Source organism: Shewanella sp. 10N.7 (assembly GCF_020806285.1).
In the GTDB taxonomy this organism is placed as follows: Bacteria; Pseudomonadota; Gammaproteobacteria; order Enterobacterales; family Shewanellaceae; genus Shewanella; species Shewanella electrodiphila.
In genome coordinates this window covers 115,343-173,013 of record NZ_JAJGZS010000004.1, presented here as the reverse complement: position 1 = coordinate 173,013, position 57,671 = coordinate 115,343, and the positions used below count along the sequence as shown (strand labels likewise).

Here is a 57,671-nt window from a genome sequence, read left to right as displayed (position 1 = left end):
GCAGTAAACATGTCACTGAAATAGCCCGTCAATTAAATATTCAACAAGCTTATGCAGGCTTAAGCCCACAAGACAAACTTGAATTGATAAATAATTTACAACAAAAACAGCAGGTTGCTATGTTCGGTGATGGTATCAATGATGCCCCAGTACTCGCTGGTGCCAACTTGTCTGTGGCAATGGGAAGTGGCAGCGCAATAGCTAAAAATAGCGCTGATTTAATTTTACTTGGCGATCATCTTTCTAAATTCATTCAAGCAATAAAACTTGCTAAACTAACCAATAGAATAATAAAACAAAATCTAATTTGGGCGTTTGCTTACAACATCATTATATTGCCGTTAGCCGTAACTGGTCATGTCGTACCGTATATAGCGGCGATTGGTATGTCGATAAGCTCAATCATTGTTGTTTCTAACAGTCTTCGCCTGCTAAGGGTAAAACTATGAGTATCATCTACGTATTAATTCCCATTGCCATGCTTTTCGTCGTGGTCGCTGTAGCCGTATTTTTTTGGGCGGTAAAATCAGAACAATTCGATGATCTTGATAGGCAAAGTGTGTCGATATTATTTGATGAAGATAAGCCTACTGTGACTACAGATAATACTAAGACGCTCAATGATGACGTGGTAACTGCTAACTCTTTTGATGATGAGCTAATTGATTCGGATAAATCTGCAACCCAAAAGACTCCGCAAATTGATTGAATATAATGTATGGGGAGCATTCCTGGTCGGATTAATGGGCGCTGCACATTGTTTTGGAATGTGTGGTGGTTTAATTGGCGCTTTTGCTACTAATTTACCAGCAACATCTTCAAATCGTTTGGCAAACCAATTAAGTTTTTTACTCAGTTATAATTTTGGCCGTATTGCGAGTTACACGATTGCAGGTGCGTTGGCTGGAGCAAGTAGTGCCGCATTAGGCTACATGTTCGATGTTGACAGTTATCTCATTGGTTTAAGAATACTTGCCGGCATTATGATGATAATAACTGGACTTTATATTGCCCAAATATGGTTCGGAGTCGTCCATATTGAAAAACTTGGTAAAGGTTTATGGTCGTTACTCAAACCTATTGCTAATAAATTGTTGCCGATTAAAACCCAGTTTCAAGCAACGATTGCAGGGATGATTTGGGGATGGTTACCCTGTGGTTTAGTTTACAGTACTTTAACCTGGTCAGTTGCATCAGGTGATGCATTGAACGGAGCTTTGGTAATGTTTGCTTTTGGCCTTGGAACACTGCCTGCATTGTTAAGTGCTGGATTAACTGCTAAAAAATTAGCTGGATGGGTTCAAAAAAAGCAAGTACGACTTTTAAGTGGGATCTTGATTGTAGTATTTGGCTTACAAACTATTTATATCGCCATCATGCAGCTAAACTAGCTCAAGCTTTGTTATTAGTTTAACATGGTATTGTAGTAATTAATTGAGAGTATATATGCCTACAGATCAAACTAAACAGCTTCGTGCATCTACTGGTGGTTGTGCAATTCATTGTCATGATTGCAGCATGGAGTCACTTTGCATTCCTTTCACGTTAGATAATAACGAACTAGATAAACTAGACGAAATTATTGAACGTAAAAAACCAGTACAAAAAGGCGACCAGATATTCAAGTCAGGTGATCCTCTCAAATCCTTATTTGCTATTCGCTCTGGTACAATCAAAAGCTTTACTATCACTGAGCAAGGTGATGAACAAATTACCGGATTCCATTTAGCTGGTGACGTTATAGGCTTTGATGGCATTCATTCTCAAATTCACCAAAGTTTTGCGCAAGCTTTAGAAACTGCAATGGTGTGTGAAATCCCATATGACACATTAGATACTCTCTCTGGCACAATGCCAAAGCTTAGACAGCAAATAATGCGTTTAATGAGTAATGAGATCATGGGCGATCAAGAAATGATTTTGTTATTGTCGAAGAAAAATGCAGAAGAACGTCTTGCTGCATTCATCAATAATCTTGCAAACCGTTTTGGCAGTCGAGGCTTCTCACCTCATGAATTCAGGTTAACGATGACCCGTGGTGATATTGGTAACTATCTTGGTTTGACGGTTGAAACAATTAGTCGATTACTGGGCAGGTTTCAAAAAGCAGGTTTGATTGAAGTCAAAGGCAAATACATCACTATTATTGATCATGTTGCACTCAGCCAATTAGCTGGAAACTCAAGAATTGCCACTTAATTGAGTTAGTTTTCATTTTATGATCTAACGCAACGACATCACCGCAGTTAAGAGTGATAGTAATATAAAAACAGCTTGGAGGTTTTATGAAGGATTATAATAAGATTTTGGTAGTCATTAACCCAATGACTGACCATCAACCTGCTCTGGCTAGAGCCGTTGAACTTGCTTCCAAGTCCAATGCATCTATCACTGCATTTCTCACCATTTTTGATTTTTCTTATGAAATGACTTCAATTCTTTCAAGCCACGAAAGAGAAGCTATGCGTCAGGGTGTTATTGACCAACGCGAAAGCTGGTTAGCTGAAGCTATTTTTCCTTACGCTAAATCAGGCTTAACAATTGATACTAAAGTGGTTTGGCATAACAGACCTTTCGAAAGCGTTATAAAATATGCCATCGAACAAGATGTCGATTTATTAGTAAAAAGTACCCATGAACACGACAAATTAAAGTCTATTATTTTTACTCCAACTGATTGGCATTTGTTACGTAAAGCCCCTATTCCAGTATTAATGGTAAAAGAACATGATTGGCCAGTGGCTGGTAAAATCTTATGTGCAGTAAATGTGGCTTCAGAAGATGATGAGCATTCAACACTCAATACCAAAATAATTGAAAATGCGTTGAATCTTGCAGCTAAATTCTCAGCCCAAATCCATTTAGTGAATGGTTACCCTGGTACGCCGGTTAATTTAGCCATTGAGTTACCTGAATTCGATGCAGCAAGTTATAACGATACCGTCAGAATGCAGCATGAACAGCGAATTCAATATTTGGCCAACAGTTTTAATATCCCTTTAGAAAACTGCCATGTAGAAGAAGGTTTACCTGAAGATGTTATTCCTGAGCTTGCCTTAAAACTCGATGCAGAGTTAGTCATCTTGGGGACTGTGGGTAGAACTGGTTTTTCAGCAGCTTTAATTGGTAATACCGCTGAACATGTCATCGATAGTATCAATTGTGACTTACTTGCAGTAAAGCCTGAGGGTTATAAATCACCTCTTGAAGACTAAAGTCTTTACCATCGGCTTGAATGCTGGAATAATACGCGCCCTGAAACGATAGTTACTGGGCGCTTTTTAATGTCTGAAATGCAACAACAAGAAAAACACTTGGCAGATCGCCAAGCTAAATTAGAAAAGAAATTACGTCATGATGTTGGTCGTGCGATAGGAGACTATCAAATGATTGAAGAAGGTGACGTTATCATGTGTTGCCTTTCTGGCGGTAAGGACAGCTATGTAATGCTCGACATCTTGTTGAACTTGCAAAAGCGTGCACCAATTAAATTTGAAATTGTTGCAGTTAACTTAGATCAAAAGCAGCCTGGATTTCCTGAAGATATTTTGCCTGCGTACCTAGATACGTTAGCAGTGCCATATCATATTCTTGAAAAAGACACTTACTCAATCGTTAAAGATAAAATCCCTGAAGGCAAGACAACATGCTCTTTATGTTCTCGTCTGCGTCGCGGAACTTTATATGGATTTGCACAACGTATTGGTGCGACAAAAATTGCTCTAGGTCATCATAGAGACGACATCATTGAAACATTATTTTTAAATATGTTCTTCGGTGGAAAAATGAAAGCAATGCCACCTAAATTGTTATCAGATGACGGTGCTAACATGGTCATTAGACCTTTAGCCTACAGCAAAGAGAAAGACATTGCAGAGTATGCAGAGCTGAAAAAATTCCCTATCATCCCTTGCAATCTGTGTGGTTCACAAGAGAACTTAAAACGTGGCGCTGTAAAGGATATGTTGAATCAATGGGATCGTGACTTTCCAGGTCGTATTGAAACAATTTATACTGCGATGCAGAACACGTCACCGTCTCAAGGTGTTGATAGAAACGCTTTTGATTTTATCAGTTTGCAGCGCGATGCAGATGCTCCTTTATCTGGCGATGTAGCCGAATCTGATTTACCAGCTTTTGATTTTCTAGATACCACGAATAATGGTCATATCAATTTAGATGAAGCAGCTAAAATTAATATAGTGACAACTTACATACCGTAAATGGTTGGTCTGTTCTTGCAAAAAAGAAGCCCTCAACTGAGGGCTTTGTTTTTTCTATGCTTTGCTATTTCAACGGTTCAAATGACATAAGGACTGACAACAAAGGGCATGGCATTAAAACTTAAGGCTTTTAGGTTTGCTAATTGTTCAGAAGTGAGTTGTAACTGGTTTGAAATTGATTGTGCTTTACCATCAATTGTTGCGATAACAGGTAAGTCGGAATCCGAAAAGCTAAATGTAAGTCCAGTAATTGGTTTACGGAAATACTTCATTGGGAAACCTTGCTGACCATCTAACAATGCATCCATATCATCCTTAACTGCCATGAGTTCCGCTTGAACATACTCTTGTTGAGTTGACTTAGCACGTACTTGCATTGCAACACCACAAAGTGAAGAGTCCCCTTCTACTTCAATATTTAACAAACCTCGGTCTGACTTTAATTGTGCATCAAATGGCAAATATAAACGCTGGTGTTTATCGTAAGTCAGTGGGAATTCATCTTTTTCAGTGGTGATGTTACCTGAAAGCATTTTACAGTTATCATTTTTAGGTACGCTAAAAGCAATTTCAACCAACTGATAATTATGTTTATTAACTTGTTTTAGTCTTTCATAAAAACCTGCATATGGAATAGAAACAGAATCAGCGATCGATGTTGGACTTAACAACACGAAAGCGACTAACATTGGTATCTTTACTAACTTCATTTTCTATAATCCTGCTAAATACGCTTTGTTTTGGCGTAACATCTCTAGTAGTTCATCAATATAAGCATCTTTACGTTCTGAGTAATGAATGAGTCCGAAAACTAATTTCTCAGCTGAAGGTTCGATATTTTGTGAACGTAAGTCAGCTCTCATTGATCTTAATAAACGGTATGCTGAATTGGTGTTTAAATTTAGCATGTAAGCTGCTATTGAATCTTCAGGTGTATCAAACGACGCTACTTCATGGTTCATTCCTGCTTTCCTGGATAAAGGTACTAAACCGCAACCTTTAGAAAAACACCATTGTCCGAAGTAATTGTTGCCTTCTTTAGCAAACCTAGAGCTGCCCCAGCCTGTTTCGTTTGCTGCTTGTATTAATACCATTCTTGCTGGCACGGTATCGACTCTAATTAACAAGGGCGTTAAGGTCGTTTCGTCAAACTTTTTTACAGAGTAATTATATTTCTGTGTTAATTGTTTTAGCTTAAAGATTTCGGCATCGGTTAATGCTTTTTCATTGGCTAGGTTTGCCAGGATGACTTTTAAAAAATTTCGTTCTTTTAAAATAAGCGCATTTTGATGATTTACAGCTGGCGCCATATAATCAAAAAACACTTGTTTTTTAGTTGGAATATCACTGATCTCAGTAAAATTAGGAATTGTTTCTTGTTCTTTCTCATTTTGCTGAATTTCTGGTGTTGATACTAAAATTTTCTCCAGTGTAGGAACAAGCCAAACACGGATCAAAATAATGCTAATTATAACAACCCCTAATCCAAGGGTGAACTTACCCACTCTACCTGTTCTCAAAAACAATCCTTCCTAAATAATTTTCATTGATTATACCGAGAATCATAACTAAAAGTAGTCTTGTGTTTGTGCTATTATTTTAAGTATGCATTTTTAGCATCAGACGATAGCTAGAAATGACATTATCCATGGTCGCATTAAAAGTCATCAAGAGTATGAAAGGAATCAAAAAATGATGAACCAACCATTACAGCAATATGATCACGTCGTCGCATTGGGCGGAGGTCACGGTTTAGGCAGAGTCCTTGCTGCATTATCCTTTTTAGGACCCAAGTTAACTGGAATTGTAACAACAACTGACAATGGCGGTTCTACTGGTCGTATCCGCCAAGATCAAACAACTATTGCATGGGGGGATTTGCGCAACTGTTTATCACAGCTCGCCAATCGTCCTTCTATCGGCACAATGTTATTTGATCATCGATTTAATGGCGAAAATGAGCTAAATGGCCATAATCTTGGCAATATTATTTTGTATGCCCTAGAACAACTCTGCGTCAGACCACTTGAAGCGATTAAATTAATCAGAACCATTCTGAAAATTGATACTCGTATTATTCCCATGTCTGAAGAACCCACACATTTAACTGCACTAAATGTCGAAGGTCAGATGATATTTGGTGAAACGAACGTTGATGAAATGAGTGAGGTGCCTAGTTCACTAAATCTAGAACCTCAGGTAACAGCAACTTGTGAAGCCATTCAAGCGATTAATAAAGCAGAGCTGATAATCATTGGCCCAGGAAGCTTTCTCACTAGTGTATTACCTCCTCTTTTACTTCCAGCAATTGCTACTGCCATTTCCAATTCAAATGCTCAAATTATTTTCATCGATAATTTAACAAACGAAGTTTGTGCAGCAAATAAACTGTTGTTAGAAGATAAATTAAACTGGATAAACCAATTGTTGGGAAGAAATGCTGTCAATAATGTCATCAGTCACGCAGAACATATTGATGTTGGTGAATTTGTAAGTTTTTTTCCGCTTGTAAGTGATCATCATGCGGGTTTACATAACAAAGAAGCTTTAGCTACAGCATTATCAACAGTCATGAACAAATCAACTTAAATTCAGCTTATAAAAAAGCCTATAAGTATTTGCTTATAGGCTTAGACAGTAATCACAATGTGTTTGTTATCTGTCGGATTTAAATAACCTGCGCAATCGCTTTACAGATAACCGGAATATTTTGTTTTGTCATGCCCGCAACGCTGATACGTCCTGAACCCACAATATAGACAGCAAACTCATCTTTAAGTCGATTGACTTGATCTTTATTCAGTCCAGAAAAACTAAACATACCATTTTGACGAGAGATGAAACTGAAATCTTGGTCAACGCCTTCTGATTTTAATGTCTCAACAAACAAAGTACGCATTTCGGCGATGCGTTGACGCATTTCGGTCAGTTCAGATTCCCATTCTTGACGAAGAGCATTATCTGATAGGATAGTACTCACAATCAAACCGCCATGTGCTGGTGGATTTGAATATGTTGCTCGAATAGTTTTCTTGATCTGGCTAAAGCTTTTTTGGGCTGCGTCTTCATCAGCAGCAACGATAGTAACTGCGCCAATACGTTCATTGTATAAGCCAAAGTTTTTAGAAAATGAATTGGCAATTAAAAGCTCTGGTACTTTTGCAGCAACAATGCGTAAACCTTGAGCATCTTCTTCAATTCCTGCGCCGAAACCTTGATAGGCAAAATCAAATAAAGGTACAAGTTCTTTATCTACACAAAGTTGACCAACAATTTCCCATTGTGCAGCATCTAAGTCGATACCAGTCGGGTTGTGGCAGCAACCGTGTAATAAAATAAGATCACCAGCTTGAGCACTTTGTAAATCAGTAATCATCGCATCAAAATCCATATCATGGGTTTCTGCTTTGTAATAGCCATACTCTTTTATTGATAAGCCAGCAGTTTGAAATATGTTTTGATGATTAGCCCATGTTGGATTACTTACCCATAAGGTCTTAGATTCAGTATTCCTAACAAGAAATTCAGCGGCAACTCTTAATGAGCCTGTTCCGCCTGGTGCTTGGGCAGTGAAGGCTCGCTTGTCATTAATGATGTCGCTGCCTTGTCCAAATAGTAAGGTTTGAACAACTGCATTGTATTGTTCTACACCTTCGATCCCTAAGTAATTTTTCGTTTTCTCAGCTTCTAATAAAATTGCTTCAGCTTTTTTAACAGATTTAAGTACAGGGGTTTGCCCTGCTTCATCTTTATAAATTCCAACACCTAAATTGACCTTTTCACTGCGTGTGTCTTTTTTAAATGCATCTGTTAAACCTAAGATAGGATCGGCTGGAGCTTGAGGGACCTGAGAAAATATCATTACTTCTTTCCTTCGTATGAAGTGAACCACTATTTTTAGTATTTATACCATTGAATAGGTTTTTGAAATAGTGACTTTTGGTCATGAACAAAGAATTAGTTCACAGTTTGAACATTTGACATTTTAATTAGGTTTTAAATGGATATTTAATAACGTATTGATGATTTTCCATATTCATAAATGACTATTCATAGATATGGCTAACAATTCGACTAAGCGTCTTAGTTTAAAAATCCTATGGAATTTGATGTAAAACATCTCACTTTAACGACATAAGAAGCCATCGTTAGCGTAAAGCATGTTGAAGCCTTCGTATCTTGCTTATGTATCATATTCTTGTATTAAGAATATGGTACCCGAGGCCTTACTTGCACTGGCACGCCCGATTTTAAAACGACGAGGGATTTTACCTTTCTTCAATTACTCAAATTTCATATACAAAAAAGCCCTGTTAACATCAAGAGTCTTGAGGCTTTTTTGCACCATACTTACGTATGCAAGCTCTTTAAAAGAGAATATGGTACTCGAGGCCTGAGATGAACTGGCACGCCCGATTTTAAAACGACGTGGGATTTTATCTTGCTTCAATTACTCAAATGTCAGACATAAAAAAGCCCTGTTAACATCAAGAGTGTTGAGGCTTTTTGCACCGTACTTACGTATGTAAGCTCTTTAAAAGAGAATATGGTACCGGAGGCCTGAGATGAACTGGCACGCCTGTTTTTAAAACGACGAGGGATTTTATCTTGCTTCAATTACTCAAATGTCAGACATAAAAAAGCCCCGACTAATGTCGAGGCTTATTTATAATGGTACCCGAGGCCAGACTTGAACTGGCACGCCTATTAAGCGAGGGATTTTAAATCCCTTGTGTCTACCGATTCCACCACTCGGGCATAAGTGTTGTTTTAACCGTCTAGTTTAAAGCACTAAACAATTAAACAAAATTGTGGAGGCGCGACCCGGAGTCGAACCGAGGTCGACGGATTTGCAATCCGCAGCATAGCCATTCTGCCATCGCGCCGTTGTTTGATTGGAGCGACATATCGGGTTCGAACCGATGACCTATACCTTGGCAAGGTATCGCTCTACCAACTGAGCTAATGTCGCATATCAAACAAAACACTTAGTTAAAACGATAAATCAATTTGTCCCTGAGTGCGGAATGGAATTCTACCGTTTTACGCAAATGTGTCAATGCAGAATTACTATATTTTAGAGCTTTTATAACCGTTTGATGTATAAATCAACGTATTGAACAATTATTGTCTATTAAACCATGACAGCCAACAAAAAAGGCACTTCTACTAAGAAGTGCCTTTGAAATGATGGTTCTTAACTGAGTAAGTTTACGCTTCTGGTAAAGAAAGCGTTGTAAGTCCAAGCATCTTTTGCATGACGCCGACTACTTGACAGCTATAACCGAACTCATTGTCATACCACACGTATAAAATAGCACGCTTGCCATCAGCAATAGTTGCTTGAGAGTCAACAACACCAGCATAGCGAGAACCCACTAAGTCACTTGATACAATTTCAGTAGAATCAGTGTAATCAACTTGGTTTTTCAACTCAGAAGTCAATGCGATATCTTTTAGGTATTCATTTAACTCATCGCGATTTGTTTCGCCGTTTAAGTTAACACTGATAATGGCCATTGAAACATTTGGTGTCGGTACACGGATAGCGTTACCAGTTAACTTACCTTCCATTACAGGTAATGCTTTTGCAACCGCTTTCGCTGCACCTGTTTCAGTAATAACCATGTTTAATGGCGCACTTCGACCACGACGGTCAGCACTATGATAGTTATCAATTAAGTTTTGGTCATTAGTATACGAATGGATTGTTTCAACATGTCCGTTTTCAATACCATACTTATCATTCACTGCTTTTAATACAGGTGTAATAGCATTGGTTGTACAACTTGCTGCCGAAACAATCATATCCTCAGGAAGGATATCATTTTCATTCACACCGTAAACGACGTTCTTAATTGCACCCTTAGCAGGAGCGGTTAACAGTACTTTACTTGCACCTTTACTCTTAAGGTGAAGACCAAGACCATCTTCATCTTTCCAAATACCGGTATTATCCACAACAAGCGCATTATTGATGCCGTATTGTGTGTAATCTACTTGATCAGGTGAATTAGCGTAAATGATTTGAATATATGTACCATTAGCAATAATGGCGTTATTTTCTTCGTCTACTTCAACAGAGCCATTGAATGGCCCATGAACTGAGTCACGACGTAATAAACTAGCACGCTTTTCTAAATCACCTTTTTTACCGCCACGTAAGACGATTGCGCGTAAACAAAGTTTATTACTCTTACCCGTTTTTTCAATCATTAAGCGGGCTAATAGACGGCCGATACGTCCAAAACCGTATAATACAACATCTTTAGATTCTACATCGTCACCAAAGTTTAAGCCTTGCTCTAACTCTTTAGTCATGTAGGCTTGAATTTGAGAAGCATCAGCATTATCACGCCAGTAATTAATAGCTAACTTGCCAATATCCACTTTACAGTGCTTTACTGATAACTTGCTTAATGCTTCAACGAATGGAAAGCTTTCACGAAGGCGTAATTTTTCGCCAATATGACGACGAACTAGGCGATGCGCTTTAATAATTTCAATTGTAGATGCGTTTAAAAGTGGTTTACCATAAACTAAGACTTCAACGCCTTGATTACGATATAGTTTACCAAGTAAAGGCTGCATAGCCTCTGCCATTTCGAAACGTTCTTGCCAACTTTGTAGGTGTTTATCAGCGCTCATTAAAAAGATCCTTTATCTCACATTTCAGCGTAGGGTGCAGAAAGCATTGAGTAACAAAAAGAAAAGACCAATAGTCATTATTTTATAGGGTTATCCCCGTTTGGTCGGCGACATTGTAATGAAATTTACGCTTTTTCGCCAGTAAGAAATTTTTAGTAAACGTGTAATTTTATTAGAGAAAATCCACTTTTGGAGTCTGTTTTGAGTAAAAGTTTAGTAATAATTACATCATTTTCAATATTTGCTGCTTTATTAGGCTTATTTGGTTGTGATGTTGGCCGAAATAGTGGCAGCATTTGTAAAAATAATCCTGAACTTTGTGCTGATTTACACCGAGATAGTTGGTGTTTAGTAGAAAAAGGCGACTTAATTCGTAGTAGATACCAATTAAAGATAACCACTGAGCCTACTGGAAAACAACTATACGACCAATTAATAAAGCTTGAGTCTTATAGCAAGTGCATAGAATTAGCTGCTGGTGTTATCCATATACAAAACACCGACCGGACTTTAGATAGAGAAAGAGCATATGCTGTTAGCACACAAAATTTAATCCAGTTAAGAGAATATACCAAGGACAACCCAGACAATTACCTTGTGTATTATCGTTGGACAACGTTTAACGATATACCTTCACGTGATACGTTAATTAAAGCTGAGAAAAATGGTGAAATAACAGAACCATTTATACTTGCTCAGCTTGCGTCACATTATATTAAAACGGATATGAATAGAGCAAAGATGCTTTATTTACACCTATTGTCCCACGTTAAGCCTAAAACAATTGACCCTGATTGGTTACTCGCTCTCGCTACAATTTATCGTTGGGAGCAAAATGTTGATAATGAATACTTATTGACTAAGGCGAATACATTAATGAGTGACAACATTGCCTCACAAGAAAAATTATTAGCGCTTATAGCTAATGACAGTAACCGAGCGCAGCAATTAGATTTAGAAGCGATTGAGCTCGTTAGACTATTAAAAACAGCTCAGTTCGATACAAGTGAAATTAAATCAAAATTTGAATAAACAAAGACCACCTTGTTAGCTACACTGAGTACAATTAATTAACAGTTAACGCTGTATTACACTTTCAAAAAAATCGCCAACAGCAGCTTATTTCTGTAATTTGTAAATTAAATACAGATATTTTGCACTTTATTAGCGTTTTGAGGCTTTTTTACTTGACGAAAATCGTTAATTTGGTAATTTTACTACCATATGATTTACGTAACAGATTTATAATCACTTGAGGGATATGCAATGACTATCCGTGTAGCAATTAACGGCTATGGCCGTATCGGTAGAAATGTTTTACGTGCGCTTTATGAAAGCGAAAAGGATTACCCAATTGAAATCGTAGCTTTAAACGATTTGGGTGATGCTTCAATCAATGCTCACCTTACCAAATATGATTCAGTTCATGGTCGTTTCAACGCTAAAGTTGATCATGATGATGAAGCCATCTACGTTAATGGCGATAAAATCCTGACTTTTCAAGAACGAGACCCTTCTAAATTACCTTGGGCAGAATTAAACGTTGATGTTGTTTATGAATGTACTGGTATTTTCACATCTAAAGAAGCAGTACAACCGCATTTAACAGCTGGCGCTAAGAAAGTTATTATTTCTGCTCCAGGCAAGAATGTTGATGCAACTGTTGTTTACGGCGTAAACAATGAAGTGTTAACCAGTGATATGACTGTGATTTCAAATGCTTCATGTACAACCAACTGTTTAGCTCCTTTTGCGAAACCGTTGAATGACTCTGTTGGTATTGAATCTGGTTTAATGACTACTATTCATGCTTACACCAATGATCAACGCTTGTCAGATGTTTACCACACTGATTTACGTCGTGCTCGTGCAGCAGCAATGTCTATGATCCCAACGCAAACTGGGGCAGCAGCAGCTGTAGGTCTAGTGGTTCCTGAGCTTCAAGGTAAGTTTGACGGTTTAGCTGTACGTGTACCGACAGTTAACGTATCTCTTGTAGATCTAACTTTCCAAGCGTCTCGTGACACCACAGTTGAAGAAATTAACCAGATAGTGGCAGATGCAGCAAAAACTTCACCATTGAATGAAGCGCTTGCTATTAATGTTGAACCTTTAGTCTCTATCGATTTCAACCATAATGCATTTTCTTCTAACTTTGACGCGACTCAAACACGTGTTAATGGTCGACTTGTTAAAGTAATGGCCTGGTATGATAACGAATGGGGTTTCAGTAACCGCATGTTAGATAATACTGTTGCATTAATGACAGCTAAATAATTTGTTTTAATTTATAAAATTGAAACATGAAAAAGCCCTGCACTTGCAGGGCTTTTTGTTATTAGCTATCGATTTGATTAAGCGTTACCCTTCACTTTCATGTTTAAGGTTTTCGCAAAATTAAGCATTCTGTTTAATGGCACTAGTGCATCATCACGTAATGCATCATCAACGAACACTTCATGTTCAGTTTTATTTGTTGCTGTCAGTGACGCTTCAATAGCTTGTAAACCATTCATTGCCATCCAAGGACAATGAGCGCAGCTTTTACATGTAGCGCCATTACCACCAGTTGGTGCTTCAATGAGTGTTTTACCTGGTGCTGCTTGTTGCATTTTATAAAAAATGCCTCGGTCAGTCGCCACAATAAACTCTTGGTTGTCCATGTTTTGTGCAGCTTTAATTAGCTGACTCGTAGAGCCCACAGCATCCGCTAAAGCAACGACATTTGCCGGTGACTCAGGGTGAACCAAAATAGCAGCATCAGGATGCTGTATCTTAAGTTCCTTTAATGCTTTAGATTTGAATTCGTCATGAACAATACAATCGCCCTGCCACATCAACATATCAGCGCCAGTTTCTTTAGCAATGTAACTACCAAGATGACGGTCAGGTCCCCAAATAATCTTTTTACCTTCGCTATCCAAATGTTCAACAATCTCTAACGCGATACTAGAGGTTACTACCCAATCTGCACGGGCTTTTACTGCCGCTGAGGTGTTCGCATAAACAACTACGGTATGGTCTGGATGGGCATCACAAAATGCTGAAAACTTATCAATTGGGCAACCAATGTCTAAAGAACAAGTGGCTTCTAGCGTAGGCATCAAGACAGTTTTTTCAGGGCTTAAAATTTTAGAGGTTTCCCCCATAAACTTTACACCAGCAACAATCAGTTTCTTTGCTGGGTGATCACGGCCAAAGCGTGCCATTTCAAGGGAGTCAGAAACACAACCACCGGTTTCTTCAGCCAGAGCTTGAATTTCAGGATCTGTATAATAGTGTGCAACTAAAACAGCATCTTGGTCGATCAATAGCTGTTTTATTCTTGCTTTAGCTGCAGCTTTTTCAGCATGAGACAATAAAGCAGGTTTCGCAGGAAAAGGATACTCGATAGATTCGATATTCGGTGCCGAGGTGATCATTATGGTTCCGAGAAGTTACAACGTCCGGAGATTATACAAAATCAGTTAACAAAATTAAAGGACGCAATAGCGTCCTTTAATGAGTTAATTAGATTGCCATTATAGAATTAGCGCATTGCGAGTAACATTTCTTGTGGCTGCTCTAAGTACTGCTTCCAAAGATTACAGAAACGAGCAATGGTTCCACCATCGATTACACGATGATCGCCAGACCAACTGACTTGCATAATTTTACGCGCTTCTACCTCGCCATTGGCATTGAAACGAGGGAGTGTTTGTAATTTACCTAGGGCAACAATCGCAACTTCCGGTTTATTGATAATAGGCGTAGCAACCGTACCACCTAAAGCACCAATATTTGAAATTGATATTGTTCCACCTTTTAAATCAGCAGGACTTACACGGCCACTTCTAGCAGCAGTTGTGAGTCGTGTAATTTCAGCGGCAACTTCTAAAATAGTTTTACTTTGTACATCTTTAACATTCGGTACTAACAAACCCACTTTTGAATCAACAGCCATACCAATGTTATGACTTGTTTTATAGGTTAACTCAGTGCAATCAGGGTTGACTTGACTGTTTAATACTGGAAATTCATTAATGGCTAATGACATTGCTTTCATGAAGAAAGGCATCATAGTCAATTTAACTTCGTCAGTTGAATAACGTTGTTTCATCTCGGCGCGTAATGCAACTAAATCTGTTAAATCAAATTCTTCACAATATGTAAAATGAGGAATCGTAGAAACAGACTCAACCATCATCTTAGCCATGACAGCTTTAACACCTTTAATTGGCTCAACTCTGTCTGCATTTGTGGTTTGAATATTAGCTGATATTGCAGCGCTATTAGAAACGGTAGTCGTTTTAGAGGCTGAGGTTTGGTTTGCAGTGGAGCCATTAGCAAACGCTTCAACATCTTCTTTATACACACGACCATTTTTACCCGTACCTGGCACGTTAGCTATATTGATATCCAAACTTCTAGCTAAACGGCGTACTGCAGGACTTGCTAACGCTTTACCTTGAGCAACTGGTTCACTAGCAACGACTTCGCTAACGGCAGCTGAATGCGTGACTGTTTGAGCTGCTTCAACTTGAGTGCCTGTAGATTCAACCTCGATTGCGAATAACGGCTCATGAACTTTAGCTAATTGGCCTTTTCTGTAATGTAATTTTACAATCTTGCCATTTTTAATCGCTGGTATTTGAACTAAAGCTTTATCTGTCATCACATCAGCAATCGGCTGATCCTCTGTGACAATATCACCTTCAGCGACAAGCCATTCAACAAGTTCACATTCAACAATACCTTCACCGATATCAGGGAGTAAGAACTCTTCAACATCATGTATGGTAGTTTGACTTATTTGTTCAACATTTCTTGCAACTTCATTGCTGGTTTCTTCATTAGCTTCTGTTGCCGTTTCTTGAGTAGAAGGTGCACTAGATTCATCAGCAGTGTTAACACCTGTTGCCTCAAGTTCTACTGCATAAAGCGGCGCATGAACTTTTGCAATGTCACCCTTCGCATAATATAGCTTGGTAATGACGCCCGCATAAGGTGCAGGTATTTGAACTAAGGCTTTGTCTGTCATCACATCAGCAATTGGTTGATCTTCAACAACAACATCACCTTCTTTAACCATCCAATCTACAAGCTCACACTCTACGACGCCTTCACCAATATCAGGCAAAATAAAATCTTTAATCATATCTTGCTCCTAGAAATTGATTGAAGCTTTAATGGCTTCGTAAGTTTTCAGTTCATCTGGCATGTATTCTTTTTCCAGAATCAACGGATATGGTGTATCTAAGCCACATATACGGCTTATAGGTGACTCTAAATGTAAGAAACACTCTTCTTGAATTGTCGCTGCGATTTCACCGGCAAAACCACCTGTTAAAGGTGCTTCATGGTTAATGAGCAAACGACCTGTTTTCTTGACAGATGCAGCAACGGTATCAATATCCCAAGGTGACAAGGTTCTTAAATCGACAATTTCACAAGAAATGCCGTCCTTTTCAGCCATTTTTGCCGCTTTTTCAAGAATTTCCATCTGAGCGCCCCAACCAAGTAAGGTAATATCCGTACCCGTTTTAACGACATCAGCTTTACCAAGCTCAATTACGAAGTCACCGGCAGGGACTTCACCAACAGATGCACGGTACAATCTTTTTGGTTCAAAGAAAATGACCGGATTGGGATCGCGAATTGAAGCTAATAACAAACCTTTAGCTTGTTCTGGGTTACGTGGAATGACCACTTTTAAACCAGGGGTTTGGGTAAAATACGCTTCTGGCGATTGCGAGTGATAATGACCACCTGCAATACCACCGCCGTACGGGGTTCTAAAAGTTAACCCACCAACGTTAAACTGGTTACCACTGCGGTATCTGAACTTTGCTGTTTCATTCACTATTTGATCGAATGCAGGAAAAATATAATCAGCAAATTGAATTTCAGCAACGGCCGTCATACCATTTGATGCCAAGCCATTAGCAAAACCTGCAATGCCTTGCTCAGTTAACGGAGTATTAAAACAACGATCTCTGCCAAACTTTTCTTGTAATCCAGATGTTGCACGGAAAACACCACCAAAATGACCCACATCTTCGCCAAACACAACCATTCGTTCATCAGCAGTCATTGCAATTGCCAATGCATCATTGATGGCGTGTAACATATTCATTTCAGCCACAATTAAATTCTCCCTGCGCTTTTAGGATACGACTTTGGATATTTCTTAATATGTTGTTTGAGCTCTGCAAGCTGCTTTTCTAAAACAGGTGTAGGCTTATCCAGTACGTCTGTAATCAAACCATCTATGTGTGGTAAAGGCACTTTTTCAGCCACTTTAACGGCGCTAAGTACTTCCTCACGATATTTCTCATAACGTGCTGCATCATCAGCTTCATTAAGCCAATCTTTATTGATCATCCAAAGCTTGAAGCGTTTAACTGGGTCATGTTGTTCCCATTTCGCTTCTTCTTCTTTCGAACGATAACCAGAAGGATCATCCGATGATGAATGCGCACCTAAGCGATAAGTCATTGCTTCGATTAATACAGGTGCATTGTGTTCAAGCGCGTGCGCGCGAGCTTGTTGAGTTGCAGCGAGCACAGCTAACATGTCATTACCATCAACACGAATGGTATGCATACCGTAACCGACACCACGACTAGCAATGCCATTACCAGCAAACTGTTCTTCAGTAGGCGTTGAAATGGCATAACCGTTATTACGACAGAAAAATATCGTTGGAGATTTTAACACTGCAGCCATATTCAAACCTGCATGAAAGTCCCCTTCTGATGCTGCGCCTTCACCAAAGTAACAAATGGCTACGTTACGTTTACCTTGTAATTTAAAAGCATGTGCAACGCCAGTTGCCTGCGGAATTTGTGTTGCAAGTGGAGATGAAATCGTTTGGTAATTTAGCTCGTTACTACCGTAATGAATCGGCATTTGACGGCCTTTACCTAAATCTTTTTCATTACTGAACATCTGATTCATAAATTGTTCAGTAGTAAAACCACGGTATCGTAATGAGGCATGTTCGCGATACTGAGCAAGAATTACATCGCCATCATCTAACGCGGCTGTACTACCGATAATTGATGCTTCCTCACCAGTACATGTCATATAAAAACTGATACGACCTTGTCTTTGCGCACTTAGCATACGTTCATCTAATACTCGGGTAAAAACACAAGTATCATGAATTCGCTCAGCGAGTGCTTTATCTATCACTGGCATGACGGCATTTTCGTATGTCGTACCATCAGCTTGAAGAATTTTTAAAATAGGAATGTGCAATGAAGCTTTGTCTAAGAAGCTGACACGATGCACTGTTTCATTATTCAGTGGTGCGTTGCTCATATTGTGCTCTTATTATGTGAGGCCTTATAAAATAAAGCTTAATTTATACTATGCGAACGAACATTACGTTAACGTAAACTAGCGATCAACTAATGTTCATTCCATCTAGTGAATAACTTCTCATTTAATTTGTATATCTAGCTTTACAAATTACTGAATATCTTCGTTAGGAGCTGGTATTAAGCATAATACCGTGCGCTGACCAACAGGTACATTTTCATTTGGAAAAACGATAGCTTCATACGGATATTCAATTAAAATTTCTTTTCCGCCTTCAGTTGCTAATACTTCACCTTGCTTAAAGCCGGTAAAATTAACCGTGACTTTTGGAAATGCGAATGTAAAATCGTCGAAGTGCTTGTTTACTGAACGAGACACTTTATACAAGTTAAGCTGGTCGCTGTTAAATTCAGCAACTGATACTTGCTGCTTGGTTATCAAGTGATTTAGCATTTTGCGCGTATTAGCAAACTTACTCATTTCATTTTGACCAAACGGCATCACCTTTCCAAGCTCAACGGTGAAAGCGTCGGCTTTAAATTGTTCTGACGAATAATAGCTAAATGTCGTTGTCGGTTCGTGATGAAATAAAATGGTGTCCACATCGCAACCAGCAAGAAACATAATTTGTTCAGCACTAAAACTACGTCCTGGTCGATAAGGATATATCGCAAATTTTTCGTGTTTTGAAGGCTTAATCGCTGTGTGCAAGTCATAATGAATACGTTGTGATACGTGATTATCGAGGAAAAAATCGCTTACATAACCCTCCAATGCTTTAGCGCGAACTCTTTCCTTGTTGCAAAGCCCTTCACCTTTTGAATGCGCGCCGCTAAATAACCTGTTCATGTTTTCTTCTACAAAACGGGTTTCAGTTAAAATGGAATCTGGGTTGCCAATTAAAAATAATACTCTGTGTTCTGTCTGTATTTGTTCATTAAGTAACGCTTGGATTAAGTCATTGCAAATTTCAATAGGCGCAGTTTCGTTCCCATGAATGGCACACGATAAAACAATATCCTTAGTAGAACCTGTTGCAGGAGTAAAGCTGATGACACCGTTATCATGTATTTTGACTATTGTTTGATTAGATAAGGTGAAACTGTGTGAGGTAATGACTTTATCGATGTTAGCTAAAGTGAACGCTAAAAAATCTTTTTCTTCCATTAATTGTTGAAACACGAAGACTCCTTGAAAAACGGTAAAACGAAATTGGTTTCAATAACAGATGTTGATTCTAACACAACAAGTGGAAGCTGACGTTAAGGTACAATTAACATAGTGTAAAACTTTACTTGCATTCTCATTCAGAATAAATATAATTTTAGCCATCTAGACTTCTTTATGGATGTGAGTATGACTTTAGCAACATTTGGTGCAGGCTGTTTTTGGGGTGTTGAATATTTTTTCAAGCAAGTAGATGGTGTTACCAATGCACAATGCGGCTATATGGGCGGAAGAGATCAATTTCAAAGTTATGAAGAAGTCAAAACAGGCACAACAGGTCATGCTGAAGTCGTTCAAGTAGAGTTTGATGAATCAATTGTTTCATACCAAGAACTTTTGGAAGTGTTCTGGCAAAATCACAACCCAACCACTCTGAATAGACAAGGTGGCGATATTGGTAATCAGTATCGCAGTGCTGTATTTTTTCATGGTAAAATTCAAAAAGACGCTGCTGAAAAATCCAAACTTGATCTAGCACGCAGTGGTAAATGGGGAACTAAGCATATTGTAACTGAAATTGTCCCAATTCAGCAGTTCCACCCTGCAGAAGAATATCATCAAAATTACCTAGAGAAGAATGAGTTACCAAGCTGTCATATTAGTTATTAGTTTATGAAATGACTTAAGGCACTTGTATTGGTGCCTTTTTTATACAAAAGCGATTAATACAATCTATATCTTAGACAGTTCTGCACTTTACCCCATCCGTTAAATTCCCTACAATCCATGCAAATTGCTTAAGGCATGAATACGGAGAAATACAAAAATGAGTCAAGCTCGTCATATTAACCTACTTATCTTAGGTTCAGGTCCTGCTGGTTATACTGCTGCAGTTTATGCCGCTCGTGCGAATTTAAAACCAGTCATGATCACTGGTATGCAGCAAGGCGGTCAATTGACCACAACAACAGAAGTTGAAAACTGGCCAGGTGATGCTGAAGGTTTAACCGGTCCTGCTTTAATGGAAAGAATGCAACAGCACGCAGAAAAATTTGAAACTGAAATCATTTTTGATCACATCAATGAAGTCGATTTTAGTGAGCGCCCTTTTAAATTAAAAGGTGACAACGGCGAATTTACTTGTGATGCACTAATTATCGCAACTGGAGCCTCTGCTAAATATTTAGGTTTGCCTTCTGAAGAAGCATTTATGGGGCGTGGTGTGTCTGCATGCGCAACTTGTGACGGTTTCTTTTATCGTAATCAGAAAGTAGCCGTTGTTGGCGGCGGTAATACCGCTGTTGAAGAAGCACTTTACTTAAGTAACATCGCATCAGAAGTTCATTTAATTCATCGCCGTGACACTTTCCGCTCAGAAAAGATTCTAATTAATCGACTGATGGACAAAGTGGCAAACGGAAATATTATCCTTCACTTAGATCAAACGCTTGATGAAGTAACTGGTGATAATATGGGCGTTACTGGTTTGAATATGAAGAGCACTAAAGACGGGTCTATTTCGTCTCTAGAAGTTGCAGGTGTATTCATTGCAATTGGTCATAGCCCTAATACTGGTATTTTTAATGATCAACTGAACATGAATCACGGCTACATTACGGTTAATAGTGGTTTACAAGGTAATGCAACACAAACCAGCATTGAAGGTATTTATGCCTGTGGTGATGTTATGGATCAACATTACCGTCAAGCAATTACATCAGCAGGTTCAGGTTGTATGGCGGCTTTAGATGCTGAACGATTCCTTGATGCTCAGTAATCAATAAGCGCGTTATGTATTAAGATAAAGCCAGCGAATGCTGGCTTTTTTATTGTGTCGAATCCATTGAATATAAAACTACATCTATTTCGCCATCAACATCTGGGTGCACAATTGTCTTTTGGTATGTCATACCTAATTTAACCATTATGTTTATTGAAGCGCTATTGTGTTTATCAGCGATAGCGGAAAACTTTTTCACATTTTGTTGATGAGAGACAATGTGTTTAATGACCGCTATGGCACTTTCGGTTGCAACTCCTTTACCCCAAGTTTCTTGTTTAAATCGCCAACCAATTTCGATATTGCTAAACTCAGGCGACTCTGTAAAAAAGCCCATTGGTCTAATCAAAATCCAACCTGCAAATTGTTTATCATTTAAAAATACTTTCCAAAGCCCCCAATCTTTAGCAGGGTTAAGGTAACTGGCTAAGCGTGGAATAAAAACCTCATCAATTTCTTGTTGAGTTGTTTTTTTACCGCCATTGATATATTTCATCACAACAGGGTTTTGATCCAATTCAAATAATAAATCCGCATCATTAAGTGTCATAAGTGAGATAGTAAGGCGTTCTGTAGTAATTACAGTCATCGTGGTATTCCGTTAATAATGATTGTTTAAGGCTAACAATAAGATACCGTAAATTATAGGCATAAAAAAAGGAACCCGAAGGCTCCTTTTTTAAAGCATTTTAACTAATTACTTAGCTAAAGCTTCTTTTGCTTTTTCAACTAAAGTTGTGAATACAACTTTATCGAATACAGCGATGTCAGCCAAAATCTTACGATCGATTTCGATTGATGCTTTTTTAAGGCCGTTAATGAAACGACTATAAGAAAGACCATTTTGACGAGAAGCCGCATTGATACGTGCAATCCAAAGTTGACGGAATTGACGTTTCTTTTGACGACGGTCACGGTAAGCATATTGACCAGCTTTAGTTACTGCTTGAACAGCAACACGGTAAGTACGTGAGCGAGCTCCGTAATAACCTTTGGCTAATTTAAGTACTTTCTTGTGACGAGCACGAGCGGTTACACCACGCTTAACTCTAGGCATTGTTCATATCTCCTTTAATTAAGCGTATGGTAGTTGACGTGCGATTGCTGGCACATCAGACTTTGCAACTAAACATTTAGCACGTAAGTGACGTTTACGCTTAGTGCTCTTCTTTGTCAAAATATGACGTAAGTGTGCTTGTTTACGCTTGAAACCATTAGCGGTTTTTCTGAAGCGCTTTTGAACACCCTTATCTGTTTTCATTTTAGGCATTGCTAAAACTCCGCATTGGGACATTAATAAAACGTAAGGCGAGCAAAATCCTCAAAAGGACTTTGCTACTTTTTAGTGGGTTGCCCTACTATTTCTTTTTAGGTGCGAGGACCATAACTGCTTGTCGACCTTCCATTTTCGGGAAAGATTCAACAACAGCATATGTTTCCAAATCTGCTTTGATACGGTTCAAAAGATCCATACCTAAGCTTTGGTGTGCCATTTCGCGACCACGGAAACGCAGCGTAATCTTCGCTTTGTCCCCATCTTCAAGAAAACGAATCAGGTTGCGTAGTTTTACCTGATAGTCGTTTTCATCAGTGCCAGGACGGAATTTTATTTCCTTCAGCTGGACCTGTTTCTGCTTCTTTTTTTGTTCCTTTTGGGCTTTAGCCTTATCAAAAAGGAACTTACCGTAGTCCATTATGCGACAGACAGGTGGCTCAGCATTAGGACTGATTTCAACCAGGTCTACACCTGCTTCATCAGCTAATTCCTGTGCCTGTGAAATACTAACGATTCCAACTGCCTCACCATCAATATCCGATAAACGAACTTCTGGTACGCCAGTGATTTCATCGTTAATACGATTAGGGGCTGGCTGTCGCCCTGCTGCTCTCTTGATCTTTATGACCTATTCCTCCAACAATAATAGACTACGGATAGAAATTTGTTCTTGTATCTTGGCATTGAAATCATTGATTTTCATTTTGCCTAAATCGATACCATCACGTGTTCTGACCGCAACTTCCTTATTTTCCATTTCTTGATCGCCGACGACCAATAAATAAGGTACACGCTTTAACGTATGTTCACGTATTTTAAAGCCTATTTTCTCATTCCTCAAGTCTTTAGATGCACGAATGCCACTTTCTTTGAAAGATTTAACAATTTCGTCAACATAATCAGACTGTTTGTCTGTAATATTCATAACAATTACTTGCACAGGTGCAAGCCATGTTGGGAATTTACCTGCGTATTCTTCAATTAGAATACCTAAGAAACGTTCAAGAGACCCTAAAATAGCTCTATGGATCATAACTGGCGTTTGACGCGTGTTGTCTTCAGCAACATAAGTTGCCCCAAGACGAGATGGTAATGCGTAATCTAATTGCACAGTACCACACTGCCATGCACGGTCTAAACAGTCATGAAGTGTAAATTCGATTTTTGGACCATAGAAGGCACCTTCACCTGGCAAAATCTCGAATTCAATTTCGTTAGCAACAAGTGCTTGCTTTAATGCTTCTTCAGCTCTATCCCACATATCGTCATCACCAATTCGTTTTTCAGGACGAGTTGATAATTTAACGACTATATTGCTAAAGCCGAAACTGCCGTAAGTGTCGTATACCATTTGGATACATTCACTCACTTGTTCTTGAACTTGTGCGTCAGTACAGAATACGTGGGCATCATCTTGGGTGAATCCACGAACACGCATTAGTCCATGTAATGATCCTGATGGCTCATTACGATGACAACAACCAAACTCTGCCATTTTAAGTGGTAAATCACGGTATGATTTAAGACCTTGGTTAAAGATCTGAACATGACCAGGACAATTCATAGGTTTAATTGCATATTCACGGTTTTCACTGTTAGTAGTGAACATCGCATCTGCATACTTATCCCAATGGCCTGAACGTTCCCATAAGTTACGATCCATCATTAATGGACCTTTAACTTCTTGGTAAGTGTATTGACCTAGTTTTTGTCGAATGAACTTCTCTAACTCTAGGTACAAACTCCAACCATCGTTATGCCAGAATACCATTCCTGGCGCTTCTTCTTGCATATGGTAAAGATCTAGCTGTTTACCAATTTTACGGTGGTCACGTTTTGCCGCTTCTTCAAGACGGTTTAAATGTACTTTTAATGCTTTTTTATCAGCCCATGCTGTTCCGTATACACGTTGCAGCATCTTATTATCTGAATTACCACGCCAGTATGCACCAGCAACACTCATTAACTTAAAGTGTTGGCAGAATTTCATATTAGGTACGTGTGGGCCACGACACATATCAACATATTCTTCATGGTGATATAAAGCCGGTGTTGCATCTTTACTGATGTTTTCATCTAAGATGGCGAGTTTGTACTCTTCACCACGTGATTCGAAAGTATCACGGGCTTCTTGCCAAGAAACAACGTTCTTAACAACACTATAATTTGTCTTTGCTAACGCAGTCATGCGTTTCTCAAGAGCATCAATATCTTCTTGAGTTAATTTATGGTCTAAATCGATGTCATAGTAAAAACCATTGTCGATAACAGGACCAATAGCCATTTTTGTTTCTGGCCACATTTGCTTAATTGCATGACCAAGTAAATGTGCACAAGAATGGCGAAGGATTTCAACACCCTCTTCATCTTTAGCCTTAATGATTGAAAGCTCTGAATCTGTGGTTATTAAGTCACAAGCATCAACTAACTCGCCGTTTACACGACCAGCAATACATGCTTTAGCTAAACCAGGACCGATGTCTGCAGCGACATCTAACGTTGAAACAGAATCTGCAAACTCGCGTTTGCTGCCATCAGGCAATGTAATAATTGGCATTAAATTTCCTTATCCAGTGGTGACCCACACGTAGGGCCACTTGGTAATAAATAATAAATAAAAGAAATGCCACCGAACTACAGACATTACAGGAGCCTGAGCTGATAGTGGCATGAAGTTGCATTGTATGTGAAAAGCACTTTTGCAAGCAAGTGATGCGCTAGTGTTAATCTACAATATTGACACTTTTTCTGTTATTTAAGGTATTGATTAAAATATTCCTTCTTAAATGGAATTAAATTGACTGAAGCTTTAGTTATTAAAGTCAATTGACATTGACTAGAGTCAACTATAATTACTGACGAAAGAAACGGATTTATCAGATACACACTTATTCAAGTCATCAAGGAGTTTGTATGAATTTAGTGAGTAAAATAATTAGCTGTCCACACTGCGGACATAACCAACATGTGCATATCGACACCAGTTTAGGGGATCAGGAATATTATGATGATTGCCGTATTTGCTGTAATTCAATCCACATGCGACTACAAGTGAATGATTCTAATCGAACAATTCAACTCTTTATAGATTCTGACGATGAACAGCTTTATTAATAATTAAAGCTATTCATCCTAATGTCTTGGGTTAAGTGTTATTTGATTAGATTGGCTAGGTCGATATTCGTTAATGCTTTTTTGGCAAGAATACGCTCAACAGTATCGACTATTACTTGTGTTTGGCTGTCAATTTCGATGTTAATTTTATCACCAATGATACAGTCACTTAAATTAGTCAATTTAAGTGTTTCAGGAATAAGGTGCAGTTTAAAATGATTATTCTCTAATTCTCCAACGGTTAAACTGCAACCATTAACACCCACAAAGCCTTTATAAAAAATATAATCCATCCACTTTTCAGGAACACTTAGGGTGAGATTATAATGTGAGTCTGTTTTACTTACTTCGGTTATGGTTGCCATAGCATGAATATGGCCAGATAAAATGTGACCGCCTATCTCTTTTCCGAAGGTTAACGACCGCTCTATATTAACTTTGCTACCTGGCTTAACAAAATTTAGGTTTGTAACCTGTAACGTCTCTTCCATTACATCAAAATAAACTCTATCATTCTCGAGTTTAGTGACAGTTAAACATACGCCATTATTTGCAACACTCGCACCGGTTTCTAAACCTTGTTGCAGCTCTTCTGGAATTTTGACTTCAAACGTTTTTAAACCGCTTTGCTCTTTAATCGAAACCACATCACATGTGGCTTGCACGATACCAGTAAACATATTTTCACTCGTTAGTTAAAAGGTTTTCTAATGAATCACACAGGCTTTCAGGCCAAAAAATTAATACAACTGGCATTGCCAGTATTAATTGCACAAGTTACCCAAACAATGATGGGGTTTATCGATACTGTAATGGCTGGCAGAGTCAGTGCTGTCGATATGGCTGCTGTCGCAATTGGAACCAGTTTATGGTTACCAGCATTACTTTTTGTACAAGGTCTTATTCTCGCATTTACACCTGTATTTGCCCACCACCATGGTGCGAATAACCCGAAAGCAATACAGCCATTAATGTCGCAAGCTTTTTATATTGCCATAATCGGTACTATAGGTGTTTTGCTGTTCCTCTCATTTTCTAAAACCATTTTTACAATGATGGAGCTGGATCCTGAATTAGCAGATTTAAGTGCAGGATACCTACATGGTTTTATGTGGGGTGTACCTGCGTTCATCTTTTATCAAATTTTAAGAGGTTGTTCTGAAGGCATATCCTATACATTACCTACCATGGTGATTGGTTTTGTGGGTTTAGCTGTCAACATACCCGCTAACTATATATTTATATATGGACACTTTGGCGTTCCAGCCATGGGCGGCGCAGGTTGTGGTATTGCAACAGCTTTAGTGTTCTGGGCAATGCTCATTGCTATGATGATTTACATGCAGTTTCATCAAAAGTTTAAACAAATCGCGCCTTTTAGTACATTGAACAAGCCAAACTGGAAAACCATTTGGGAAATGACTCAACATGGTATGCCGATTGCGATGGCATTGTTTTTTGAAGTTAGCTTATTTGCAGTAATTGCCCTTCTGTTAGCCCCTTTAGGCGCAACAGTGGTAGCAGGTCATCAAATTGCACTTAACTTTTCTTCTATCGTATTTATGTTGCCATTATCAATAGGTATTGCCGTTTCAATTCGCGTGGGCTACTACCTTGGTCAAGATAAGCTTGAGATCAGTAACTTGGTAACAAAAATTGGCCTATTTATCGCGTTTTCATTAGCCGTATTCACTGCAGTAATTACCGTCTTGTTCAAAACCCAAATTGCGCTGCTTTATAATAATAATCCTGAGGTTGTCGCCTTAGCAGGTAGTTTAATGTTCTTAGCTGCCTTGTATCAGTTGTCTGACTCTATTCAAGTCGTCGCAGCGGGGGCATTAAGAGGATATAAAGATACTCAAAGTGCGTTCTATATTACCTTGGTTTCCTATTGGGCTATAGGAATGACATTAGGCTATACCTTGGCAAGAACAGATTTGATTGTCCCTGCGATGGGCGCTCATGGTTTCTGGATTGGCTTAATCGCAGGATTAACCAGTGCTGCAATCCTTTTTGCCATAAGACTGCGATACATACAAACTTCAGGAAAATTAAAAGCGGTTATCTCTGATCACAGCTGATAAAGGTTAAGAGATAAAAACCAATAAATTAATTTTCAGCATATAAGCTACGAATATTTAAGCTTATATGCTGTTATTAAGTTCAATGTGAACAGCAAATCACCACTCGAACACTTTTTTAGTTTTTTTACTTGCATCAGTCTCTGTATACCGTAATATATCGCTCGTTCCAAAGATTACATAAATTTGTTTTCTTGAAACGATACAACTGTAGCTCAGCTGGTTAGAGCACCACCTTGACATGGTGGGGGTCGGTGGTTCGAATCCACTCAGTTGTACCATTTCTTGTTTTAATTCAATTCCTTATCTAGTTTTAAATTACTTAATTCTGTGCCCAAACAAAATTCACAAACTTCTATCTTAAAAATTTAAACAGACACAACGTTTCAATAACTCAATAAGTAAATATGTGAATACGCTGGTAAAAATCATAGTTAACATTATTTGTGCCCAAACTTGTGCCCACGTGCCCAAGGCTGTTTTTGATGTAATTTATACTGACCCCTACCCTGTTAATTTTAAATCCTTCAAAGTGTACATCTTTTTAGCTCAGGCTGGTTTTACATCCCTTACATGTCTGAGTAAATAATTTTACTTATTAAGATTAACTCTGCTGAGCACATATACAACAACGCATAAATGGCAATAAAAACTTTTGTTAGGATTGTCTAAAGGTTTGGAAAACAATCCCAGCTTTCTTAATCGTTTAATGCAATGGAATATTTAACACAGTTAAATTTCAATTTGTCGTAATCTAGACACATATTGGGCTGCTTGTGAAAAAAATACGATTGACTAGGAATGGTGTATTAAGTCTTCATTATGATAATTCTAATGAACATAGGGCAGACGTAAGGCTGACTCAACAGTTTAGGAGATTCATTTGGCATGGCTTTCAGGATTGTGAAACCATAGATTTCTTCCATTGGTGACAATGAGTTTATCGGTAATGTATTTCTTGAATAAAAATACAATCGAACATTTTGAGGTGAGATTAATTTATTTCCATGATTTTATTAATTTACGATAAACGTATTTCCAGCACGCTGATCCAGTCAAAATCGATAAATATCTACTAAACTTAAACTCGGAATGATATGTATATCCAACTCACCTTTCTTAGAACAGGTTTTTCTTTCCAGTTCTATCTTTACAATGAAACACGTGTTCTTACGAACTTACGATTAAGTCTAAGGTTTTAGTTAGTTACCATAGGCGAACTCTTGACCACAGGACATTAACTACTTATATGTTGCAATAATAATGATCATAAAAATTTTGCATGTAACGATAAGTAAAAACAATTGACTGCCTATTTAGGCATATTAAACATACACTTAATCAACAAGATTACGTTATAGGTTTTACATGCTCAATGATGTCTTCAACTCTACAGTCAAAATAAATACACAAAGCATCAAGTGTGCGTGTTGTTGTTGAATAATTACTGTTAGAAGACATTTTAGAAATAGCAGCCTTGTTAACACCTGCAGCGCTGGCAACTTCATCCAGTGTGATTTTACGTTTTTCTATTGATGCTTTTGCCGCTATTAATTCTTTTAGGTTATATTTAATCATTTCATTATATCTAAATATTATAAAAAGTATCCTTGAAAGAAACTTTAAATAAGGTTAAATTAGTTTAAAGTTTCTTGTGAGGATACGCCAATGAGTTTACAGCCAAAAACACTGCTTACAGCTAAAGAGCTTTCACCACTCATAAAGTTCAATCCAGATTACATCAACAGTAAATTGAAGGACAAGGTTTTTTTTGAAGGAGTTCATTACATTAGGCCGTTTGGGTCACGAAAGATTTTTTATGTGTGGGAACAGATAGAAAAAGAGTTGTATCAACCTACCAGATACCAAAGCCAAAAGTTCATTATTCCTATGGCTAAGGGAGGAATTTGTCATGGCTAGTATCAGATCCCGTAATCAGAAGCTATTTTTTGATTTTTACTATCAAGGTATTCGATGTCGTGAACAGACGTTATTGAATGATACCAAGCTCAACCGTAGTCGGTTAGAAAGTGTGTTACGCAATATTGAAGCGCAAATCCGATTAGATCGATTTGTGTACTCAGACATCTTTCCTGATAGTAAACGTTGTGAGGATTTTAAAAAATATGATGAACAAATTAAGTTTGTCAAAGAAAGCGAACCAGAACTGACAGAGCAGTTACTGTTAAACATTCCTACTTTTAGTCAATTCGCTGACGAATGGCTAGTCGAAAATAAAGTTCAATGGAAGCTAAGTCACAGTAAAAATGTATCTATGATATTTGAGCGATATTTAATACCTGCATTTGGTGCATATACCATGGACCAAATTACCAGAGCTCAAATTATCAAGTACCGCGCGAGTATTATTGAACCGAAACGGAAAACAAAACATTCAAAAAAGCTTAGCAATGACTGGATAAATCATGTAATGACTCCATTACGTGGGATCCTGAATGAAGCAGCTTTGCGCTTTGACTTCCCTACTCCGTTTATCAATATCAAACCGTTAAAAATTAATAAAACAGCCATTGAACCGTTTTCACTGGCTGAAGTTCAGCTATTTTTGTCGAGAGTACGTGAAGATTTTAGCGATTATTATACTGTGAGATTTTTCACTGCTATGAGAACGGCTGAAATTGATGGGCTTAAATGGCAGTATGTAAATTTAGACCGAAACGAAATTTTGATCCAGGAAACACTGGTTGACGGAAATGTTGAGACGCCAAAAACAACAGCATCATATAGAAGCATCCAACTATCACAACCTGTAGTTACAGCATTAAAAAGACAGCGCAATGTGACTGGCAATAAAGATTATGTATTTTGCAATGCAAATGGTAATCCACTAGATCACCGCAATGTTACCAAGCGCATTTGGTACCCTTCGTTGGATGAAATGCGTTTGAAAAGAAGACGTCCATATCAGACAAGGCACACTTGTGCGACGTTATGGCTTGCCGCTGGAGAGAACCCCGAGTGGATTGCCAAACAGATGGGTCATAGCACGACCAAAATGTTGTTCGAAGTTTATAGTCGTTATGTCCCTAATGCGACTAGACAAGATGGAAGTGCCTTTGATCGACTTATTGAACAAGTAAATTTTCATACAGCATCGGAAAATATTTATGAATAAATCAATATTTTCTTGGGTAAAAAATATAAAGTGTGGCGCACACCGTCCGACAACAAGCTGTGAATTTATTTCATCCGGAAATGTAATAAGTGCAATTATCACTGTAGAAATTGCAAGAAACTGTCAGTTTTCACATGGTTTAGCAAAGAGAAGAATAACATATGACTATCATGGACATATTGTTATTTGTGCAATCAAACCAGTAAACATTCAATGCACTTAAGATCAAAACTCAAATATAGTGAATTTTTCTCATGATAAAAATGAAGAATTAGTTGGTCGTTTCTTGCCACTGCACAGTTATATGTTGGAAATTTTGAATGTTGACCTTGCGATTTTAACTAAAAGAGAGAAAAGTTAACGCCGTTTTATTACGTTAACTTTTCCAAAGGAGTGATAAATAATTTAACTAGATTGAAGTAACCCCTATTAAAGAGTACCAATTAACGAATTACGATTTAAATCTTGAATCGACTTCGCCCCCGTCAATGTCATGGCAACGCGCATTTCTTTTTCATAAAGGTCGAGTATATTTTCAACGCCACATTGCCCTTGTGCAGCTAATGCATAGATATATGAACGACCTAACATCGCACAATCCGCCCCTAGCGCTAACATTCTAACTACATCAAGTCCTGAACGAATACCTGAATCAACAAACAGCTTTATATCTCCTTTTACTGCATCTGCTATTTTAGGTAATGCTTTTGCTGAAGATAATACTCCATCTAATTGTCGGCCACCGTGGTTGGAAACAACAATACCGTCAGCACCAAATTTTACGGCGTCTTTAGCGTCTTCAACATCTAATATCCCTTTAATAACCATAGGGCCATCCCAAAAGTCTCGAATCCATTCTAAATCTTTCCATGAAATAGATGGGTCAAAGTTATCACCTAACCAACCAATATAATCTTCAAGGTTTGTTGGTTCACCACGATAAGCGGAGACATTACCTAAATCATGAGGCTTACCAAATAAACCAACATCAAATGCCCATTTAGGGTGGCGCATCGCTTGAAAAATTCGACGAGACGAGGCAAATGAACCACTCATACCTGAGTGCATATCACGGTACCTTGCTCCAGGAACAGGCATATCAACAGTAAAGATTAACGTTTTAACCCCAGCTGCTTTTGCACGTTCTAACACGTTTTTCATAAAGCCACGATCTTTAAGCACGTACAATTGAAACCACATTGGCCGCTCAATAGCAGGGGCCACTTCTTCTATAGGACATACCGAAACAGTCGACATGGTAAAAGGAATACCTTTGTTTTCAGCGGCTTTTGCGGCTTGAACTTCTCCACGTCTAGCATACATCCCTGTTAATCCTACAGGTGAAAGTGAAATAGGCAGGCTCAGCTTTTCACCGAAAATTTCAGTCGATAAGTCTAGGTCAGACATATCATTCAACACGCGCTGCTTTAAGGCTACACCTGCTAAATCATTAATATTATCTCGAAGCGTGTGCTCACCATAAGAGCCTCCATCGATGTAATGAAACAAAAATGGTGGCAATATTTTTTTAGCTGCAGCGCGGTAATCGTTTGGGGAAGAAATAATCATATTGTCACCAATCCTATTGCATATTTAAGCTTTGTAGCGCTCAACCGTTTGTTGTTGTTCACCTAAACCTGAGATACCTAAACGCATGACATCACCTTCTTTAAGGTATTTAGGTGGTGTGAAGCCTAAACCTACACCTGGAGGTGTTCCTGTGCTGATGATATCCCCTGGTTGTAAACTCATAAACTGGCTAATATACGACACTAAGAAAGGCACTTTGTACACCATAGTACGAGTATTACCATCTTGAACACGCTCACCGTTTAGCTCTAACCAAATATCTAATTCGTTAGAATCTTTTACTTCATCAGTGGTCACTAAATAAGGGCCGATTGGACCAAACGTGTCACAACCTTTGCCCTTACACCACTGGCCTTCTTTTTCTATTTGAAATTCACGCTCAGATAAATCATTAATTACACAGTAACCCGCAATATACTCAACAGCATCAGCTTCAGAAACGTACTTAGCTTCTTTACCTATTACTACACCTAGCTCAACTTCCCAGTCGGACTTTTCCGATTTAGGTGGAATAACTACTGCGTCATTTGGACCAATAATCGATGACGTTGCTTTCATAAACAACACAGGCTCAGAAGGGACTTCCATGCCAGACTCTGCCGCATGGTCTGCGTAATTTAAACCAACGCAAATAAACTTCCCTACTTTTGAAACAGCAGGACCAACTCGAATGCTTCTATCAATGGCAGGTAAAGTACTTAAGTCCAATTTAGCGATAGCTTTAACTGAATCATCAGCAAATAAGTTGCCGTCAATATCGCTAACATGTGCAGATAAATCACGAATAACACCATCATTATCTAAAATTGCAGGAACTTCTTGTCCTGGCTTTCCAACTCTCATTAACTTCATTTTTATTTCCTAATACTTAAATTAACTTTGAACTTGTTAACGCTTATTATTAAAGCGTAAAAATACTTTCCATTTGCAACCACTTCTCATCACCTTTTGCCCAAGGCAGTTGTTGCTGGAATTGCCACATAACCTGCTCCCACTCGACAACTTTAGGGTTGCTTAAATCTGCTGCTTGCTTTGCCTCAAATGAGAAATTGTTATTAACGTCCATGATCATAAACAAACGATTACCGACTAAATAAATGTCGAGGGCTTCAATACCAGCGCCTTTTATACTCTGGATTATCTCTGGCCATACACCACCAGGTAAATGATACCGTTTATATTCTTCAATAAGTTTTGGATTATTTTTAAGGTCTAAAGCAAAACAATGTCTTGTTGTCATAGTACTAGCCTATTGAGGTAAGTGTTTCTGTGAACGCCTTCCATAAATGGCAATCACTACAAAACAAATTAACGGTAAAACAAACGAAGCTTTAGTCGCAGAAAAACCATCAAAAACCATTTTCATATCAATAATTGATGCTTGTGCCATGGGTAAAAACGTTCCACCTACAATCGCCATAATAAGTCCTGCTGCGCCTAATTTTGCATCATCACCTGTACCCGATAATGCAATACCATAAATTGTTGGAAACATTAACGACATGCAAGCCGAGATACCCACTAACGCATAAATACCAGCAACGCCTGATAAAAAGATAGTGGCTAAGGTAAAAACCATACCGCCAGCAGCTAATCGCATAAGCAATTTGCTCGGATTAATGTATTTCAATAAAAAAGTACAAACAAAACGGCTTAAACAAAAAATTACCATGGCATAAATATTTAACATTTGAGATTTAGCTTCTGACGCTTGCTCAGTCATACCTTGTTGAACAAAAACTTCTGTGCCGTAATGAATAATAAAGGTCCAACACATGATTTGTGCGCCAACATAAAACATTTGCGCAATAACACCTTCACGGTAATTTTGGTTAGCCGATAAACGTTTGAATGTGCCTGTAATGTCTAAATCTTGAGACTTCTCTTCTGTTGTTGGCATATTTTTGAAGGCAACAATAAGTAACATGATAAAAACAACAGCACCGATAACTAAATATGGGTCACGAATAACCTCTAAGTCATTAGCAGTAATTACAGATAACTGTTCCAGTGCTGATAACGAGCCATCTGCCGCTAAGTTACGGCGTTCTTCACCTGTAGCTGGGTTAAGCTTTTGAATAATAAACTGTGTGGCGACAAACATGCCTAAAAGCGAACCAACAGGGTTAAATGCTTGTGCAAGATTTAAACGTCGAGTGGCTGTTTCCGCGGGGCCCATAGAAAGTATATAAGGATTAGCACTGGTTTCTAAAAATGATAATCCACAAGTCATCACAAAGAAAGCAAGTAAAAATGGCGTGAATGATTGAGCGTCTGCAGCAGGAACAAACAGGAAAGACCCTAAAGCGTAAAATGCTAAGCCGAACATTAACCCTGCTTTATAAGTGTATTTTTTTATAAATATTGCCGCAGGAATAGCCATAGCACCGTAACCACCGTAGAAAGCGACTTGTACCCAAGTCCCCTCTGCGGCTGTCATTTGTAATACTTTAGAAAAGGCTTTAACTAATGGATTAGTTATGTCGTTGGCAAAACCCCAAAGCGGAAAGCACAATGTAATTAAGATAAAAGATACAAGATATGCTCTTGGTACTATTTCAGGTGATGTGTTCGATATTTTTGATTCATTCATCATTCTTTCACCTTCATGTGGATTGATTGTTTGTTCTGCCATAATAAGTCTTCTATATTGTTGTTATTTTAAACTTAGTATTTTTATATATTTAATTGTTTAAGGTTACAAAACCACCATCAATTGGAAAGTTACTACCCGTTATAAAAGCCGCTTCATCGGAGCATAAATAAGAGATCAACGCAGCAATTTCATCAACCTTCCCCATACGCCCTATAGGTTGTGATTTAGAAAGTTTATCGAACATTTCATCTCGATTTTCGGGGTAGTTCTTATCTAAGAAGTTATCAACAAATGGCGTATGAACACGGCCTGGTGCTATACAGTTACAACGAATGCCATGTTCAATATAATCTCTAGCTACTGAGTAAGTCATAGTTAACACGGCACCTTTACTCATTGAGTAAGCAAATCGGTCTTCAATACCAACACTTGAAGCAATTGAAGCAAGGTTTAAAATAACACCAGATTTGTTCGCCTTCATTTTAGCCACAACCGCATGCATTAAGTTATAACAACCTTTGACATTAACGTTGTAAACACGATCTAAGTCTTCTTCAGTTGTACCTTCAATATTGCCAACATGGGCAATACCTGCATTGTTAATTAGAATATCGATTTCACGGTCTTTTGAAATAGTGTCAACAATGTCATTAACTTGTTGCTGCTTGGCTACATTACATTCAAAAACTTCAGCTTGACCACCAGCAGCTTCAATCGTTGATTTTGTCTGGTTGGCACTATTGATATCCATGTCTAAAATAATGACATAAGCACCTTCTGCAGCAAATTTAACCGCTGTATTTTGGCCAATACCGCTACCGCCTCCAGTCACTAAAGCGACTTTATGTTCAAATCTGTTGTTCATAAAAAACTCCTCTTAAATTCGATAAAAGCTTTGAGCATTTTCAGCCCAAATACTTTGTTGTTGTTCTACAGGAAGTTTACTTAAGAAGTTTTCCAAGCATTTAATCCAGCTTGGGTAATCTGCAGCTAAATTAATCACCGGCCAGTCACTGCCCCACATTAATCGTTGACTACCAAATACAGAATAAAGATGTTCCATATATGGCGTTAATGCGGCCATTGAAGTATTAATACTGGCTTCAGTAATCAAGCCTGATAACTTACAGTAAGCTGAAGTTTCCTTAGCAACAAGTTCAATTTGTTCAAACCATTGGTGACATTGATTGCTTGCAATATCAGGCTTAGCGCCATGATTGATAACCACTTTTAATGTCGGGTAACGCTTAAGTAATTGCAATAAAGCATCAATATGTTCAAGTTTGACTAACGCATCAAAAGTTAAATCATTAGCAATTAAATAGTCAAAAACTGGTGCAAGCTCTGACTTAAGCATCCAATTAACATCAACGATATCCTGAATCATTGGACGAACCCCCTTAAAATAAGGGTTTTGATTTAAGCGAGTTAACTGCTCTATAGCCGTTGAGCTTTCCATATCAATCCAACCAACAACACCAGCAATAAAGTCATGCTGTTCTGCCAACGCTAAAATAAAGTCAGTTTCAGCAACGGTATCAGCTGCTTGCACTAAAATCGTTTGAGAGATGCTTTCTTGCGTTAAGTACTGCTGAATACTTTGTGGTAGATGATCTTTATAGAGGCCAGTTAACTCAGGGGTTAACCAAGCATAATCACCTCTATCGACTTGCCAAAAATGTTGGTGGCTATCTATGCGTTTCATGTTAATCACTTAGCTTTATTTATATTTAACTAGATTGTCTTAGGTAATCTAGCGTCATTTATTTTGCATTAGATTTAGGAAGCGGTGCATCTTGTCTTAACAAGCCAATTTCTATTAAACGCAACCAAAAATCGGTAGGAATATCGTGGTGGAATAACTCCACAGTTTTTTTAACTCGTCGTTCACTGCCTAAACCAGGGATAACCGTTGCAACCGTTGAATGTCCTAGAGGAAACTGCAAAGCAGCTGCTGCCAATGGAACTTGAAATTGTTCACAGACATCTTCAATTTCTCTTACTTTTTTAATGATGTCAGCTTGTGCTGGTTGATAGTTATAGTGAGGTTCGCCCTCTCCTTTCACACCCGTTGCTAAGATGCCGGAGTTATAAGGGCCACCTAGAATAATAGAAGCGCCATGATTTTCGCACTTAGGTAAGAAGGTATCTAACGCATCTTGCTCTAACAATGAATAGCGTCCAGCTAATAAAAAGCAATCAAACTGACCGATGTCCATTACTCGTTCACAAATTTCAGTTTCATTAACCCCTAAACCAACCGCTTTAATCAGACCTTGAGTTCGAAGCTCATCAACTGCCTTATATCCACTTTCAGACAACTGGTTATAATAAAATTCATCTTTATCACCATGCGTATCTGCACCGATATCATGAACTAGCAAAATATCAATCTCTGCTATGCCGAGTCTCTGAATGCTATCTTCAAATGAGCGCATTATGCCGTCATAGGTATAATCATAATGTGCATCAAATGGCATTGGTGTATCAAAACCGTATCTCAATTCTTTAGTATTAGCTTTACGGTCTGGTGTTAGAATTCGGCCGACTTTTGTGGAAATAACATATTCTGAGGGAGCTAACTCTCTCAGTACATCGCCAACTCGTCGTTCGCTTAAGCCTAAACCATACCTTGGAGCTGTATCAAACAAGTTAATACCTGAATGAATCGCTGAACTTAATGTTAATGTAGCTTCTTCATTAGATATGGCTTTATATAAGTTACCTAAAGATGCCGCACCAAAGCCTAACTCAGTTACCTGGATATTAGTTTTACCTATTTGTCGCTTTCTAAACATAATCAATAAACTCAATTATCTAACGGTTGGTAAACAAGAAGGCCCAATACGTTCAAACTTCTTGTAAGTTAGTACAAATTCTTGATGTCCTAATTCTTCTGATTTAGAAGCTTGCCCTTGGGCTACCTTTTTAACCAGCTCGTAGATTTCATCACCTACTTGAGCGACACTAGCTTCACCTTTTATAACCTTTCCGGCGTTAACATCCATATCATCAGATAAATTTTCATAAGTTTCCGGATTTGCACAAACTTTAATCACTGGAGAAATAGCAGAGCCGACGACTGAACCACGCCCTGTCGTAAATAGAATAAGGTGCGAACCTGACGCGATCATCTCAACTATCTCTGCGCTATCTACGATGTTTGGGAAACCAAACAGAGGGTCACCATCAGGCACTACATCCATTAAATACAAACCACCTTGGCTAGGTATATCTCCTGGCTTTATTAGGCCATGGATTTTCGAACTGCCGGATTTTGCATAGGCCCCCATAGACTTTTCTTCTTGTGTAGATAAGCCTCCTTCAGCGTTACCTGGAGCAAAACTTCCGTAACCCATTGTGGTATAATATTGTTCAGCCTTTTCAACGGACTTCATGATTTCAACGCCAAGCTCTGGTGTTATAGCCCGTTCAGCCATGATCTGCTCACAGCCAATCAATTCCCCTGTTTCTTCAAAAATACAAATTGCACCATCATCAATGAGTCTATCAAAGCAATGGCCTACGGCAGGGTTAGCGCCAATTCCGCTCGTTCCATCAGATCCGCCGCAAATAGTCCCGACAACAAGTTCGCTCATATCCATTGGCACTGACTGAATTTTTTCTGCAACCAAAAGCATTTCACGAACACTAGCAATACCTGCTTCAATGGTTTTCTTTGTCCCGCCTGATTTCTGGATTACTAACGTACTTACAGGTCTATCACTAGCTTCAATAGTCTTAGATAAGTGTTCTCGGTTAAACCCTTCACAGCCTAAGGAAACTATTACCACACCGGCAACATTCGGGTGCGTACAAAGACCTTCCATGATCTTTAGTGAATATTCATTTGGATAACATCCAGGAAAACCAATTAACTGAACATCATCATAATTGGAGTTATTCACAATTGCTCTGGCGACATGGTGGGCACATTCAACTAGATAAGTAACAAGTACAACATTGCGAATCCCTTTACGTCCATCAGCCCTTAAAAAGCCTTTCATTTTTCTTCCCCTGCTCTTTTTTGACGGGTATGACTAGCAATATAATCACTTTTCATATTATGCATATGGGTGTGCTCTCCAAAAGCAATATCTTGTGTGGCAGAGCCAATTGAAACGCCATATTTAATAATTTTCTCACCTTGAGCGATTTGCTTACGTGCAATTTTATGCCCTACGGTGATATCTGAAGTCATAACAGTATCAGCGCCTTCTAATGCGATTGACTCTCCTACACGCAACTCCTTGCAACATACAAAAACATTATCTGCCTCGTTCAAGAGAACAAAGTGTTTGTTTATCATTTCACTATCCTACAATTAATCTTTAATAAGCGACTACATTACTCACGGTGAAAATGCACGCTCACAGATACTGACAAGACAACATTGTCACCGTTGCTAAGACTAATTTCATTTAACCACTAATAAATCATACCGTCAATAATTTTATGTATTTTTATATTTAAACACACAGGCGGTCAATTCGGGTTCAATGATGTAAATTAGAGAGTACAACGTTATTAAGCAGGTTCAAATAGTAAACTAATGTCTTGTGGCAAGCGACTGCTTGATGTGTACATTTAAACACAAAAATGCACAGTGTATCAGTTGGAATGGTTGCGCTTTTAAAATGAGTGTTTCAGCTTTTAGTTAAGCTGACTATAAAAGCACGAACTTAGTATTCTGCGGGTTGGTTACCGTTATAGCCTTTGCACAGCGATATATCTAAATTCAACTTTCATGGCAGAGCCATTGTGGAGCTGAAAGCCGATAAGGCCTTCACGTGATGCTTGAGGGTCGTGGTCGACATAATTCATAACTTTTATACCGTTGATCCAATATTCCAACCGGTTCGCTAGTGCACGAATCGTCATGCGGTTCCATTGGTCCGTTTTAAATACTTTGTTAATGAGCGACTGATCCGCAAGAATACGTAGGGAGCGACGAGCATACCAATCGGCTAACGCACCGCGATCATTGCGCTTATTATTTATTCCGTTATCTTGATAGAATGCTGCGTCAAACTCATATCCTGATGGGGCCATGTAAGACTTAGTGCCTCTGGCATTTGTGAACAAAAACGTTTTAACGCGATAATATATACCTGTATTACGCCGCTCGTCGCCACTTAGTTTTAATTCACAAGTAAACTCAAAGTCTTTGAATGACTGTTTTGTGTACAACCATTGCGAGGCATCAAGCTTTTCGCCCTTTGTATCACCAATGATGATGCCATTTTTAATCGACCAAAGGTTTGAAGGAACTTGCCAATTGTCTAAAGTATTGTCTTGGCTTAGTGAAATAACATTATCACCTTCAATCAACGGTTCTATCGCTTCATTTAATTGCTGCGCAGATACAAACGCACACCAAAAACAATAGAGTAAAATCGTGCCTATATATTTTACCGGATTACCCACGTTTATCTCACTGATTTGGTGAGCGCAGATACTTTTACTCATTTGTTTGCCAGTCATTTATTTTTAAATAGTAACCCGCTTCATGACTGCCATGGTTGGCGAGAAACAAATACTCAGGTTCACCATCTTTCCACAAAATATGCGGACGTTCACTGCGCGATAGCTCCACCCCAAAGTAATCAGCATCTGTTTTATAGCTCAGTTCTGGTTGTTGCCAGTTAATACCATCTTTCGATTTAAACAACAGACCTGGTCGGTAACCTCCATTTTTAACTTTAGAAAAATCACCTGCCAGAGCGCCCGCGACATTCATTCGGTCTTCAACTATCATGTAGTAATTGTCGTTATAGAAGAAAGCATATGGATCTTCGATATCACGCTTAATATCTTTAAAACTGATTATTGGATTTTTGGGGTGTTCGACATAAGGACCCTCAACATTATCGGCAATGGCGACGGATATTTCTCTAAACTTTGAACCTTTGAACATCGACTTGTAATAGATTCGATATTTACCTTCTCTATCAACAACAAATGTTGGATTTGAAGCGTGAGCCGCATTGTGTGTATTTTCGGTTGGGCGAATAATTGGATTGTTAGGGTTTTCGGTCCATGGGCCATTTAGCGATTTTGCTGTCGCCATTCCAATGGCTTGCTTACTTCCCTTAGTGACTGACTTGCATAAAAACACCAGTACGTATGTATCGCCAACTTTTGATATTTGCGGATTGTGATAAGTTCGTTTATCACTTGCAAAAAGTGTTTTTACTAACTCGTAAGGGCCTTCTACTGAATCTGCAACATAATGATTAATTTCACTTTTGAACTTCCAGAAACCCATGCCACTTTCACCTTTATAAGGTATCGCTGAGTTAAAAACATGCAATTTTCCTTGTCCATCATAAATAGGCGCCATGCCCCAATTCCACCAGCCTTTCTTAGCAGGTAAGATAAACTTTCCAGGAGTTAATGAATCCGTAAAGTTCGATGCGCGAGTTTTATACGTTGGAGCTGAATCAACTTGCTTTTTCGCAACACTTATGAACTGAGACTTATGCCTAGCTGCGTAACCTATCGTTATTGCCAAAACACAGGCAAGACAGACCAATATGCGTGTCAATTTATTCATCACCTAGCTCCAACTATTCCATTGGTTGATAATCAATTTCTAAAAAGTGTTCCACTTCAACCAACTAACGTTTTTCAACAAATTCAACGTGTGCTTGATGATTATTGTAAAATTCATAATCCTGTTGATTTGCAAAGTCCATCGATAATCCAAAATCAAAGTATTTTTACGACTCACTTGTTTCAACACTTTAAAGTTTTTGACTGATTTTATAGCTGATTACGCTTGGGCTGCTTTATAAGAAGCGAATGGTTTGAGCACGGCTGATATTCGATGCCCAAAGGCCAAACATCATCTTTGGTAACATGATAATAAACCCCTGTATCATATTGATATTGTTTAAAATTATTCGCTTTTATTGCAGTGAGATGATACTGCGCTAACTCTGAACAAATGTAACAAACACACGGAGGACGCATTGGTGCTTAATCACTATTTGTTGTAAGTGCATGTTTTATGAAACTTGCAACTTGATCACCTTGGGCTTCTTTGCCTGTTTTATTGTAGTGAACATCTCCTGGTTTAATCCACCATGCAGTTTGTACCGGTTTAGTCAAACGATATAAGTCATTTATGATTATCGAAGGGTATTGCTTGATAACGCTCAACGCCGCTTGATTATATTTTTGAGCATCGCCTGCATTACGTCCGTCTGCATTTTCTGGAACCGGTGTTGTGGTTGCAAATATTAACTTTGCGTTAGGTGCCAACTCTTTTAAATAAGCAACGATCGCATGTAAATTTTGTTTATAGCGGGTTAACGAGGAAACTTGTTTGCCATTTTTTTTATCAAGTTTCCCATTTAAAACATACTTCAAATCATGCAAACCCACATTAAAATGAATAACATCCCATTGGAAATCCCACGGTTGAGAGAGTGTTTCACTTTGCATTAGTTTGTGCATTGTTGTCATTTTTTTGATGAACGACGCTGATTCACCGCCATTTCGGTACAATCGATAAACATTCGCTTGGTTTTGTAATTGCTCTCGAACACGTTGTGTATAACCAATTGAGATTGAATCACCATAAATCAAAACATTCGACAAATACGGATTATTGGTCAAATATGAAAATTCTGGACGCTCAGATTGCTTTGCACCTGCAAGTTTGTTCCAAGCATCTTTTGATTCTGTGGCCGATGTTCCCATTGAAGTAACAATGATTGAGGCAATAAATAAACTAGAAAAACAAGCTTTAAATATTTGCATTTTATTGTTCCATGTAATGTGAGCTAATGGTCAAATTGCCACTTTTAGCATTAATAAACCAAGCGGTTGTACCTTTTGTTAGGCGCGACTTTATCAGCCATTGCCCGTCTTTTTTAATAATTTTTGCTGGACTCTGTTGCCATTTTTTACTGCCAGATACACCGTTATCAGTTGATGAAACGAGCATGGCACTATCCAAATTTTTGCTACTTGTAAAAGTAACGGATACATCTTGTCCGATTACAGTTACTGCAGTTTGGCTCGCCCATGGTTTATTCTGTGTCACAATACTCTCAGCAAAAGCGTAACTGTCTTCTGGCTTCATTGCCGCTTTTTGGCTATGCCCCATTTTTGGAATAAGGCTCACCATATGCTTACCTGTTACTTTATGATAACTAACGGCCTGCTTGTCTAACGGGAAGTGTTGCTCTCCCGGCCAAGATAACCATAATGTTGGTAACTCAGCACGATGCAAGCGTAGTTTTGGATCCCAAACATTTTTGTAAAGTTCGTTGTTTCCTAATGCTTTACCGTATTTGTTGTCTGCCTTAGATAAATCACCACAGCCATAAACAGGTATAGCAAATGCAAAACGCTGATCAATTCCAATCACTGTACTGGTGATCACCCCACCCCAAGAAACCCCCATCAATCCAATATTATTGGTATCTATTTGTGGTAAAGAACGTAATAGTGAGTGTGCCAATACCGTATCTGCGACAGCGTGATACATCCATTGATCTTCTAACGACTTTTTGTTTGTGTCGTTATAAATTCCTGGACGTCTTGGCCCTGGCCAATCATGAGCTTGCCAACGCCAACGACCTGTTTTTTCTTTTTGCGTTAACAAGTCATCAGTCTGCCCTTCTGTGGCGATACTGATCGCAGCAAAACCACGAGCATTCCATTTCTCCACCCACTCTTTCCATGCTGTCCCACCACCGCCATGAACCAATACCATCGCTGGTACTTTGTTGCTGGCAGACGCACCTTTTGGTAAACCAAGCCACGCATAAACTTTGGTTGGTTTACCTTGGTAAAGTAGTGCATCGTAAAAAATTGGTTTGAGTTCGCCAGCTTGAATGTAAACGGCTTGTCCAGATTTTAATGTTGCAATGGGTGCTTCCGTAAGCGTTTGTAACGCTAATACTTTATCTAATGCTTCTTGGTAAGACGCATGAACCGTATTAACCATTAAAAAGGTCAGCGCGATAATTAAATATTTGTTAAATAATCTAACATGCAATTTCATGGAGTTATGCCCTGCTATCTATTGGCAATAATTGGCGACGCTTCGGTTGGCGCATCCAATATGACTTCAAACCCAGCCACATGTTCACCCGGAAGTGTTCTTGGTAGCTTAATAATTAAACCTTGTTCATTACGCTGCCACTTGATTTTTTCATCGCTGCCTAACATAGACACCGACTCAATATTTTGAGTTAAGACGCCACTAGTAGCTAACGTTGTAATCACAATATCTTGCGTTGGCTTGCTTAATACAAATGCATAAAGGTTTCCATTTTTAGTGGTAAAACGGACGTCTTGTTGAGAATAAGGGAATTTGTTTTCACCTTGACGGCCTGTTTTAATTTTAAGAGGACCTTCACCCGGCGTTATCCAAGGACGAGAACCGTATAAACCTTTTTCATTTGTTCTGAAAACCTCGCCTATTGCGTCTAAGTATTCCTGTTGTTTTTCAGGTACTGTACCATCGCCTCGCAAAGCAATGTTAAGCATGACAACACCATTTTTACTGACCGCATCAACGGCATTGCCAACCATGACAGGAACTTTCATTTTATTAACAGCTGTTGCTCGGTAGAACCAACCGCCTGATAAGTCTGTTGCCCACATCCAAGGCTCAGGCTGTATCACACCAGAGGCACCTCGCTCTAAATTATAAGTAAATGCAGTTCGATCTGCTTCTTTATCTTTAAAAGACAATACAACTGACTGTTTACCGTTATTTTCGGCTAAGTCTTTATTGATGTAGTCAGTAAATAATTTAATACCTAAGCCTCTTCCTTGCTCAATTGTTGGATAAGGTGAATCAATATTAAACATGTCAGGATCGTACTTGCTGATCAGATCCCAACTTCGGGCGTACCAATGTTCATTCCAACTATCTTGTTTCGCGTAGTTCTTAGGATCGTAGTCCATATTAAATAGCGACCATTCTGCCGTTCCCAGTTTTTGGTATTTTCGAGCATGCTGAAAAAATCTAGGGGACCAATATAAATGTGTTGAAACACCAAACTTTAGACCATGTTCTTGAGCTGCTTGTTTCCACTCTTTTAACGTATCTCTCTTTGGCCCTTTGTTGACTGAGTTCCAAGGGTGAATAGAATCGTACATGTCGAAATTGTCGTGATGTGTAGCGACAGGCATAATGAATCGCGCGCCATTATGTTTTACCATTTTAACCAGTGCGTCCGGATCCCATTTCTCAGCTTTGAATAATGGGATCATATCTTCATATCCCCACTGTGATGGATGACCGTAATTATCAATATGCCACTGCGCAAAAAATTCCCACGGATGCGGTTCACCATCTTTGGTTTTCTTGCCCACGATTGGCGTATACATTCTAAAGCCGTACCATGAACCATCATTAGGACGATTTTCATCGGTTGCTGAAGGAATGCCCCAATGAAACCAAACACCTAATTTCCCATCAACAAGCCATTCTGGCACATCATAATGTTTTGATAATGACTGCCAATTGGCATCGATTTTTTTATTATTTTTTACTTCAATTGATTCTTCGGTTTGAGTCGAGCAAGCGATCAAACCTGTAAGAACAGCCGCTATCATAATTGCTTTTATTTTCATAATTATTAGCCAAAACTTATGTTTAAAAGGCGCTTCGCTATAGTGCTTACAGCGAAGCGTTTCAGAAGAATAAGCCGATTATTTTTCTACCGGTGTTAAGTGGATTGCACGAAGATTAATGCCACCACCAACGACTTTACCTTTTGGTGTAACAGAAATCTCTTGTTTGCCAGCGGTTAAGTCCACAACGCCTACAGCATCTGTACGATATCGATACAAAGTTCGGCCTTTAGGTTGACGTTTTGAATCTTTACGCTCGCCAGTATCCAATGCTTGTAACATCAAGAATTGATCGCCAAAGTTTATAAACCATTCGCTGAAATCAACTATATCGTCTGCAGAATATTCAACTTCTAAGTAATAACGACCAGCCTCAGCAACCTCTACTTGCCAAGTGCCCTTGCCTCCATCTTTCCAGTTCAATAGGTTGTTAGCATAATTCCAGTCACCAAATTTTTGCATCCAGCGGATTTCAACATTTTTACAACCTTTACACTCTGCAAAGGCTGAGTTAAGAGTCGTTTTGATACTTGGATCGATTCCTGGCGTGTCGTCAACTTTTGGTGTTCCCGCTACTTCCAGTTCGATTACTGGAATATGAGCGCTTGGTACTTGAAGCGGAACATTAACCGTTAACCAACCATTGTCTTGTTTAGATATAGACACTTTTTTCGAGCCGTCACCTAACACTGTGCTCGACAAAATTCGATTTTTAAGACCCGACAAATGAATCTTGCCGTCTTGAGGCCAATCAAAAATGTGTAAATAGATTTTGCTACCTTGAACGGTAATGTCACCCCAGCTTTGAGCGCGTCCCCACGGTGAAGCCTGTGCGCCATAAATAGTGTGACCATATTCTTTAAGCCATTCGCCCGCACTTAATAGCCCTTTTTGCGCTAACTCAGGAACACCTCCTTTGGCATCGGGACCAATATTGATCATATAGTTACCACCACGACCTACTGTAGAAATTAGACGACGTAAAATTTCAGTGCCTGATTTCCAGTTTTTGTCATACCAGGCATATCCCCAGCTATTATTTGTTGTATCTATCGTTTCCCATAAGCCTGGATGATTTACCTGCGATAAACTGTGATCACCTAGCGTAGAAAAATCACCCACACCATTTCCGATACGGCTGTTGATTAATGATTTCGGTTGTAGTTTACGAACCAAATGTACCAGTTTTAGCGATTGTTCTTTGGTCATACCGCCCGGTGTGTCAAACCATACCGTGCGAATTGGGCCGTATTCTGTTAGTAGTTCAGTTACTTGCGGAACAACCTTTTCATCGAAGTATTTATCAAAGTCACCTTTTTGCTCAGATGAAGTCCACGCAACGCCAGCACCACCTTGTTCATACCAATCTTGCATTTGCGAATAATAAAAACCTAAGCCAATGCCTGCTTCTTCACAGGCCTGAGCTAACTCTTTTAATGGATCACGAGGAAATGACGTTGCATCTTCAATATCATAATCACTGGCTTTAGAATGATACATAGCAAAGCCTTCATGATGTTTAGCCGTGATAACTATATTTTTCATACCGGCATCAACAGCCAATTGCACGATCGCTTTAGCATCAAATTTATCAGGATGAAAATCTGTCGCTAATTCCTTATATTGATCGACTGGGATGTCGGCAACGCGGTTAGACATTAACCATTCAGAAATTCCGTAATAAGTTTTTCCTTGCCATTCTCCCCCTGGGATTGAATAGAGTCCCCAGTGAATGAACATTGAATATTTGTCTTGGATGAATTGTTTTTGACTCTCTTTGTCAACGTTTTGTGAGGTTTTCATACTTGAATCGCCCCATAACTCATCCATAGACAGTGATTTTTCTTGCGCGTATGTTGACGCACTGCTGCCTAATAACATCACAGCAACTACGCTTGATATCAGGTTCTTATTAAAGATTTTCATAACAGTTCCCAAAATTTTATGTTGTATCAATGTGTTATTTAAGTTATTCGAATAACACTAAACTCTTTTTATACTTTAACGCTGAACTCGACTTTTAGAGGTTGCGTTTATTGATGGTTGCTCAGGTAGCGTTGCCTTCCACGCCAGCGCTAATGCCGATAAACGATCAACACGCTCTGGATATCGCTGTGCTAGATTCATGGTTTCAGCGCGATCACGCATCACGTTATATAATTCAACGTCACCACTTTCTTGATGTAAGAATAATTTCCATGCCCCGTCACGCACAGCTAGCATTGGCTGCATGTTTTCATCATTACCGTATCGCCATTCCCAAAACATCGGTTGCTTGCGTTCGCTACTGCCACCTTTTAATAGGCTTAATATGCTCTGACCATCTGACTGATAATTGTCTGGCAATAACGCACCACCGACTTCTGCAAATGTCGGTAACAAATCTACAGCCGTGACAATTGATTCAGTATCAGCACGACCTGCTGGCACTTGCGCTGGCCATCTCACAATAAAAGGTACGCGTAATCCGCCTTCATAGGTATCACGCTTTCCACCACGTAATCCGCCTGATGATCCTGTACTGTAGTATTTCCCGTATGGGTATTTACCTTGCATTATGTTCAGTTTTCCGTCGTTATGACGCTTTTTATCACCGGTATGCTCTGGCCCATTGTCACTGGAAAATACGATTAAGGTATTGCCAGTTAGATTCAACTCATCCAGCGCTTTCAGTACTTTTCCTATGCGTTGATCAGCTCCATCAACAACCGCTGCGTAGACACGATCTTGTTCACTCAAATGTTGGTATTTCGCCAGAGACTCTTCACTTGGATCGTGAGGTAAGTGGGTTTCATGAATCCATAAATTGATAAAAAATGGTTTCTCTTTGTTACGTTGAATGAACTCAATTGCATCATCGTATAATTGAGCGAACGTTGTTTGTGGGCCTTTGCCATTAAATACTTTCGCCTCGTCATAACCATAGTCCGTTGGAATTGGCGCTCCACCATTGTTACCTAAGTGCCACTTCCCAAAGTGCGCAGTAACATATCCTGCAGAGTTCATCACTTTTGGCATATTTGTAATCGTAGGATCCAACCAGTCAGCCATCGAAAAATTCAAATGATGATCAATTCCTGAAAAATGACGATGCACGTTGTTTCTTGCTGGGTATTGCCCAGTCATTACTGCTGCACGACTTGGTGAACAGACCGGATTTGACACCGAGAATTGATAGAACTCTGACCCCTCTTCTGCTAAACGGTCAATGTTGGGTGTTCTGATATCTGGATGACCATGTTTACTTATATCGCCCCAGCCAAAATCATCAGCAAAGATAAATATAATATTAGGTTTACTATTATAAGCCTTGTCAACAGTATTAGCTGACGTCCCCGAACATCCCACTAATAACAGCGCTCCTGCCAACAATACATTTGATATTTTAAAGCTCATCGTACTACTCTTTATCATTATTTTTATGTTAGGCGTAAACCGTTGGTTATCTGTTTGTCCAACTTGGCTTCCAGTTTGGTATGCCTTTCTCTTTCATTTGTTGATTATATTTAAGCGTTAATGGTTGTTCTTCTGGCGAAACCATAGGTAACCCATCATTCACTAAGTAAGGCTCTGTTGAATGCCACCATTTGTCATACTCTGCGGTTAGCGCCTTTACGACTTCAGGATATTTGTCCGATAGATTAGTCGTTTCACCAGGATCAAGATGAATGTCTGATAAATAAGTGATCACTTTGTCTTTGTTTAAACCAAACACTAAACGCCACTGTTCGGTTCGAATCGCTGCACTTGCGTATTGACTTTCTTCGCGTGTTCTTTTGCTTTTTCTGCCATCGTTCCAGCGCCCTTTGTGAATAAATAGTTTTCTATCAGGCCAGTCAGCTTTAGGTTCATTTAATAAAGGCACTAATGAACGACCTTTAGGAGGTAATTTGCTTGCTGGAATTTTTGCGCCAGCTAAGTCAGAAAAAGTACGGTATAGATCTAAATGAGCCGAAAGACCATCAACGTCTGCACTTTCTAACTTGCCTTGCCAATACCAATAAGAAGGCACATTTGTTCCTCCTTCCCACGGCGTGTTTTTACGTCCTTTTAGACCAGCATTGTATGGATAGAACTTTTTGCCATTTTGTTTTATCGGTGCCATGCTCATGCCGTTATCTGTCATAAAGATAACTAAGGTATTTTCTAACGCATTCCACTGTTTTAATGTCTTCATCATGTTGCCGAAGTTATCGTCAACATTTTCCACCATGCCATAACGAGCGGCAGAACTTTTATCGATACCGAGATCTAAAAAACGTTTTTTATACTTATCAGGTGCATACATAGGACCATGCGGGGCATTTAGTGATATATAAGCAAAGAATGGTTTTTTTGTCTCATGCTGGTCTTTTATCCAACCAAGCGCTGCGTCAAAAAACACATCGGTACAAAACCCTTCCGTTTGCACAATAGTGTCGTTATGAAGTAGAACATTATCGAAATATGGATTTTTAGTATTTGCTTTAAAATCACCTAAACTATATTGTCCAATGCCACCAGCCCCATGCATTAGCACCTCATCAAAGCCTCGACTTTGCGGCAGGTACTCTTCCTCATCACCTAAGTGCCATTTTCCAAACAACCCGGTTGTATAACCTGCTTTTTGTAATGCTTGCGGCATAGTTACAACGTCTAACGCCATTCGCTCTCTTTGCAGAATCGTGTGTGTTACACCAACTTCAAAAGGGGGACGACCACTCATCATTGCCGCACGAGTAGGCGCGCAAGTTGGACTTACTTGAAAGTCCGTAAATCGTGTAGACTGTGTGGCAAACTGATCGATATTCGGCGTTTTTAGTATCGGATTGCCCGTGCCTGAAAAATCTCCTAACCCTTGATCGTCTGTAAGTACAAAAATAATATTTGGACGACTATTAGTCAGCGAATTGCTCTGCTCTGCTAACGTTTGTAAGCTCATAAATAATGAAGTTATCAATAACAACGCGACCAGAACAGAATGTTTGCTTAAAAGCATTTTTCTTAAAACATGTAAATTAATCATTATCTAGAACCTCTTAACTCTCTCACTAAATCCCAATTACGTTTGCGTAATTGATCGGCAATGTCAGCTTTAGTGGCTTCATTTATTAGGTTACGAGTTTCTTGAGGATCGTTAACTAAGTCATAGAGCTCTTCAAATATTGGCTGCTCGCCTTTGATTGAAGCGTCGATGTAGTCAACATATTTTCCGTCATTTTTCTTATCAAAATATCGGATGTATTTCCATTCATGTGTACGTACACCTTCCATGCGTGGGTAGTTCTGAATCGTCATTAAGTTTTCAAGAAATAACTCTTGTCGCCACTTAACATTTTCACCTTTTAATAATGGAATTAAACTCTCACCTTGCATCGTTTCTGGTGCTTTAACTTGAGCAAAATCCAATAGCGTTGGCGCTATATCTACTAGAGCTACTATCTCATTGGAATTATCAACTTTTTTGTCTTTCACACGCGGATCGTAAACAACCAGTGGAATCTTAATCGATGGGTCGTATAAAAATATTTTGCCACGTAGTCCGAATTCGCCATGCATTAAGCCGTGATCCGAAGTGAATACGATAATGGTGTTGTCAGCAACGCCTTGTTGCTCGAGGTGGTCTTGTAATTTCCCAAGAAACTTATCTACGCCGGATATTGTCTGCATTTCACGAATTTTACGTTCAACCAAGTCGTCTTTGGTTTTAGCGTAATCGTATGTAGATAAATATTTACCATTATGAACATTAGCTGGGATTTTAGGGTGCTTAATGTCTTTATACGCTACAAACGTATCAGGAACGGTTACTTGATCTGTTTTATCACGGTAAGCACTTTTGTATAACTCAAGATCTGAATCACGCTGCTCCATTGAGCCTGTAGAAGCGGCATGAGGAACGTTAAAGTTAATTAACAAAGCAAATGGTTGGTCTTTAGGTCGGTCATTTAGGAAATTGTGACCTTCTCTGAACGCCTCATTAGGTGTAATAAAATCGTCTACGATCTCTTCTAGAATTTCGACTTGAGTGTCTGCTTTTGCATTTTTAAAAATAGCATGTCGATCTTTAGGGTAAAAACCTAAATGCTTGTGGCCTGCATACCAATAATCAAAGCTGTTATCCATGATTCGACTTTTGTAGCCTTTTTTACCACTCCCACTGGTACCTATAGGTGTATGATTTTTACCTATGTATCCTACAAAATATCCAGAATTTTTCATTAACATAGGATATGTCTGGGCGTAAGCTTCATTTTCTAAAATAGTATTTGAATTAAAATTAACCTCATGACTACGTTCATATTGTCCCGTTAATAGTGTTGTACGGCTTGGCGTACAGACGGCACTTGTTGCATAGGCATTATCAAATACTGTTCCGTTAGCTGCCAGCTTATCGATATTCGGCGTTTTAATTAATGAGTTTCCAGAAAACCCTGTGGCATCGGCACGCATATCATCTGCTAGTACAACAATGATATTAGGACGCTCAGATGACTCTAGCCCTCCGCCCCAATTGTAAGCACTTTTTGATGATGCATCGGTGAAGGTGCCCTCAATACACCCAGACATTAAAAATACCATCGATAGCGAAATACATAATCGCTTAAAATTACTTGTGACTGCAGAATATAATGACGTTCTGTATTGTTGAATATTTAACATATTATGCCTTCTGTAATCCAATTCTAGACATATCGATAGGCTCGATACCCAACTTAAACGCCGGAGAGTTTGGTTTAAGAGCAAAATTACCATTTGCCGGATCAACAAACATAGGATCAGTCGCCAAGGCATTCATATCAATGTTCTGCTTTTGATGGTTTTCTAAATGCTTAGTCGCAATTGACATGTCAGCGGCACAATAATAGATATTATTGTCAGTATCACCGTCTGCTGCTTTCGCTAACGCTCGACCTCGTCTATCTTCGCTTGTTCTGCCTTCGCCAGCTGGCAGCTCATCGACAAATCGGCAATTATCTTTTGTTGAATAAAAAATATTATTCTTAAGGGCTCCACCCGTCATCGGTCCTTCACGCAGAGAAACATAATAACCGCGTGGAGGTGCAATAATATCGATAACATAATTATTTATCGCGCGATTGTTGAGCTTAATAAGTAGCCCTTGGGATGTACATTTATAGATAATATTTTCAGTTATCAATGTATCCGTTTGACCACCATCAGTGCGGATGGCTGCTTGCATAATCATAGGCGCGACTAGATGATGCACGTAGTTCGCTTTGATAATATTACCTTTACCTGCACCTCGAATATATATGGCATTACCGTCACCCAACTCTTCCATTGCATGGTGAATTTCATTGTATCCAATGAGGTTATCTTTGCTGTGTAAGTAAGGCATCGCTTGGTCACGGGTCATTGCTCTTCGAGAGCCGCCAATTTCGTTCCAACGCACAGTGCGAACCAATTCCCTGTTGTCGCCCTTCGCAAAGAAGTGACTCATGAAACCTGAAACAATCAGACCTGTGTATGGCGTGTTGTGTATCAAGTTATTTGTTACCGTGTTATTTCCGCTTTGCCAGACTAAAATACCGGGGCCATGTGAATAAATTCGGCCTGTATGATGAACGTGATTATTTCTAACGATATTACGATGGTTTACATCTTTCGTACCTGGTCCATAACCGCAAAGTAATATGCCAGTACTGCCAATGTATTCCATCACATTATCTGTAATTTTGTTTTCTATGCCATGTAAATCAACTCGAAGTGCACCTCCACCGCAATGGGCAAAGTGACAATTAGCAATAGTACAATTCTCAGTTCCGCGTAAACGGAACATAGCGTGATCTCTATCCAACATTTCCCAGTCATGTTGAATCCCCGCATCACCTTTAACAAGTGTATGACGCTCACCATGCATAAAGCTTAAACCTATAAAGTTTAGGTTTTTTACAGGTGTATCTTTTGGTCCGTCAACATCAACGTTACCCTCTACTTTCACAAGTTCTTGTAATTTAGGGGCATAAACTTTTGAATCATCTCTTGGCCATAAATAAACTTTGCCAGCTTTACTGTCTAATACCCAGTTGCCCGGATTTTTCAGCCCATCGATAACGTTTTCAACAAAACAGTTATCCGTAGTTTTTAAGAAGTGCAATGGGTTCATTGCATATGTCGCATTTACCGAAGTCTTAGCAATTAGTTTTCTCTCGTCTACCGAAATAAGAGGTAAAACATTTACGATCCACGCGTGATGTGGTCTAACAAACAACTCAGCATCTTTAACATTTGACCAATTTCTCATCGCGCCTTTAGGAAAGGAAACTTGATTTTTTTTGCCTTTGTTATTTGGTATAAAGCCTTCGGTTCTCGCTCTCGGCAACATTCCTTGGTCGTCGTACAGCGTTTTAAATGTGTCTGAAACATCAGCGACTAAGACCTTTCCCCTAGCGGCTGCAGGTAAATCGGCTAAATCTGATGGCGCTTTTTTCCAACCTTTAATTTCTTTCGCTGCACTGAATACCGGAGTTTCGCCTGGGTAAGCGGCATATGTAATAGAGCCTTTACCTATAGCAGAATCTTCTAAACCAAAGACGACAGTTCCATCCAACTCATAACGACCACCACGTACCAAAACCACAATGTTATTATCTGGAAATTGTATTTTATATTGACGTACAGCGTCCCTTGCTCGAGCGAGCGTAGCAAACGCTTGTTTAGTTGACGTACCAACAGCCTTATCATTTCCATTTGGTGCTACGTAAAATTCAGCGTCAGTGGATGAGGGCAATAGTGAAATATTAAATGTCGGCATGGCGAAAGACATGGCTGAAGTTGTCGCCATTACTCCTAAACCCGCTAAACCTGTGAGTTTAATAAACTGACGTCTAGTGATATTGTTATTTGCCATTTTCTACCTGTCTCTTATTATTATTTGCTAATTCGTAGCTATAAACCGTTGCTATTTAAAGTATCACGGCGCAATGTATTTTTATGTATAATAATCCATTTACAAGACTTGTCAACGAGATAAATTAAGATATTCTTATAACTTATGAGCCTCCATAAGTTCATAAAGGCAGGTGATTCTAGACCGTATTATTATAACGAGGCGAACACCGCTATTTTATTAAACACTTACTTAAGGGTTCCACCTCTTCAATTATGAGTTCAGTGCTAAATTAAAACGACTAAAGTGAAATAATTTGTAGTTTACTTTTTGTAAAAACGACTAAACAGAGATAACGAATCTAATTCATTGAGGTAAAATTAGACTAAATTTAGGTAAAGCCTAAAGTTATATCCTCTAGCTCAGCTACATTTTTGGATCTCTTTTGTTGTCTTATATATAAAATTACACAACAATGGCTATAAAAATCATTTAAGGTTGATCATGTCGAATAAAAACATTGCCTATTTTAAAAATTCAATACAACCCATTGTGAATATAACTATGGTTTTGTTAATCCAAAGCTGTGCCTTTAGTGACATACAAAATCAGCATTCTAATAATATTAAAGCACACCAAACACCTAATATTGTTGTTATTCTTGCAGACGATTTGGGGATAGGCGATCTTGGTATTTACAATACCGAAAGTAAGATACCTACGCCCAATATGGATACTATCGCTAATAATGGAATCCGCTTTACTAATGCACATACAGCTTCTGCTGTATGTACACCTAGTCGTTATGGGCTATTAACAGGTCGCTATGCGTGGCGAACTCGATTAAAAAATGGTGTATTAGATGGTGAATCGCCCGTTTTAATTGAAGAAGGTCGTACGACTATTCAATCGATGTTACAAAAAAAAGGATATACCACAGCAGGTATAGGTAAATGGCATTTAGGGCTAGGAGATAAAAATAAAACAGATTATAGCCAACCATTAAGCCCTGGCCCCATTAGTTCAGGGTTTAATTATTATTTTGGAATTCCGGCATCATTAGATATGCCACCTTATTTGTATTTTGAAAATGAACACGTGGTGCAACCAGCGACCAACTACATTAAAAAAGGTAAACATGCCCGTAATGGAGGTGGTGGTTTATGGCGTGCAGGCGCAATTGCTCCAGACTTTAAACACATTGACGTATTACCAACCTTAGCAACTAAAGCTGAGTCGTATATAACCGAGAGAGGCAAACAACCACAACAACCTTTTTTCCTTTATATGCCGCTACCTTCTCCACATACACCTTGGATACCAACGGCTGAATTTCATGGTACAAGTCAAGCTGGAGTTTATGGTGATTTTGTTCATCAAACAGATGATGTTATCGGGAGAGTCGTAACGTCTTTAAAATCGAATGGGTTGTTTGATAATACTTTGATTGTGGTCACTAGCGATAATGGTTCTCACTGGAGAGCCTCTGAAATTAATAAATACAACCACCTAGCCAACGGGAATTTTCGTGGTATGAAAGCGGATATTTATGAAGGAGGACACAGAGTGCCGTTTGTAGCATCCTGGCCAAATAATATTCCATCCGGACACATTAGTGATGAAAACTTATCACTGGTTGACTTACTTGCAACTTTCGCAGCGATTACTGGATCTGACTTACCTCATTATGCAGGAGAAGATAGTTATAACCTACTGCGAAGATTAAAAGGTGATAACACTGGCAAACCTATACGTGAGGCGACTGTTTATCATTCACTGCGCGGTATGTTTGCAATCCAACAAGGTCCTTGGAAATATATTGATGGACAAACTTCTGGCGGTTTTAAAGCTCCTGTTGAGTTAAAAAATATATTAAAAAACTCCCCTAATGCACCAGCAGGTCAGCTTTATAATCTGGATGCTGATCCCAGTGAAAGTACTAATTTATATATTCAACAACCTGTAAAGGTAGCTGAATTAAAAGCCTTGTTACAACGTTACCAAGAGCAAGGTTACAGTCGTCCATTGTCACAATAAATTTATAGACTAATAACCCTCGTTATAAAGCTGATTTATATTGTTAACTTTTAACGGATTGCAACGCTGGTTGTATGATTACATGTTTTGAAATTAGGCGATTAAAGAACTTAAAAAATCGAACAGTATGTATTATTCTTTTATAAATTCAGATATAAAAAGGCCACAGCTTACGCTGTAGCCTATACCTAGAAAGCACAAAAAGCTCGTTCAATCACCTTAGCTTTCTGCTTATGACCTTAACTAATATTATTTAGTTTTACTTTTTGTTTTACCACTATGATGATCTTGAGATTTGCCTGAGTCGTCTTCGTAAGAGCCCTCTTTGTGAGAGTTCTTTTTATGTGAACGATTTTTTTGAGAATGTAATTCTCTCAATAGCCATTCTATCGCAAGATATTCATCAGATTTTACAAAATATTTATCATGAGTGAACGTCAAGCCTTTTGATTTATGTCCATTCTTGTGATGACTATGCCCACCTTTATGTCCATTACCTAAACCTAATTCACGAGCTAAGGTTTTAATATCATCAAATCTAATGCGGCCATCATTAGTAAAATCGGCTTCATCCAAATAGTTAACATCGCCTCTTTGGCTTCCTAATGCAGCAATAAACAACGCCATATCAGTAACGTCCACTTTCTTATCACAGTTGAAGTCAAGTCGCTCTACGTTTGGTGCCGTAATAGTGTAAGATACTTCGACACTATTCACAGACCATTTATTTTTACTACTTGTATTGCCTACAGCAATAACAAGATTAGTGACTGCATCCGTTGTCGCATCACTTAAGTAAATACTACCTGGATTAGATGATACTTTTTCACCTTCTAGGTTATTCACAACACCATTTGTAACGGTCATTACTCTATCATTTGATGACTGACCGTTTGCAATATTAAGTGCTGATAAAGAGAGATTTGTAATATTTTCGGCATTTAAACAACTACCGTCACCTTGGAAATTGGTAATACGCAAACCTGAAATTGATTCGATTGATTCACTATCACTGCCATTGAATACTGCATCATCAACTCCCCAACTTGTCGAGGTTGTTGTACCACCTGATTCACCACTTTGAATGGAATTACCCATAACAGGTGTGACATCAAACTCTACTTGAAAAGAAGCTAATCCATCAGGTGCAACTTGAACATCTGAAGTCATTGTAGCAACTACATTATCTCCGTAATTCGTATCAGCCATTGCGACTATTGAAGTAGCATTTTGTAATGGATACGGGCTAGGCACTTCACCAACTGTTAATTGCATCTCGCGCT

The 57,671-nt window shown here is 38.8% G+C and carries 53 protein-coding genes, 4 tRNA genes and 1 pseudogene (2 of these 58 running past the window's edge); 18 read left to right on the top strand and 40 right to left on the bottom strand.

Going from position 1 to position 57,671, the window contains the following annotated elements:
- The 6 genes from LMH66_RS04360 to ttcA form a co-directional block, all read left to right on the top strand.
- Positions 1–449, top strand: the end of a protein-coding gene (locus tag LMH66_RS04360; protein WP_229368701.1) for a heavy metal translocating P-type ATPase. It extends 1,960 nt beyond the left edge of the window; 449 of the gene's 2,409 nt are visible here — the last part of the coding sequence; the start codon falls outside the window, past its left edge; the stop codon is at positions 447–449.
- Positions 446–709 carry a cbb3-type cytochrome oxidase assembly protein CcoS gene (gene ccoS / locus LMH66_RS04355; protein ID WP_229368687.1) on the top strand — a complete coding sequence of 88 codons (264 nt, stop codon included), beginning with the start codon at positions 446–448 and terminating at the stop codon, positions 707–709. Before LMH66_RS04360 ends, ccoS begins: the two co-directional genes overlap by 4 nt.
- Positions 702–1,391 carry a sulfite exporter TauE/SafE family protein gene (locus tag LMH66_RS04350; RefSeq protein ID WP_102527313.1) on the top strand — a complete coding sequence of 230 codons (690 nt, stop codon included), beginning with the start codon at positions 702–704 and terminating at the stop codon, positions 1,389–1,391. The genes ccoS and LMH66_RS04350 overlap by 8 nt, the downstream gene beginning before the upstream one ends.
- Positions 1,392–1,446: 55 nt before the next feature.
- Positions 1,447–2,199 (top strand): electron transport transcriptional regulator EtrA, encoded by a 753-nt coding sequence (gene etrA, locus LMH66_RS04345; RefSeq protein WP_102527312.1) that lies wholly within the window; start codon positions 1,447–1,449, stop codon positions 2,197–2,199.
- Between the two features lie 86 nt (positions 2,200–2,285).
- Positions 2,286–3,215 carry a universal stress protein UspE gene (gene uspE, locus LMH66_RS04340; protein WP_229368686.1) on the top strand — a complete coding sequence of 310 codons (930 nt, stop codon included), beginning with the start codon at positions 2,286–2,288 and terminating at the stop codon, positions 3,213–3,215.
- A gap of 69 nt (positions 3,216–3,284) precedes the next feature.
- Positions 3,285–4,223, top strand: coding sequence for a tRNA 2-thiocytidine(32) synthetase TtcA (gene ttcA, locus LMH66_RS04335; protein WP_229368685.1), 939 nt, complete (start codon positions 3,285–3,287; stop codon positions 4,221–4,223).
- Between the two features lie 77 nt (positions 4,224–4,300).
- Here ttcA and LMH66_RS04330 read toward each other — a convergent pair whose 3' ends face one another.
- Together LMH66_RS04330 and LMH66_RS04325 are read right to left on the bottom strand one after the other, a co-directional pair.
- Complete coding sequence (locus LMH66_RS04330; RefSeq protein WP_229368684.1) at positions 4,301–4,933, bottom strand: DUF2987 domain-containing protein; 633 nt, start codon at positions 4,931–4,933, stop codon at positions 4,301–4,303.
- Positions 4,934–4,936: 3 nt separating this feature from the next.
- The gene (locus LMH66_RS04325; protein WP_229368683.1) at positions 4,937–5,743 is read right to left on the bottom strand and encodes a glucosaminidase domain-containing protein; all 807 of its coding nucleotides are present in this window, start codon (positions 5,741–5,743) and stop codon (positions 4,937–4,939) included.
- Positions 5,744–5,915: 172 nt separating this feature from the next.
- Between LMH66_RS04325 and yvcK the strand changes: the two genes are divergently transcribed.
- Positions 5,916–6,812, top strand: coding sequence for a uridine diphosphate-N-acetylglucosamine-binding protein YvcK (gene yvcK, locus LMH66_RS04320; protein WP_229368682.1), 897 nt, complete (start codon positions 5,916–5,918; stop codon positions 6,810–6,812).
- A gap of 79 nt (positions 6,813–6,891) precedes the next feature.
- Here yvcK and LMH66_RS04315 read toward each other — a convergent pair whose 3' ends face one another.
- The 5 genes from LMH66_RS04315 to LMH66_RS04295 all read right to left on the bottom strand — a co-directional run bounded on the left by LMH66_RS04315 (position 6,892) and on the right by LMH66_RS04295 (position 10,871).
- Positions 6,892–8,085, bottom strand: a complete 1,194-nt coding sequence (locus LMH66_RS04315) for an amino acid aminotransferase (RefSeq protein ID WP_229368681.1) — start codon at positions 8,083–8,085, stop codon at positions 6,892–6,894.
- A gap of 810 nt (positions 8,086–8,895) precedes the next feature.
- Positions 8,896–8,981, bottom strand: a tRNA-Leu gene (locus LMH66_RS04310).
- Positions 8,982–9,035: 54 nt separating this feature from the next.
- A tRNA-Cys gene (locus tag LMH66_RS04305) sits at positions 9,036–9,109 on the bottom strand.
- 10 nt (positions 9,110–9,119) lie between these two features.
- Positions 9,120–9,195: transfer RNA gene (locus LMH66_RS04300), tRNA-Gly, on the bottom strand.
- A 239-nt stretch (positions 9,196–9,434) separates the two neighbouring features.
- The gene (locus LMH66_RS04295) at positions 9,435–10,871 is read right to left on the bottom strand and encodes a glyceraldehyde-3-phosphate dehydrogenase (protein ID WP_229368680.1); all 1,437 of its coding nucleotides are present in this window, start codon (positions 10,869–10,871) and stop codon (positions 9,435–9,437) included.
- A 201-nt stretch (positions 10,872–11,072) separates the two neighbouring features.
- Between LMH66_RS04295 and LMH66_RS04290 the strand changes: the two genes are divergently transcribed.
- Positions 11,073–11,903 (top strand): DUF2989 domain-containing protein, encoded by an 831-nt coding sequence (locus LMH66_RS04290; RefSeq protein ID WP_229368679.1) that lies wholly within the window; start codon positions 11,073–11,075, stop codon positions 11,901–11,903.
- 234 nt (positions 11,904–12,137) lie between these two features.
- Entirely contained in the window at positions 12,138–13,148 is a 1,011-nt protein-coding gene (gene gap / locus LMH66_RS04285; protein ID WP_102527304.1) for a type I glyceraldehyde-3-phosphate dehydrogenase, read from the top strand.
- 77 nt (positions 13,149–13,225) lie between these two features.
- Here the strand turns inward: gap and nadA are convergent, their stop codons facing one another.
- From nadA to astE, 5 genes are all read right to left on the bottom strand, one after another.
- Positions 13,226–14,293, bottom strand: coding sequence for a quinolinate synthase NadA (gene nadA, locus LMH66_RS04280; RefSeq protein ID WP_102527303.1), 1,068 nt, complete (start codon positions 14,291–14,293; stop codon positions 13,226–13,228).
- A 107-nt stretch (positions 14,294–14,400) separates the two neighbouring features.
- Positions 14,401–16,008, bottom strand: coding sequence for a dihydrolipoyllysine-residue acetyltransferase (locus LMH66_RS04275; protein ID WP_229368678.1), 1,608 nt, complete (start codon positions 16,006–16,008; stop codon positions 14,401–14,403).
- Positions 16,009–16,017: 9 nt separating this feature from the next.
- A complete protein-coding gene (locus LMH66_RS04270) occupies positions 16,018–16,995 on the bottom strand; it encodes an alpha-ketoacid dehydrogenase subunit beta (RefSeq protein WP_229368677.1) in 978 nt (325 codons plus the stop codon).
- Between the two features lie 2 nt (positions 16,996–16,997).
- Entirely contained in the window at positions 16,998–18,176 is a 1,179-nt protein-coding gene (locus LMH66_RS04265) for a thiamine pyrophosphate-dependent dehydrogenase E1 component subunit alpha (RefSeq protein ID WP_102527300.1), read from the bottom strand.
- A gap of 150 nt (positions 18,177–18,326) precedes the next feature.
- Complete coding sequence (astE, locus tag LMH66_RS04260; RefSeq protein ID WP_229368676.1) at positions 18,327–19,358, bottom strand: succinylglutamate desuccinylase; 1,032 nt, start codon at positions 19,356–19,358, stop codon at positions 18,327–18,329.
- A gap of 174 nt (positions 19,359–19,532) precedes the next feature.
- On the opposite strand from astE, the gene msrA reads away from it, so the two are divergent.
- Positions 19,533–20,012, top strand: coding sequence for a peptide-methionine (S)-S-oxide reductase MsrA (msrA, locus tag LMH66_RS04255; RefSeq protein WP_102527298.1), 480 nt, complete (start codon positions 19,533–19,535; stop codon positions 20,010–20,012).
- Between the two features lie 157 nt (positions 20,013–20,169).
- A complete protein-coding gene (trxB, locus tag LMH66_RS04250; protein ID WP_229368675.1) occupies positions 20,170–21,120 on the top strand; it encodes a thioredoxin-disulfide reductase in 951 nt (316 codons plus the stop codon).
- Between the two features lie 49 nt (positions 21,121–21,169).
- Here trxB and LMH66_RS04245 read toward each other — a convergent pair whose 3' ends face one another.
- The 5 genes from LMH66_RS04245 to thrS form a co-directional block, all read right to left on the bottom strand.
- Positions 21,170–21,712, bottom strand: coding sequence for a GNAT family N-acetyltransferase (locus LMH66_RS04245; protein WP_229368674.1), 543 nt, complete (start codon positions 21,710–21,712; stop codon positions 21,170–21,172).
- Positions 21,713–21,820: 108 nt separating this feature from the next.
- Entirely contained in the window at positions 21,821–22,180 is a 360-nt protein-coding gene (rplT, locus tag LMH66_RS04240) for a 50S ribosomal protein L20 (protein WP_012325107.1), read from the bottom strand.
- Positions 22,181–22,198: 18 nt separating this feature from the next.
- Positions 22,199–22,393, bottom strand: coding sequence for a 50S ribosomal protein L35 (gene rpmI, locus LMH66_RS04235; RefSeq protein ID WP_055023949.1), 195 nt, complete (start codon positions 22,391–22,393; stop codon positions 22,199–22,201).
- An 88-nt stretch (positions 22,394–22,481) separates the two neighbouring features.
- Positions 22,482–23,024 (bottom strand): translation initiation factor IF-3, encoded by a 543-nt coding sequence (gene infC / locus LMH66_RS04230; RefSeq protein WP_102527295.1) that lies wholly within the window; start codon positions 23,022–23,024, stop codon positions 22,482–22,484.
- A 3-nt stretch (positions 23,025–23,027) separates the two neighbouring features.
- Positions 23,028–24,956: a threonine--tRNA ligase gene (thrS, locus tag LMH66_RS04225; protein WP_229368673.1), complete on the bottom strand. Its 1,929-nt coding sequence runs from the start codon at positions 24,954–24,956 to the stop codon at positions 23,028–23,030.
- A 356-nt stretch (positions 24,957–25,312) separates the two neighbouring features.
- Between thrS and LMH66_RS04220 the strand changes: the two genes are divergently transcribed.
- Positions 25,313–25,513, top strand: coding sequence for a CPXCG motif-containing cysteine-rich protein (locus tag LMH66_RS04220; RefSeq protein WP_102527293.1), 201 nt, complete (start codon positions 25,313–25,315; stop codon positions 25,511–25,513).
- 38 nt (positions 25,514–25,551) lie between these two features.
- On the opposite strand, the gene LMH66_RS04215 is transcribed toward LMH66_RS04220, so the two are convergent.
- On the bottom strand, positions 25,552–26,193 hold the full coding sequence (locus tag LMH66_RS04215) for a riboflavin synthase subunit alpha (RefSeq protein WP_229368672.1): 642 nt from the start codon (positions 26,191–26,193) through the stop codon (positions 25,552–25,554).
- A gap of 30 nt (positions 26,194–26,223) precedes the next feature.
- Here LMH66_RS04215 and LMH66_RS04210 point away from each other — a divergent pair, with 30 nt between their 5' ends.
- A complete protein-coding gene (locus LMH66_RS04210) occupies positions 26,224–27,594 on the top strand; it encodes an MATE family efflux transporter (RefSeq protein ID WP_229368671.1) in 1,371 nt (456 codons plus the stop codon).
- A gap of 204 nt (positions 27,595–27,798) precedes the next feature.
- A tRNA-Val gene (locus tag LMH66_RS04205) sits at positions 27,799–27,875 on the top strand.
- 1,069 nt (positions 27,876–28,944) lie between these two features.
- Here LMH66_RS04205 and LMH66_RS04200 read toward each other — a convergent pair.
- Positions 28,945–29,172, bottom strand: coding sequence for a helix-turn-helix domain-containing protein (locus LMH66_RS04200; protein ID WP_229368670.1), 228 nt, complete (start codon positions 29,170–29,172; stop codon positions 28,945–28,947).
- A 90-nt stretch (positions 29,173–29,262) separates the two neighbouring features.
- On the opposite strand from LMH66_RS04200, the gene LMH66_RS04195 reads away from it, so the two are divergent.
- Genes LMH66_RS04195 through LMH66_RS04185 form a run of 3 tightly spaced genes read left to right on the top strand, consistent with a single transcriptional unit; the run spans position 29,263 to position 30,953 of the window.
- On the top strand, positions 29,263–29,514 hold the full coding sequence (locus tag LMH66_RS04195; RefSeq protein WP_229368669.1) for a hypothetical protein: 252 nt from the start codon (positions 29,263–29,265) through the stop codon (positions 29,512–29,514).
- Positions 29,507–30,730: an Arm DNA-binding domain-containing protein gene (locus tag LMH66_RS04190; protein WP_229368668.1), complete on the top strand. Its 1,224-nt coding sequence runs from the start codon at positions 29,507–29,509 to the stop codon at positions 30,728–30,730. Before LMH66_RS04195 ends, LMH66_RS04190 begins: the two co-directional genes overlap by 8 nt.
- The gene (locus LMH66_RS04185; RefSeq protein ID WP_229368667.1) at positions 30,723–30,953 is read left to right on the top strand and encodes a hypothetical protein; all 231 of its coding nucleotides are present in this window, start codon (positions 30,723–30,725) and stop codon (positions 30,951–30,953) included. The genes LMH66_RS04190 and LMH66_RS04185 overlap by 8 nt, the downstream gene beginning before the upstream one ends.
- A 206-nt stretch (positions 30,954–31,159) precedes the next feature.
- On the opposite strand, the gene lldD is transcribed toward LMH66_RS04185, so the two are convergent.
- The 20 genes and pseudogenes from lldD to LMH66_RS04090 form a co-directional block, all read right to left on the bottom strand.
- Positions 31,160–32,299, bottom strand: coding sequence for an FMN-dependent L-lactate dehydrogenase LldD (gene lldD, locus LMH66_RS04180; protein ID WP_229368666.1), 1,140 nt, complete (start codon positions 32,297–32,299; stop codon positions 31,160–31,162).
- A 24-nt stretch (positions 32,300–32,323) separates the two neighbouring features.
- A complete protein-coding gene (locus tag LMH66_RS04175) occupies positions 32,324–33,172 on the bottom strand; it encodes a fumarylacetoacetate hydrolase family protein (RefSeq protein WP_229368665.1) in 849 nt (282 codons plus the stop codon).
- Between the two features lie 49 nt (positions 33,173–33,221).
- Positions 33,222–33,560: an L-rhamnose mutarotase gene (locus tag LMH66_RS04170; protein WP_229368664.1), complete on the bottom strand. Its 339-nt coding sequence runs from the start codon at positions 33,558–33,560 to the stop codon at positions 33,222–33,224.
- 9 nt (positions 33,561–33,569) lie between these two features.
- Positions 33,570–34,955 (bottom strand): L-fucose:H+ symporter permease, encoded by a 1,386-nt coding sequence (gene fucP / locus LMH66_RS04165; protein ID WP_229368663.1) that lies wholly within the window; start codon positions 34,953–34,955, stop codon positions 33,570–33,572.
- A 49-nt stretch (positions 34,956–35,004) separates the two neighbouring features.
- Complete coding sequence (locus LMH66_RS04160) at positions 35,005–35,781, bottom strand: SDR family NAD(P)-dependent oxidoreductase (protein WP_229368662.1); 777 nt, start codon at positions 35,779–35,781, stop codon at positions 35,005–35,007.
- Between the two features lie 12 nt (positions 35,782–35,793).
- Positions 35,794–36,621 (bottom strand): amidohydrolase family protein, encoded by an 828-nt coding sequence (locus LMH66_RS04155; RefSeq protein WP_229368661.1) that lies wholly within the window; start codon positions 36,619–36,621, stop codon positions 35,794–35,796.
- 58 nt (positions 36,622–36,679) lie between these two features.
- Positions 36,680–37,714, bottom strand: a complete 1,035-nt coding sequence (locus tag LMH66_RS04150) for an aldo/keto reductase (protein ID WP_229368660.1) — start codon at positions 37,712–37,714, stop codon at positions 36,680–36,682.
- Between the two features lie 15 nt (positions 37,715–37,729).
- Complete coding sequence (locus LMH66_RS04145) at positions 37,730–38,923, bottom strand: UxaA family hydrolase (protein ID WP_229368659.1); 1,194 nt, start codon at positions 38,921–38,923, stop codon at positions 37,730–37,732.
- Positions 38,920–39,225, bottom strand: coding sequence for a UxaA family hydrolase (locus LMH66_RS04140; protein ID WP_229368658.1), 306 nt, complete (start codon positions 39,223–39,225; stop codon positions 38,920–38,922). The genes LMH66_RS04145 and LMH66_RS04140 overlap by 4 nt, the downstream gene beginning before the upstream one ends.
- 398 nt (positions 39,226–39,623) lie before the next feature.
- Complete coding sequence (locus LMH66_RS04135) at positions 39,624–40,385, bottom strand: 3-keto-disaccharide hydrolase (protein ID WP_229368657.1); 762 nt, start codon at positions 40,383–40,385, stop codon at positions 39,624–39,626.
- Positions 40,378–41,472: a glycoside hydrolase family protein gene (locus LMH66_RS04130; RefSeq protein ID WP_229368656.1), complete on the bottom strand. Its 1,095-nt coding sequence runs from the start codon at positions 41,470–41,472 to the stop codon at positions 40,378–40,380. The genes LMH66_RS04135 and LMH66_RS04130 overlap by 8 nt, the downstream gene beginning before the upstream one ends.
- 64 nt (positions 41,473–41,536) lie before the next feature.
- A pseudogene (locus tag LMH66_RS20545) lies at positions 41,537–41,620 on the bottom strand (hypothetical protein); the annotation flags it as partial.
- 277 nt (positions 41,621–41,897) lie between these two features.
- Positions 41,898–42,683: an SGNH/GDSL hydrolase family protein gene (locus LMH66_RS04125; RefSeq protein WP_229368655.1), complete on the bottom strand. Its 786-nt coding sequence runs from the start codon at positions 42,681–42,683 to the stop codon at positions 41,898–41,900.
- A 1-nt stretch (position 42,684) separates the two neighbouring features.
- Complete coding sequence (locus tag LMH66_RS04120; protein WP_229368654.1) at positions 42,685–43,935, bottom strand: alpha/beta hydrolase family protein; 1,251 nt, start codon at positions 43,933–43,935, stop codon at positions 42,685–42,687.
- Positions 43,936–43,949: 14 nt separating this feature from the next.
- Complete coding sequence (locus tag LMH66_RS04115) at positions 43,950–45,518, bottom strand: alpha-L-fucosidase (RefSeq protein ID WP_229368653.1); 1,569 nt, start codon at positions 45,516–45,518, stop codon at positions 43,950–43,952.
- 78 nt (positions 45,519–45,596) lie between these two features.
- Entirely contained in the window at positions 45,597–47,444 is a 1,848-nt protein-coding gene (locus tag LMH66_RS04110) for an alpha-L-fucosidase (RefSeq protein WP_229368652.1), read from the bottom strand.
- A 75-nt stretch (positions 47,445–47,519) separates the two neighbouring features.
- Positions 47,520–48,914, bottom strand: coding sequence for a sulfatase-like hydrolase/transferase (locus tag LMH66_RS04105; RefSeq protein WP_229368651.1), 1,395 nt, complete (start codon positions 48,912–48,914; stop codon positions 47,520–47,522).
- A 46-nt stretch (positions 48,915–48,960) separates the two neighbouring features.
- Positions 48,961–50,439, bottom strand: coding sequence for an arylsulfatase (locus LMH66_RS04100; RefSeq protein ID WP_229368650.1), 1,479 nt, complete (start codon positions 50,437–50,439; stop codon positions 48,961–48,963).
- Positions 50,440–50,522: 83 nt separating this feature from the next.
- A complete protein-coding gene (locus LMH66_RS04095) occupies positions 50,523–52,067 on the bottom strand; it encodes a sulfatase-like hydrolase/transferase (RefSeq protein WP_229368649.1) in 1,545 nt (514 codons plus the stop codon).
- A gap of 94 nt (positions 52,068–52,161) precedes the next feature.
- The gene (locus LMH66_RS04090) at positions 52,162–54,372 is read right to left on the bottom strand and encodes a right-handed parallel beta-helix repeat-containing protein (protein ID WP_229368648.1); all 2,211 of its coding nucleotides are present in this window, start codon (positions 54,370–54,372) and stop codon (positions 52,162–52,164) included.
- Between the two features lie 483 nt (positions 54,373–54,855).
- On the opposite strand from LMH66_RS04090, the gene LMH66_RS04085 reads away from it, so the two are divergent.
- A complete protein-coding gene (locus tag LMH66_RS04085; protein ID WP_229368647.1) occupies positions 54,856–56,388 on the top strand; it encodes a sulfatase family protein in 1,533 nt (510 codons plus the stop codon).
- A gap of 249 nt (positions 56,389–56,637) precedes the next feature.
- Here LMH66_RS04085 and LMH66_RS04080 read toward each other — a convergent pair whose 3' ends face one another.
- Positions 56,638–57,671, bottom strand: partial view of a dockerin type I domain-containing protein gene (locus LMH66_RS04080; RefSeq protein ID WP_229368646.1) — the 3' end only. Its footprint extends 1,570 nt past the window's final position; the window shows 1,034 of its 2,604 coding nt (coding positions 1,571–2,604); its start codon lies off the right edge, out of view; the stop codon is at positions 56,638–56,640.

Excerpts from the sequence above, each read along its gene's own strand:
- etrA (WP_102527312.1), top strand. The coding sequence starts at position 1,447 with ATGCCTACAGATCAAACTAAACAGCTTCGTGCATCTACTGGTGGTTGT.
- LMH66_RS04140 (WP_229368658.1), bottom strand. The coding sequence starts at position 39,225 with ATGATAAACAAACACTTTGTTCTCTTGAACGAGGCAGATAATGTTTTT.
- LMH66_RS04090 (WP_229368648.1), bottom strand. The coding sequence starts at position 54,372 with ATGGCAAATAACAATATCACTAGACGTCAGTTTATTAAACTCACAGGT.
- LMH66_RS04295 (WP_229368680.1), bottom strand. The coding sequence starts at position 10,871 with ATGAGCGCTGATAAACACCTACAAAGTTGGCAAGAACGTTTCGAAATG.
- LMH66_RS04185 (WP_229368667.1), top strand. The coding sequence starts at position 30,723 with ATGAATAAATCAATATTTTCTTGGGTAAAAAATATAAAGTGTGGCGCA.
- fucP (WP_229368663.1), bottom strand. The coding sequence starts at position 34,955 with ATGGCAGAACAAACAATCAATCCACATGAAGGTGAAAGAATGATGAAT.
- LMH66_RS04115 (WP_229368653.1), bottom strand. The coding sequence starts at position 45,518 with ATGAAAATAAAAGCAATTATGATAGCGGCTGTTCTTACAGGTTTGATC.
- LMH66_RS04150 (WP_229368660.1), bottom strand. The coding sequence starts at position 37,714 with ATGTTTAGAAAGCGACAAATAGGTAAAACTAATATCCAGGTAACTGAG.
- rpmI (WP_055023949.1), bottom strand. The coding sequence starts at position 22,393 with ATGCCTAAAATGAAAACAGATAAGGGTGTTCAAAAGCGCTTCAGAAAA.
- LMH66_RS04215 (WP_229368672.1), bottom strand. The coding sequence starts at position 26,193 with ATGTTTACTGGTATCGTGCAAGCCACATGTGATGTGGTTTCGATTAAA.
- LMH66_RS04155 (WP_229368661.1), bottom strand. The coding sequence starts at position 36,621 with ATGAAACGCATAGATAGCCACCAACATTTTTGGCAAGTCGATAGAGGT.
- LMH66_RS04105 (WP_229368651.1), bottom strand. The coding sequence starts at position 48,914 with ATGAGCTTTAAAATATCAAATGTATTGTTGGCAGGAGCGCTGTTATTA.
- LMH66_RS04175 (WP_229368665.1), bottom strand. The coding sequence starts at position 33,172 with ATGAAGTTAATGAGAGTTGGAAAGCCAGGACAAGAAGTTCCTGCAATT.
- ccoS (WP_229368687.1), top strand. The coding sequence starts at position 446 with ATGAGTATCATCTACGTATTAATTCCCATTGCCATGCTTTTCGTCGTG.
- LMH66_RS04085 (WP_229368647.1), top strand. The coding sequence starts at position 54,856 with ATGTCGAATAAAAACATTGCCTATTTTAAAAATTCAATACAACCCATT.
- yvcK (WP_229368682.1), top strand. The coding sequence starts at position 5,916 with ATGATGAACCAACCATTACAGCAATATGATCACGTCGTCGCATTGGGC.
- LMH66_RS04315 (WP_229368681.1), bottom strand. The coding sequence starts at position 8,085 with ATGATATTTTCTCAGGTCCCTCAAGCTCCAGCCGATCCTATCTTAGGT.
- LMH66_RS04170 (WP_229368664.1), bottom strand. The coding sequence starts at position 33,560 with ATGACAACAAGACATTGTTTTGCTTTAGACCTTAAAAATAATCCAAAA.
- LMH66_RS04265 (WP_102527300.1), bottom strand. The coding sequence starts at position 18,176 with ATGAGCAACGCACCACTGAATAATGAAACAGTGCATCGTGTCAGCTTC.
- gap (WP_102527304.1), top strand. The coding sequence starts at position 12,138 with ATGACTATCCGTGTAGCAATTAACGGCTATGGCCGTATCGGTAGAAAT.
- LMH66_RS04095 (WP_229368649.1), bottom strand. The coding sequence starts at position 52,067 with ATGTCTGGGTGTATTGAGGGCACCTTCACCGATGCATCATCAAAAAGT.
- LMH66_RS04110 (WP_229368652.1), bottom strand. The coding sequence starts at position 47,444 with ATGAAAATCTTTAATAAGAACCTGATATCAAGCGTAGTTGCTGTGATG.
- LMH66_RS04135 (WP_229368657.1), bottom strand. The coding sequence starts at position 40,385 with ATGAGTAAAAGTATCTGCGCTCACCAAATCAGTGAGATAAACGTGGGT.
- LMH66_RS04160 (WP_229368662.1), bottom strand. The coding sequence starts at position 35,781 with ATGAACAACAGATTTGAACATAAAGTCGCTTTAGTGACTGGAGGCGGT.
- LMH66_RS04125 (WP_229368655.1), bottom strand. The coding sequence starts at position 42,683 with ATGCAAATATTTAAAGCTTGTTTTTCTAGTTTATTTATTGCCTCAATC.
- LMH66_RS04145 (WP_229368659.1), bottom strand. The coding sequence starts at position 38,923 with ATGAAAGGCTTTTTAAGGGCTGATGGACGTAAAGGGATTCGCAATGTT.
- LMH66_RS04330 (WP_229368684.1), bottom strand. The coding sequence starts at position 4,933 with ATGAAGTTAGTAAAGATACCAATGTTAGTCGCTTTCGTGTTGTTAAGT.
- LMH66_RS04200 (WP_229368670.1), bottom strand. The coding sequence starts at position 29,172 with ATGATTAAATATAACCTAAAAGAATTAATAGCGGCAAAAGCATCAATA.
- LMH66_RS04100 (WP_229368650.1), bottom strand. The coding sequence starts at position 50,439 with ATGAGCTTACAAACGTTAGCAGAGCAGAGCAATTCGCTGACTAATAGT.
- LMH66_RS04275 (WP_229368678.1), bottom strand. The coding sequence starts at position 16,008 with ATGATTAAAGATTTTATTTTGCCTGATATTGGTGAAGGCGTCGTAGAG.
- thrS (WP_229368673.1), bottom strand. The coding sequence starts at position 24,956 with ATGCCAATTATTACATTGCCTGATGGCAGCAAACGCGAGTTTGCAGAT.
- LMH66_RS04195 (WP_229368669.1), top strand. The coding sequence starts at position 29,263 with ATGAGTTTACAGCCAAAAACACTGCTTACAGCTAAAGAGCTTTCACCA.
- lldD (WP_229368666.1), bottom strand. The coding sequence starts at position 32,299 with ATGATTATTTCTTCCCCAAACGATTACCGCGCTGCAGCTAAAAAAATA.
- LMH66_RS04120 (WP_229368654.1), bottom strand. The coding sequence starts at position 43,935 with ATGAAATTGCATGTTAGATTATTTAACAAATATTTAATTATCGCGCTG.
- LMH66_RS04210 (WP_229368671.1), top strand. The coding sequence starts at position 26,224 with ATGAATCACACAGGCTTTCAGGCCAAAAAATTAATACAACTGGCATTG.
- LMH66_RS04130 (WP_229368656.1), bottom strand. The coding sequence starts at position 41,472 with ATGAATAAATTGACACGCATATTGGTCTGTCTTGCCTGTGTTTTGGCA.
- LMH66_RS04220 (WP_102527293.1), top strand. The coding sequence starts at position 25,313 with ATGAATTTAGTGAGTAAAATAATTAGCTGTCCACACTGCGGACATAAC.
- trxB (WP_229368675.1), top strand. The coding sequence starts at position 20,170 with ATGAGTCAAGCTCGTCATATTAACCTACTTATCTTAGGTTCAGGTCCT.
- rplT (WP_012325107.1), bottom strand. The coding sequence starts at position 22,180 with ATGCCTAGAGTTAAGCGTGGTGTAACCGCTCGTGCTCGTCACAAGAAA.
- uspE (WP_229368686.1), top strand. The coding sequence starts at position 2,286 with ATGAAGGATTATAATAAGATTTTGGTAGTCATTAACCCAATGACTGAC.
- LMH66_RS04190 (WP_229368668.1), top strand. The coding sequence starts at position 29,507 with ATGGCTAGTATCAGATCCCGTAATCAGAAGCTATTTTTTGATTTTTAC.
- msrA (WP_102527298.1), top strand. The coding sequence starts at position 19,533 with ATGACTTTAGCAACATTTGGTGCAGGCTGTTTTTGGGGTGTTGAATAT.
- nadA (WP_102527303.1), bottom strand. The coding sequence starts at position 14,293 with ATGATCACCTCGGCACCGAATATCGAATCTATCGAGTATCCTTTTCCT.
- LMH66_RS04245 (WP_229368674.1), bottom strand. The coding sequence starts at position 21,712 with ATGACTGTAATTACTACAGAACGCCTTACTATCTCACTTATGACACTT.
- ttcA (WP_229368685.1), top strand. The coding sequence starts at position 3,285 with ATGTCTGAAATGCAACAACAAGAAAAACACTTGGCAGATCGCCAAGCT.